Annotated in this window: 50 protein-coding genes and 2 tRNA genes (1 of these 52 cut by a window edge); 17 read left to right on the forward strand and 35 right to left on the reverse strand. The window is 47.4% G+C overall.

Annotated features, from left to right (window positions below; genetic code table 11):
* The 11 genes from NDI44_RS04535 to NDI44_RS04585 all read right to left on the reverse strand — a co-directional run.
* A protein-coding gene (locus NDI44_RS04535) for a hypothetical protein (RefSeq protein WP_190412538.1) crosses the window boundary here: on the reverse strand, nt 1-333 show its beginning. The gene continues 402 nt to the left of window position 1, outside the view; only the first 333 of its 735 coding nucleotides appear in the window; it begins with the start codon at nt 331-333; the stop codon falls past the left edge of the window.
* Nucleotides 334-512: 179 nt separating this feature from the next.
* A tRNA-Met gene (locus tag NDI44_RS04540) sits at nt 513-579 on the reverse strand.
* A gap of 1,004 nt (nt 580-1,583) precedes the next feature.
* Complete coding sequence (locus NDI44_RS04545) at nt 1,584-1,784, reverse strand: hypothetical protein (protein ID WP_190412539.1); 201 nt, start codon at nt 1,782-1,784, stop codon at nt 1,584-1,586.
* 134 nt (nt 1,785-1,918) lie between these two features.
* Nucleotides 1,919-2,878: a GNAT family N-acetyltransferase gene (locus NDI44_RS04550; RefSeq protein WP_190412870.1), complete on the reverse strand. Its 960-nt coding sequence runs from the start codon at nt 2,876-2,878 to the stop codon at nt 1,919-1,921.
* A 161-nt stretch (nt 2,879-3,039) separates the two neighbouring features.
* Complete coding sequence (locus NDI44_RS04555; protein ID WP_190412540.1) at nt 3,040-3,546, reverse strand: GNAT family N-acetyltransferase; 507 nt, start codon at nt 3,544-3,546, stop codon at nt 3,040-3,042.
* Nucleotides 3,547-3,563: 17 nt separating this feature from the next.
* Entirely contained in the window at nt 3,564-4,034 is a 471-nt protein-coding gene (locus NDI44_RS04560; RefSeq protein ID WP_190412541.1) for a cupin domain-containing protein, read from the reverse strand.
* A 117-nt stretch (nt 4,035-4,151) separates the two neighbouring features.
* Nucleotides 4,152-4,685 carry a GrpB family protein gene (locus tag NDI44_RS04565; protein WP_190412542.1) on the reverse strand — a complete coding sequence of 178 codons (534 nt, stop codon included), beginning with the start codon at nt 4,683-4,685 and terminating at the stop codon, nt 4,152-4,154.
* A 251-nt stretch (nt 4,686-4,936) separates the two neighbouring features.
* The gene (locus NDI44_RS04570) at nt 4,937-9,526 is read right to left on the reverse strand and encodes a CHAT domain-containing protein (protein WP_190412543.1); all 4,590 of its coding nucleotides are present in this window, start codon (nt 9,524-9,526) and stop codon (nt 4,937-4,939) included.
* A 9-nt stretch (nt 9,527-9,535) separates the two neighbouring features.
* Nucleotides 9,536-10,483: a DUF1822 family protein gene (locus tag NDI44_RS04575; protein WP_190412544.1), complete on the reverse strand. Its 948-nt coding sequence runs from the start codon at nt 10,481-10,483 to the stop codon at nt 9,536-9,538.
* Nucleotides 10,480-11,250: a hypothetical protein gene (locus tag NDI44_RS04580; RefSeq protein ID WP_190412545.1), complete on the reverse strand. Its 771-nt coding sequence runs from the start codon at nt 11,248-11,250 to the stop codon at nt 10,480-10,482. The genes NDI44_RS04575 and NDI44_RS04580 overlap by 4 nt, the downstream gene beginning before the upstream one ends.
* The gene (locus NDI44_RS04585; RefSeq protein ID WP_190412908.1) at nt 11,247-11,429 is read right to left on the reverse strand and encodes a hypothetical protein; all 183 of its coding nucleotides are present in this window, start codon (nt 11,427-11,429) and stop codon (nt 11,247-11,249) included. The genes NDI44_RS04580 and NDI44_RS04585 overlap by 4 nt, the downstream gene beginning before the upstream one ends.
* Between NDI44_RS04585 and NDI44_RS04590 the strand changes: the two genes are divergently transcribed.
* From NDI44_RS04590 to NDI44_RS04610, 5 genes are all read left to right on the forward strand, one after another.
* Nucleotides 11,428-12,108: an actin-binding WH2 domain-containing protein gene (locus NDI44_RS04590; RefSeq protein ID WP_190412871.1), complete on the forward strand. Its 681-nt coding sequence runs from the start codon at nt 11,428-11,430 to the stop codon at nt 12,106-12,108. The two genes, NDI44_RS04585 and NDI44_RS04590, sit on opposite strands and share 2 nt — an antisense overlap.
* Before the next feature lie 23 nt (nt 12,109-12,131).
* The gene (locus tag NDI44_RS04595; protein ID WP_190412546.1) at nt 12,132-12,848 is read left to right on the forward strand and encodes a hypothetical protein; all 717 of its coding nucleotides are present in this window, start codon (nt 12,132-12,134) and stop codon (nt 12,846-12,848) included.
* Between the two features lie 118 nt (nt 12,849-12,966).
* On the forward strand, nt 12,967-13,407 hold the full coding sequence (locus NDI44_RS04600; RefSeq protein WP_190412547.1) for a hypothetical protein: 441 nt from the start codon (nt 12,967-12,969) through the stop codon (nt 13,405-13,407).
* Nucleotides 13,408-13,536: 129 nt separating this feature from the next.
* Nucleotides 13,537-16,365 (forward strand): TIGR02921 family PEP-CTERM protein, encoded by a 2,829-nt coding sequence (locus tag NDI44_RS04605; RefSeq protein ID WP_190412548.1) that lies wholly within the window; start codon nt 13,537-13,539, stop codon nt 16,363-16,365.
* Nucleotides 16,366-16,543: 178 nt separating this feature from the next.
* On the forward strand, nt 16,544-17,407 hold the full coding sequence (locus tag NDI44_RS04610; protein ID WP_190412549.1) for an alpha/beta hydrolase: 864 nt from the start codon (nt 16,544-16,546) through the stop codon (nt 17,405-17,407).
* A gap of 267 nt (nt 17,408-17,674) precedes the next feature.
* Here NDI44_RS04610 and NDI44_RS04615 read toward each other — a convergent pair whose 3' ends face one another.
* The 10 genes from NDI44_RS04615 to NDI44_RS04660 form a co-directional block, all read right to left on the reverse strand.
* Entirely contained in the window at nt 17,675-18,589 is a 915-nt protein-coding gene (locus tag NDI44_RS04615; RefSeq protein ID WP_190412550.1) for a branched-chain amino acid transaminase, read from the reverse strand.
* A 253-nt stretch (nt 18,590-18,842) separates the two neighbouring features.
* A complete protein-coding gene (locus NDI44_RS04620; RefSeq protein ID WP_190412551.1) occupies nt 18,843-20,318 on the reverse strand; it encodes a DUF697 domain-containing protein in 1,476 nt (491 codons plus the stop codon).
* Between the two features lie 91 nt (nt 20,319-20,409).
* Nucleotides 20,410-20,486, reverse strand: a tRNA-Met gene (locus NDI44_RS04625).
* Between the two features lie 46 nt (nt 20,487-20,532).
* The gene (locus NDI44_RS04630) at nt 20,533-21,486 is read right to left on the reverse strand and encodes an asparaginase (protein WP_190412552.1); all 954 of its coding nucleotides are present in this window, start codon (nt 21,484-21,486) and stop codon (nt 20,533-20,535) included.
* Nucleotides 21,487-21,619: 133 nt separating this feature from the next.
* Complete coding sequence (locus tag NDI44_RS04635; protein ID WP_190412553.1) at nt 21,620-22,120, reverse strand: CGLD27 family protein; 501 nt, start codon at nt 22,118-22,120, stop codon at nt 21,620-21,622.
* Between the two features lie 20 nt (nt 22,121-22,140).
* A complete protein-coding gene (gene rsfS, locus NDI44_RS04640) occupies nt 22,141-22,602 on the reverse strand; it encodes a ribosome silencing factor (RefSeq protein WP_190412872.1) in 462 nt (153 codons plus the stop codon).
* Nucleotides 22,603-22,752: 150 nt separating this feature from the next.
* Nucleotides 22,753-23,358: a bis(5'-nucleosyl)-tetraphosphatase (symmetrical) YqeK gene (yqeK, locus tag NDI44_RS04645; RefSeq protein ID WP_190412554.1), complete on the reverse strand. Its 606-nt coding sequence runs from the start codon at nt 23,356-23,358 to the stop codon at nt 22,753-22,755.
* A 146-nt stretch (nt 23,359-23,504) separates the two neighbouring features.
* Nucleotides 23,505-24,734, reverse strand: coding sequence for a glycosyltransferase family 4 protein (locus NDI44_RS04650; RefSeq protein ID WP_190412555.1), 1,230 nt, complete (start codon nt 24,732-24,734; stop codon nt 23,505-23,507).
* A gap of 216 nt (nt 24,735-24,950) precedes the next feature.
* Nucleotides 24,951-25,400, reverse strand: a complete 450-nt coding sequence (locus NDI44_RS04655) for an anti-sigma regulatory factor (protein ID WP_190412556.1) — start codon at nt 25,398-25,400, stop codon at nt 24,951-24,953.
* Nucleotides 25,401-25,422: 22 nt separating this feature from the next.
* Nucleotides 25,423-26,421 (reverse strand): anti-sigma factor antagonist, encoded by a 999-nt coding sequence (locus NDI44_RS04660; protein WP_190412557.1) that lies wholly within the window; start codon nt 26,419-26,421, stop codon nt 25,423-25,425.
* A 486-nt stretch (nt 26,422-26,907) separates the two neighbouring features.
* Here NDI44_RS04660 and NDI44_RS04665 point away from each other — a divergent pair, with 486 nt between their 5' ends.
* Together NDI44_RS04665 and NDI44_RS04670 are read left to right on the forward strand one after the other, a co-directional pair.
* The gene (locus NDI44_RS04665) at nt 26,908-27,696 is read left to right on the forward strand and encodes a 7-carboxy-7-deazaguanine synthase QueE (protein ID WP_190412558.1); all 789 of its coding nucleotides are present in this window, start codon (nt 26,908-26,910) and stop codon (nt 27,694-27,696) included.
* Between the two features lie 198 nt (nt 27,697-27,894).
* Nucleotides 27,895-29,373, forward strand: a complete 1,479-nt coding sequence (locus NDI44_RS04670) for an esterase-like activity of phytase family protein (protein ID WP_190412873.1) — start codon at nt 27,895-27,897, stop codon at nt 29,371-29,373.
* A gap of 158 nt (nt 29,374-29,531) precedes the next feature.
* Here NDI44_RS04670 and NDI44_RS04675 read toward each other — a convergent pair whose 3' ends face one another.
* From NDI44_RS04675 to NDI44_RS04690, 4 genes are all read right to left on the reverse strand, one after another.
* Nucleotides 29,532-30,176, reverse strand: coding sequence for a DUF3318 domain-containing protein (locus NDI44_RS04675; RefSeq protein WP_190412559.1), 645 nt, complete (start codon nt 30,174-30,176; stop codon nt 29,532-29,534).
* 83 nt (nt 30,177-30,259) lie between these two features.
* Entirely contained in the window at nt 30,260-30,817 is a 558-nt protein-coding gene (locus NDI44_RS04680; RefSeq protein ID WP_190412560.1) for a hypothetical protein, read from the reverse strand.
* Nucleotides 30,818-30,870: 53 nt separating this feature from the next.
* Nucleotides 30,871-30,996 carry a hypothetical protein gene (locus tag NDI44_RS04685; protein WP_277877557.1) on the reverse strand — a complete coding sequence of 42 codons (126 nt, stop codon included), beginning with the start codon at nt 30,994-30,996 and terminating at the stop codon, nt 30,871-30,873.
* Between the two features lie 56 nt (nt 30,997-31,052).
* On the reverse strand, nt 31,053-31,283 hold the full coding sequence (locus NDI44_RS04690) for a hypothetical protein (protein ID WP_190412561.1): 231 nt from the start codon (nt 31,281-31,283) through the stop codon (nt 31,053-31,055).
* A gap of 403 nt (nt 31,284-31,686) precedes the next feature.
* On the opposite strand from NDI44_RS04690, the gene NDI44_RS04695 reads away from it, so the two are divergent.
* Entirely contained in the window at nt 31,687-32,556 is an 870-nt protein-coding gene (locus NDI44_RS04695; RefSeq protein ID WP_339380654.1) for a hypothetical protein, read from the forward strand.
* Nucleotides 32,557-32,773: 217 nt separating this feature from the next.
* Here NDI44_RS04695 and NDI44_RS04700 read toward each other — a convergent pair whose 3' ends face one another.
* From NDI44_RS04700 to bchL, 3 genes are all read right to left on the reverse strand, one after another.
* Nucleotides 32,774-34,180: a ferredoxin:protochlorophyllide reductase (ATP-dependent) subunit N gene (locus NDI44_RS04700; RefSeq protein WP_190412562.1), complete on the reverse strand. Its 1,407-nt coding sequence runs from the start codon at nt 34,178-34,180 to the stop codon at nt 32,774-32,776.
* Nucleotides 34,181-34,470: 290 nt separating this feature from the next.
* The gene (locus tag NDI44_RS04705; protein ID WP_190412564.1) at nt 34,471-35,055 is read right to left on the reverse strand and encodes a DUF5331 domain-containing protein; all 585 of its coding nucleotides are present in this window, start codon (nt 35,053-35,055) and stop codon (nt 34,471-34,473) included.
* 25 nt (nt 35,056-35,080) lie between these two features.
* Nucleotides 35,081-35,947: a ferredoxin:protochlorophyllide reductase (ATP-dependent) iron-sulfur ATP-binding protein gene (bchL, locus tag NDI44_RS04710; protein ID WP_190412565.1), complete on the reverse strand. Its 867-nt coding sequence runs from the start codon at nt 35,945-35,947 to the stop codon at nt 35,081-35,083.
* An 827-nt stretch (nt 35,948-36,774) separates the two neighbouring features.
* Between bchL and thiO the strand changes: the two genes are divergently transcribed.
* Together thiO and NDI44_RS04720 are read left to right on the forward strand one after the other, a co-directional pair.
* The gene (gene thiO / locus NDI44_RS04715) at nt 36,775-38,763 is read left to right on the forward strand and encodes a glycine oxidase ThiO (RefSeq protein WP_190412566.1); all 1,989 of its coding nucleotides are present in this window, start codon (nt 36,775-36,777) and stop codon (nt 38,761-38,763) included.
* Nucleotides 38,764-38,946: 183 nt separating this feature from the next.
* Nucleotides 38,947-39,126 (forward strand): ssl1498 family light-harvesting-like protein, encoded by a 180-nt coding sequence (locus tag NDI44_RS04720; RefSeq protein ID WP_190412567.1) that lies wholly within the window; start codon nt 38,947-38,949, stop codon nt 39,124-39,126.
* 120 nt (nt 39,127-39,246) lie between these two features.
* On the opposite strand, the gene NDI44_RS04725 is transcribed toward NDI44_RS04720, so the two are convergent.
* From NDI44_RS04725 to NDI44_RS04745, 5 genes are all read right to left on the reverse strand, one after another.
* A complete protein-coding gene (locus NDI44_RS04725; protein ID WP_190412568.1) occupies nt 39,247-40,050 on the reverse strand; it encodes a tetratricopeptide repeat protein in 804 nt (267 codons plus the stop codon).
* 181 nt (nt 40,051-40,231) lie between these two features.
* Nucleotides 40,232-42,292, reverse strand: coding sequence for an RNB domain-containing ribonuclease (locus NDI44_RS04730; protein WP_190412569.1), 2,061 nt, complete (start codon nt 42,290-42,292; stop codon nt 40,232-40,234).
* Between the two features lie 129 nt (nt 42,293-42,421).
* Nucleotides 42,422-42,637, reverse strand: coding sequence for a 30S ribosomal protein S18 (gene rpsR / locus NDI44_RS04735; RefSeq protein ID WP_190412875.1), 216 nt, complete (start codon nt 42,635-42,637; stop codon nt 42,422-42,424).
* A gap of 86 nt (nt 42,638-42,723) precedes the next feature.
* A complete protein-coding gene (rpmG, locus tag NDI44_RS04740) occupies nt 42,724-42,918 on the reverse strand; it encodes a 50S ribosomal protein L33 (protein ID WP_190412570.1) in 195 nt (64 codons plus the stop codon).
* A gap of 50 nt (nt 42,919-42,968) precedes the next feature.
* Complete coding sequence (locus NDI44_RS04745) at nt 42,969-43,511, reverse strand: RDD family protein (RefSeq protein WP_190412571.1); 543 nt, start codon at nt 43,509-43,511, stop codon at nt 42,969-42,971.
* A gap of 294 nt (nt 43,512-43,805) precedes the next feature.
* Here NDI44_RS04745 and glp point away from each other — a divergent pair, with 294 nt between their 5' ends.
* The gene (glp, locus tag NDI44_RS04750) at nt 43,806-45,047 is read left to right on the forward strand and encodes a gephyrin-like molybdotransferase Glp (protein WP_190412876.1); all 1,242 of its coding nucleotides are present in this window, start codon (nt 43,806-43,808) and stop codon (nt 45,045-45,047) included.
* Nucleotides 45,048-45,144: 97 nt separating this feature from the next.
* On the opposite strand, the gene NDI44_RS04755 is transcribed toward glp, so the two are convergent.
* The gene (locus NDI44_RS04755; protein ID WP_190412572.1) at nt 45,145-46,785 is read right to left on the reverse strand and encodes a serine/threonine-protein kinase; all 1,641 of its coding nucleotides are present in this window, start codon (nt 46,783-46,785) and stop codon (nt 45,145-45,147) included.
* A gap of 275 nt (nt 46,786-47,060) precedes the next feature.
* Here NDI44_RS04755 and NDI44_RS04760 point away from each other — a divergent pair, with 275 nt between their 5' ends.
* From NDI44_RS04760 to NDI44_RS04785, 6 genes are all read left to right on the forward strand, one after another.
* Nucleotides 47,061-47,327: a hypothetical protein gene (locus tag NDI44_RS04760; protein WP_190412573.1), complete on the forward strand. Its 267-nt coding sequence runs from the start codon at nt 47,061-47,063 to the stop codon at nt 47,325-47,327.
* Nucleotides 47,328-47,364: 37 nt separating this feature from the next.
* Nucleotides 47,365-49,911 (forward strand): phenylalanine--tRNA ligase subunit beta, encoded by a 2,547-nt coding sequence (gene pheT, locus NDI44_RS04765; RefSeq protein ID WP_190412574.1) that lies wholly within the window; start codon nt 47,365-47,367, stop codon nt 49,909-49,911.
* Nucleotides 49,912-49,982: 71 nt separating this feature from the next.
* Nucleotides 49,983-50,252, forward strand: a complete 270-nt coding sequence (locus tag NDI44_RS04770; RefSeq protein WP_190412575.1) for a YciI family protein — start codon at nt 49,983-49,985, stop codon at nt 50,250-50,252.
* Between the two features lie 341 nt (nt 50,253-50,593).
* A complete protein-coding gene (locus NDI44_RS04775; RefSeq protein WP_190412576.1) occupies nt 50,594-51,013 on the forward strand; it encodes a hypothetical protein in 420 nt (139 codons plus the stop codon).
* 3 nt (nt 51,014-51,016) lie between these two features.
* The gene (locus tag NDI44_RS04780) at nt 51,017-53,161 is read left to right on the forward strand and encodes an ATPase domain-containing protein (protein ID WP_190412577.1); all 2,145 of its coding nucleotides are present in this window, start codon (nt 51,017-51,019) and stop codon (nt 53,159-53,161) included.
* 510 nt (nt 53,162-53,671) lie between these two features.
* The gene (locus NDI44_RS04785; RefSeq protein ID WP_190412579.1) at nt 53,672-56,425 is read left to right on the forward strand and encodes an EAL domain-containing protein; all 2,754 of its coding nucleotides are present in this window, start codon (nt 53,672-53,674) and stop codon (nt 56,423-56,425) included.
* A gap of 152 nt (nt 56,426-56,577) precedes the next feature.
* Here the strand turns inward: NDI44_RS04785 and NDI44_RS04790 are convergent, their stop codons facing one another.
* Entirely contained in the window at nt 56,578-57,621 is a 1,044-nt protein-coding gene (locus NDI44_RS04790) for an adenosine deaminase (RefSeq protein ID WP_190412580.1), read from the reverse strand.
* Nucleotides 57,622-57,671: the final 50 nt, after the last annotated feature.

Below are 57,671 nucleotides of genomic sequence, written 5' to 3' on the forward strand. Positions count from 1 at the left end.
AACATCCTTTTCCACAAAACCCCATACATGGGAGAGAATATGTTGTCCTGATAACGTTCTCGTTTCAAGCTGCTGGCATAATTCGCTGTAAACATTATCCCAAGATTCGCCCACTTTAGAACGCAACCAGCGACGTAATGGACCTAGATGGTCTGAAAAGTACTTTGTGCGTTTTCTTGTCTTGATTAAATAAGGACTCAGTAACCCATCTTTACTTGCCTCATTAGTAATCTTTTGCAGAGCTTTTTTATAGCCTTTAAGCTTTTTTACACTTATCCTCATGCCTCCACGAGGACGTTCAATGACAATTTCTCCCAAGCGGTGTTCGCTCATTACTTAGTATCGTCCCTAAATATCTATTAATTTTGATGAATTGCCATTCAGTTATGGCTAGGTTTGTTGTAATTAGGGAAGAACTGCATAACATTGGAAAACCCTCCAGTAAATATCAAAAATAACGATAAATTTATTCGTATTTAGATTGCTCCGCGCAAGTCGAAAAAGCTGTTTGAATATACACGGGAATTGAACCCGTCACGGCTTGATTATGAGTCAAGTGCTCTAACCAACTGAGCTAGTATGTAAGCTTTATCTATTAGGGCGCGAAGCGATTATTGCAGTCTCGAAAGTATTGGGTGTTCCGCGCAAGTTAAAAAAGCTATTCACTGGAGAGTTACCGTTACTCTACACTGCCAACTAATGGCAGCGGTAGGAATTGAACCTACATCTCCCGCTTATCAGGCGCATGTGTGTATGCTTTTCAGGTTAGGGCGCGGAACACAAAATTTAAAGCTGAGTATCCATAAAACGCACTATTTAGTTTGCAATCTGTTCTGGAAAAAATTGTCACTTCGTACAAGTTAAGAAAGCTATAGTTAACGGGAGTTGAACCCGACCTATCGATTAATCAGTCGATTGCTCTACCACAGAGCTAGTATGTAAGCTTTTTAAGTTTGGGTACGAAGTGGAAGCTTTATTTTTTATTTCCAGTTGGGATAAAGAGTAGTAGCTACGCGCAAGTTTAAAAAGCTTTTTTGACACCTCTCCATGCAGCGGAGAGGGTAGGAATCGAACCTACAATTCGGTTTCCCGAACGTTACCAGTTTGTATGCTTCTTACATCGGGGCGCGTGCCATTGTTTTCAGATTAAATCAACAAGAAAATTGATTTTTATCCCGCGCAAGTCAGCAAAGCTGTTATCACTTGGCGCTCTATCCGTTGAGCTACGACTGCATTAAGAAGCAGTCGGTGGGAGTCGAACCCACTACCTCCCCGTCCGAAGCGGGAATGTGTGTATGCTTCACAAATTAGGGCGCGGGAAAAAGCTTTGAAAGTGACCCCGTGCAAGTTGAAAAAGCTTTATTACAATTTACGACCGTTCTTACTAAGCAATGCTTAGCAGTGGACGCGCAAACCGTATCTGACGAGAGATTTGGAATGCTTCGCTAGTTCGGTCGCCCGAACTTCACTACCTTAGGATCGTTATCAATAGTGTGTATGCTTTTTCTGTCGGGGCGCGGGGCTTGAATAATTTTGAATTTTAGGTGTTGAATTTAATTTTATAATTCAACATTCAAAATTATTTAGCCGTAAACTGCTTCTGGACGTACAATTAAATGCCCACTGGGACGGCGATCGACAACGTAGGATTGGAAGCGATCGCTTCTAACATCAAAATGCTGTGCAAGGCGTTCCTTAACGGATTTGTCGTTCATGCCATCCGTTACACCTAGTTGCTTTTCTTCAATGTCGTAAGAACGACCTTCAAAACGAATGTGAACCATTTTGAACACCTCCTTAAAGTTGGAAGCAAGATGATGTATGAACTTGTCGTTCTCTTGCTTCACTACTTTATACTACATAAACACTACAAAAGTTGTCAAGAGTTCGGCAGCAAGATTTTTTAGCAAGAGTCTAACTACACATCCTTGACGTAGAAAATGCGGGTGTGAAGTGTGGCATAACCGACAGATTCGTAGAGTTGCAGCGCACCTGAAGGATTTTGAGCATCGACGCCAAGCTTGGCTGTCTCTACGCCAGCAGCCTTCAAACGCTGCATCCCGCTTAGTAACATAGCTCGTCCCAGCCCAATCTTACGGAAGCCGCGCCGCGTGCCTAGTACAGCAATCCAGCCTTCCTTGCGATCGCTGCGTGCATTTTCCTCTGTATAGATCCTGCTGTGGCAAAAAGCAGCAAAAGTCCCATCAGGAGCGATCGCAATCAAGTTTAATTCCGGCTTGTAATCCCGGTCGCTTAGATAATACTTAAGCATCTCCACAGTTAAAGGGTGATGATTCCAATGGTCGATAAACGACTGGTTAAACATCTCCACCCACGCTTCTGCGTCTTGTTCAACTTCTACTTGGCGAATGGTGAAACCTGCTGGAAACTGCGGTTCTGGTATTGGTTCATCCAGCGATCGCCTCATGGTGAAAAAGCACCGATCGGCAGTGAAACCGCAACTTTCTAAGAAAGCAATGCGTTCGGCTTGGTCTTCGCGAGCGCCAGAGCGCAGCTTAACACTCATGCAGCGTTCTTTGCTAACTTCGCGCATCCGTTCCTCACCCCAGGCGACGATCTGTTTTTCCAGATAAACGCCGCGATCGCTTGGGTGGACGTGGAAACCAATGTAGCCTTCGATGATTTCGCCATCAGGGGGAATCCACATTCGTCCGAAGCCAATCAGCTTACCGTCAGAGTTTTCCCAGAGGCAAAGATCGCGTGCTTTGTCTAATGAAGGTGCTTTAAATTCCTGTCGCAGTTCAGATACAGATATGCCTTCATCGAGTTTATCGACCGCTTCGCAGGAATTGATCAAGTGAGCGATCGCTTCTAAATCCGCTTCCCCTGCATAAGGACGCATTGTTAAAGTAATCATAAAATTAGCTGAGATGCCTACGTTGCCGTAATTCCGGAAATTTAAGTTGCGCTTTACTACAGGCATACTACAAAAACTTGCGGAAAGAACACCTCACCCGATTGGGTGACAAGCAGACATTGCAAATCGTAGTTTGCGATCGCGATGAATTTCTGCACTGCTTAAAGCGATCGCGATTTTTCAAAGTAAAGAAGAGGATGCTCGTTGACGACTTCCCGTCCCGTTTGCCTCATCCCTAGCTTCTCAAGCACCCGCACAGACGCAATGTTTGGTTCGTCCACATCCGCCCTCACCTTGGGAAGGGAAAGCGTGTCCAGAGCATAACCCAATACAGCGCTAGCTGCTTCTGTTGCGTAACCATATCCCCAGCGATCGGGATGAACTCCGTAGATTAAACTGGGAGTCCCTTCCTCTGAAGGCAAGAAGCCAGCAAAGCCAACAAGATATTCAAGGTCGCGCATAAAGATTAGCCAGAGTCCGTACCCATGCTGTTCAAAGTTCGCGATGCTGTCCTCAACGAAAGATTCTGCCTCGTCAGACGAGATTACCCGGTTGTCGAATAAGAAAGACCGGACGCGATCGCTCGTCCAAAGCGTGTGAATGAGTTGAATATCCTCGATCTGGCAGGGTCGAAGCTGTAATCTACTTGTTTCGAGTACGCAACTCATCGTTATTCGGTGTCTAATTATCCAAACGGTTTAGCATCTTCTAAGTCAAAGATTTCAATAGCATCCTCACGGCGAAACATGCGTTTTCCAAGGCGCGGGAAATCGGCAATTTCTATATCGAGGTTTTCTCCTCCCGCTAGATAAACTAAGTCTTCCTCACCTGCATTCCTCAGATGATGAGCTACCGAAGGAGTCGGGAATGCCATGAAGTCTCCTGCACCAACTTCAAATTCTTCGCCGTCAATTTCCGCAATTCCGCAGCCCGATAGGATGTAAATCCATTCTTCCTCGCGGTAGTGGGAATGATATACAAAGGATTCCTTTCCTGGAGGGACTTTTACAAAGTTGACTCCGGTGCGCTTTAGTCCGAGCGATCGCCCCATTTGTGTCCCTGAGATTTCGGATTTCGGATTCCAGGGGTGTGAGAATGTTTGCATATTGTCTTCAATTTGTTGACGCCGCAAAATCAAAGATTTCTTCTCTGCCATGTTCGTAACCCTCAGATGGTTTACTGGATACCTAATAGCTAAGTTCAGCGATCGCAATATGGGATTTCATAGAGGTTTCTCCTCGCGAACAAAATATAAGTCTGGATAGGGACACTGTTACTCATTTACTGAAGACACACGCCACCCTGCTGCTTTTCGGTCAATGGTTTTGATAAAGTCGTCTTTCCCGTCCATATATCCCTCTATATCATCGGGATACATTTCGGCTAATTTCCGCTTAAGGTTACTGTATTGCTGTGCATCGTCAGGATGAGCAATCATGTAATCTCGAAATGCTAAGTGACGCTTTACCTGTGCTGAACCAATCTCGAATGTATGAACGTGATGTGTTCTGATACCTGCTTGGTTATTCTTGCGGAAGAATCGACGACCGGGAATTCCATATTCACCCATCACTTCATAACCCAGTGACTCCATTGCTGCGCTCTGCTCATCTACACGAGAAATGTCTTTCACTTCAACCAACAGATCAATAATGGGCTTTGCGTAAATATTGGGAATTGCCGTGCTACCAATATGATGTATTGCAACCATATTTTCACCCATTGCCTCGGCAACTTGCTGCGACTCAGCCTCGAACGCATCTCGCCACTGTAGATTGTGTGGAACTACTTCAACTTTGAACGGCATGACTGGCACCTGTAGTAATGCAAGATTCTGGGAATGAGGAGCAATTCTTGGCTATAGTCGTAGATTCTCCAATTGCGAAATTCTTGATTAGTAGATAAGTGCTGTCTGAGGTCATTAATCTTGTGTCAGTTTGAGAGGGTCTGGCATTTCGGTGTATTCAGTTGGGGAACCGCTAGTTTTAAGCCAGAGGAATTTGGAAGCAACAAAGAGGCAGATATCGCGATCGCAATTAACCTGGATTTTGTGCAACTTTACTGGCAAATCGACAGGCTTTGTGTTTGCAGATAGTCCCGCATCCAGGCACAGTTTAGAACCAGTAGGGCATCCAGATCCAAATTCCATAAAATAATTGTGCGATCGCTACTAGCTGAAGCGATTGTTTGACCATCTGGGCTAAAACTTATCCCCAAAACGCTATCAGTATGCCCACGGAGGGTTTTGAGCAATTTCCCACTCAGGCTCCAGAGTTTCACCGTTCCGTCAGAACTGGCAGAAGCGAGAGTTTGACCATTCGGGCTGAAGCTGATGCTATTGACTCGATTGGTATGTCCGGTTAAGGTTTGGAGCAACTGACCGTTGCTCCAAAGTTTTACGATTCCATCAGCACTGGCAGAAGCGAAGGTACTACCATTGGGACTGAAGCTGACATCTAAGATACCAGCACTATGTCCCGGTAGAGTGCTGAGCAAACTTCCGTTAAGTTGCCAAAGCTTCACCGTTTCGTCAGCACTCACAGAAGCTAAAGTCTGACCGTCAGGGCTAAAACTCACGCTTGTTACTGATTCCTGATGTCCGATTAAGGTATCCAGCAGAGTTCCATCCCGATTCCAGAGTTTCACAGTTCTGTCAGCACTCGCTGAGGCTAAAGTCTGACCATCTGGACTGAAACGAACACTCAAGACACTAGCAGTATGTCCCTGGAAGGTCTTCAGAAGCGTGCCGTCTTTGTGCCACAATTTTATCGTTTTGTCAGCACTCGCTGAAGCAAACGTCTGTCCATCTGGGCTAAAACTGATGCTGGAAATCTCCCCATTGTGTCCTTTGAGAGTTTTTAGCAGCTTCCCGTCTTGATGCCAAAGCTTCACTGTTTTGTCGGCGCTGGCGGAAACCAAAGTCTGACCATCTGGACTAAAACTTACACCCCGCACCTCAGAATCATGCTTCTGCAAAGTGGGAAGTTTCTCAGCGTTAGGGTGCCAGAGTTTAACTGTAGTATCGGCGCTGGCAGAAGCCAAACTCTGACCATCGGGGCTGAAACTCACACTGTAAATCGAAGCGCTGTGTCCTTTGAGAGTAGAAACAAGCGTGCCATCCAGACGCCAGAGTTGCACCGTTTTGTCTGCACCGGCAGAAGCCACGGTTTGACCGTCTGGGCTAAAACTAACCGCCCAAACGAGATCCTTGTGTTCGGTGAAAGTTCTGTAGGGACGAGTTTCAAAACCTCCCAGACTCCGATTCTGACGCCAGAGTTTCACTGTAGTATCTGCACTAGCAGAAGCCAAAGTCTGACCGTCGGGGCTGAAACTGACGCTATTAACTGAAGCGGTGTGCCCTTTTAGAATCCCTAGCAATTTACCATTGCGGTGCCACAGTCTAATTGTTTTGTCGGTGCTAGCTGTCGCTAAGGTTTGGCTGTCTGGGCTGAAGTGAATACTTGTTACCCAAGAGCGATGACCCTTTAAGGTGACAATTAGGCTGCCGTTCCGCCGCCAAAGTTTCACCGTTTTATCCGCACTGGCAGAGGCGAGAAACTGACCATCCGGGCTAAACGCAACGCTATTGACTTTGCCCGTGTGCCCTTTGAGAGTGGTTAGGAGTGTACCGTCCCGGTGCCAGAGTTTCACCGTTTTGTCATAACTCGCAGAAGCCACCATTTGGCTGTCTGGGCTGAAGCTGACGCTTTTTACTTTGTCTCGATGTCCTTCCAGCGTCGTCAACAGCCTGCCATCCCGTTGCCAAAGTTTAACTGTCCCGTCATCACTCGCAGACGCGATGGTTTGACCATCCGGGCTAAAACTGAGGCTAATGACCGTTCTTTGATGTCCCTCCAGACGGTTATACTCTCTGACGCCGTAGACGGCTTGCTGTAGAACCGTTACCACTCGAATGCGAGTGTCGGGTTTGGCTTCGATAGATTGTTGTAGCTGTCTACCTGCCTTTAAACTTTCCAGTAATGCTTCTAGTTCTTTATTTGAGGCTAAAAGTTCATCGGAGGAGGCACTTAAAGCATTGAGTTGGGCATCGATTTCACCCGTTTCAGCTCGCTGCCATTGCTTTGTGGCAATTCCCACTAGCAATCCTAGTCCTATCAAACCGCTCGTGAGTCCCAGGATAACTTGTCTTCGTTGGCGATCGCGTACTCTCTGCTCTCGTGCTTGCAGTGCCAAACTTGCCTGTATAAAAGTTTGCTCCGTTGAACTCAGATCCGCCGAACGTTCGGCATACCAATGTTGGGCTTCTAATAACGGCGCACCTCGCCACAGTACCCCCTCATCTCGCTGGCTATCCCATTGTCGCAAAGCTATCCGCAATCGCTCCTGCCAAGTCCGGAAGCTGCGGTCATCTTCTAGCCACTGGCGCAAGCGTTGCCACTCTCGAATCAGCGCTTCATGGACAATTTCGACGGTTTCAACCCTAGTTGCCTCATCTTGTCTGCTGACAACCAAACGTGCATCTGCTAGGCGCGTAACTAAGTTCCAATTGTCTTGTCCTACGTCAGTGCGGGTGGCGATGCGGCGAGTATCCGCCGTACCTTCACCGGGATGCACTAATTGGAGAAAGATACGCTTTGCCTGTTGCTTTTCTTCCAGTTTGAGTGCTGTATACACCTGTTCGGCATAACTAGCGAGTGCTTGTTCGACACCCCCAATGGCATCATAAGCAGCATGGGTCAGGATACCATTGCATTGTTGTTCCCACAGCAAGGTTAGGGCAAACTCCAGTAAAGGCAGAGAACCGGGTTCGCAGCTAACGGCATCTAGTATGCGCGATCGCAATCCTTCCTCGATCTGTACGCCTAAATTCTGGGCTGGTTTTGCGATCGCTGCTTGCAGTTCTAAGCGGCTCATTTGCCCTAAAAATTCCGGGGGGAAGCGCTGCAACGCAGAGGCAAAGGGATGATAAGAAAGTGCGTATTCGCAGAAATCTGCTCGTAAAGTGAGAATTAGGGTAAAACTGGGTATCTGGTTGACAGCAGTTAATAATTCATCTTGAAAGCGTTGACGGATTTCCGCTTCCTGGCAAAGCGCGTACAATTCCTCAAACTGATCGGCAAATAAAAGTAGGTGGTCAGTTATGGGATTTTTATCGAGAATTCGCTCTAACACAGCGATTAATGGCAAGTCACCCTGCTGAATTGCTGTTGCTAGTTTGTTGATTTCAACCAAACGATCCGTTTCACGCAACTGCGGTTCTAATAGGGGAATCAGTTGTTCTGCCAGTTTTAAAAAAGGACGATTCCCCGGACGAAAGCTAACAATTAGCCAGTTTTCTATCTGACGCAGACGCGGAATTAAGCCGGCAAAGACTGCGGAAGATTTACCGCTACCGGAAGGGCCAATCGCAGCAACGAGTGGCTGATTATATACCGCTTTCAACAGTTTCTCAGTGAAAGCCTCCCTGCCAAAGAAAAACGGTGCATCGGCTTCTTGAAATGCAGACAAACCCCGATAGGGACAGGGGAAATCTTGCCCAGTTTGTACGGGCACGGCACTGCCGTGTCCGTACCCCTCAAGAGACCCTTTTCCTCTATCATGTAATCCTTGCCAAATTATGGGCACCGCTGTGGGATTTTGGCATATTACTGGCAACCAACTGGCGCAAGGACATCGATCCTCTAAAGCTTGCAACTGTTCTCGTGCTTCTCGCACAGAGGTATAAAAAGACTCACCCCTAGAAAAAGAAGTGAGAAAATACTTGAGAAATTCCTGAGCAACCAAGTCAGGGACTGGCTCCCGCATGACAATGATTTGAGGAATGTGGAGGCTTTCGAGGGAACGTGCTAAGCCTAGCCCATCGCAGGAGTTGAAAACTGCCAGTTGTAAGCCGCGTTCTATTGCTCTTTTCAGAGCATAGGTTAACTCGGTGATGGATAAGCGATCGCTACCATTAATTTCGATCTCGCCCGTTTCGCCACAAGCAAGGCTGGAACTATGTCCGGCAAAAAATAAGATATCCCACCCAGATGAGTCCCAAAGTTGTTGGTATAACTGGCGGCGTTGCGGTTCGACTAAAAAGACAATTTCTGCATCACAAAGCAAACTTGAAAGTAGCTTTCGATCTGCTTCAATATCAATCCCAGTCCCATTCCCCAAAACCGCTAAAATTCTGGGTTTTTTCCGTAATGGTGCATCAGTTTCTACCCGTTCGTAAGCAGTTGCTCCCAGCGCTACTTCTGCCTTGGGGTAACGCTCGAAAAAATCCCAAAAATGCCAAGGGAGTCGTCGCAGTTGGTTGTTTTCTATTTGCAGAATCAACCGCACTGTATCAGTTGGTAATAATTTTTCGAGTAATTTTTCTCGAATGGGGCGAAATGACTCAGCTTTGAGCCAGATTGTCAAACTATCTGCTAAGGTTTGAGCAGACTGGCGGCAAGCGTCAAGTAAATCTTTTGGAGAACCCTGAATAATTTGTCCTCCTCTTTCTTCCAAGCGAAACAGGAACGACAGACTGCGATAAATAGACTGCCAGTGTTCGTATTGTTCCAGTAACTGAGTTGCTGGGGGCAATTTACCTTTGGCACGGGTGGTAACAGCATGGTTGCCTTCTCCCCGAATTTCCAGCGTTGCTATTGCTCCCTGATGCAAGCCACCATCGATATCCAAGATGACTAACTTTTCCATTGCTGCCTGCTAGATGACAAAGGCTTCTGTGATGCTAGTATCTCCTAACGCTACTTTGACACTAAATTGTTCCCCCACTTGTCCTCTGAATTCATACTGCATGAAGGTGTCAGTCCCGCTAGCGATAATTTCTCTGAATACCTCCCCAGATTCTGTTAATACCATCAACTTCAGTTGAGGTGGCAGTGTTATTTGTGGATTTACAGAACAAACTTGCAGATGGATGCTCAATCTTTCTGGGGTTTCTGGCTGGAGGGTGACTATTAAAACAACTGCATTTGTTTCCAACTCGATCCGCTTTGCCCGTCTCACAGTCGATCTGCGTAATGCTAAAAGGGGCGTTTGTGGCGTCAATACCTCCTCCACTGTTTGCCAACCAGACTCGAAGAAATTTTGTAACCAGTTGTTTAGCTGCGATCGCGTCTTGTCGGGTGCATCTGACAGCGCCGATTCGAGTTGATCTAGATACTCCATCAGTGCATCCAAAGATTGCAAGTCAGGGATTTGCAGTTCCTCTGGCGGATTTTCAGTAGCGATCGCGGGGGCAAATCCTATTAGATGTGCTTCCTGCAAGTAGACTGGTTCTGTGGGAGTAGAATGCGATCCAAACTGAACTGCCACATAGCCAACTCGATCTTGCATCACTTCTGGCGGTAGCGTAACTGATGTCTCCCCAGGCAGGACGGGACGGCACTCTAATCTACCTAAGTTAGGCAACACCAGATCCGCTACATCAAACATGGCTCGCATACCAGGATGCCAGCTGTCGCTTGAGGTGAGATTTGGTTCGTATCTCAGCCATTTTAGATAGCGGTGAACTGCCCAGACAGCCAGGGTATTGAGATATACCCGTACCCCTTTTTCAGGAGTCGCTTGCTCTTGTGCAAATTGTCGCGCCAGCTGATGGGCGGTGTCACTCAGGGGAACGTTAAGAGAAACAGGTGCGGTGCTATTCATAAGTCTTCTTCTACATTTGGTTGATAGCCCAAACTTCTAGCGATCGCTTGGAGAAGCGGGACTCCCTTGTTTTTCCAATGCCAGTTCAGGGTGTTGTAATTAATGTTGAGATCCCGTGCTACAAGAGCGAGTTTGTCGGGTGGATACTTTAAGAGCAAGCGCTGGCTGAGGATTTGGCAGTTACACTCTGGATAAGCTTGGGGATGGCAACGCCGAAGTTTGCCTTCCGGATCTCGGTCAATATATTGCTTTAGCTGAACCCCAATTCTTTGATTTTTCCGCTGTTCCTGTTCTCGCCGGGTTTGTGCTTCTATTTCTAAAAGCGTACAGGGAACTGAAGCCGCCAAGCGATCGCCAAAAGTTTCGCTCCCCTCATCCCCCAAGGGCACATCAAGCGAGAGGGGTGGTTTCCTCAGTTGTTCTTGAAATTCCGCTTGAGGATTCTTGGGATTTTTGGCGCGAGTCTGCTGGGAGGAATGCAAGTCGCGCACTTCATATTTCAGGCGTAATTTCAGGTTAATCCAAGCCACCAAACTCTTCTCTAAAGAAGGCTGTCTGGGTTCAAATTCGTGTATTTCATCAGCCAATTTCAGCAATGTATCATCCAAAGCTTCCAAGTAATCCGGGTGAGCGGATCTCGCCAATCCTGGCAATTGCTGAATTTCTATCAACAGCTGATTCATCGCTTTTCGCCAGCTAAGGCTCCCAGATGGATGCTGACGGACTGCTTCAATTAGTTTGCCTAGCCGCTCATCCCGTTCGTTCATAGCAGGGAATTAAGTAAGATTCTCTCCTCTTGCTGTCGGGTCAGCCTATCCAAACCATCTTCGCTCTTCACGGTTTTTGTAAAGTTTTGTAACAAATTTTGGGTATATCCCCACAACTTTGAGGCAGGTGCCTGAGAGATTTGTAGAGCGATACCTGAATTGATAGGAGAAGATGTCATGAATCACTTCGCAATCCTAATGTACTTTTTGCGCGATCGCCAGAAATTTCTGGAAGAGATTAGTAAAGGGATAAGACTTGAAAACAAGATTGTTTCCTTATTAATTAGTAGTTCCGCATTTTTTGCACTTTATGGAGCAATTATCGGTTCGTTTAGTGGCGGATTGCAAATGGTTGCTTCAGCAATTAAACTACCTGCCTTGTATTTAATCACGTTGGCTATTTGTTTGCCTACTTTATATTTTTTCGATGTGATTACTGGCTCTAAGCGCAGCTTTGGACAATACCTAGCTTTGCTGTTAGCGTCTATGTCAATCATTGGCGTGATGCTGTTCAGTTTTGCACCCATTATCCTGTTTTTTCGTCTTTCCATTAACGACTATCAATTTTTTCAACTTTTGAATGTACTGGTTTTTACGATTACTGGTTTGATAGGCATTAATGGTTTTTACCGAGGCATGATCTTTATCAACGACCAAGATTCTGATAACCCGAAAAAACGCACAGGAATGATTCGAGGTTGGTTAGTGCTATATGGCTTTGTCGGGAGCCAACTGGGATGGACACTCAGACCTTTTTTTGGAACTCCTGATAAACCTTTCGAGCTATTTCGTAATATTGAAAGTAACTTTTATTTTCACATTTGGCACGTAATTAGTAGCGCACTAGGTTTTCGTTAAGCACATAACAGGAAGCAACTGATATGCAAGCTGACTTAGAAAATTTGCAAATAACAGCAGAGGATCTTGAGAACCTAGTTGATTTAGATACTAGCACTGCCTTAGCAGTTGATATCTATAGAGGGTTGACCCTCAAAAATCCCAAGCAGATTCTATCAGTTCTCCTGACAGAAATATTGATCTTTATCTTGGTCTTAATTTTTGTTATGCCGGTGAGCCTGATTCTAATCCGCAATGCTGGAACTTTACCTGGAAATACAGATGGTGTCATCAGATTATTAACCCTAATTTCTACTATTTCTCTATTGGGGGTTTCGATTTGGAATTTTTGTTTGTGGCAACAAGTTAAACAAGTCAAATCTTTAGCTAGGTTGATAGACAAAGTCGATAAATACAATCGGGTAATTCAAGCGATCGCTCTCATGGACGAACTAGAATCAACAAGTTCCTCCTCTTCTCGTACAAAGATCAGCACTAGAAAAGAAGTCATCCAAGCTTTGAGGATTACTAAAGAAACTTTGAGCAGCGCTTTGCAAGCGGAAAAGCTCATGAGAAAACATCGTAAGTTTTTGAGCAGTCATCATGAATTATTTGCAAATCTTGAAAATAATTTCACTACTTTGATGTCATTTGATATGAGCCATCAGGTTAATGAATATAATCACTTAGTCAATGAGTCTTTACAAATTGGACTCAGCGTACATAAGGAATTGAGAAAGCTAAACAATCAAATTAATTAGTTCCACCGTCGTAGTCCGATACTTACCCTTTTTTGGGCTAGTTTTACAGATTAACTATCGATAATGCCAACATCAGGTTTTCTGTATACTGCAAATCAAATTTTAAGAGCATAAAAACATGAATCTCAAACAACCACAGCAACAAATATTACCTGGTATTTTAGTTTTAATTGTATTGTTGGTTTATTTTTATCCAAAAATAGCAGCAACCGAAAATTATTTTCCACTTTATCCTGGTATAGATACTATCTATCCACCAAAATTTTCTGTACATAAATTCAATTCTATATCCGTAGGTATGTCTAGAAAAGAGGTCTTGGAATTGTTAGGCGAACCTTCATATAAGGGCGAAAATTATTTTTATACTAAAGACACAAACTATGGCATTGATTTAGAACATGATGGGTACAGGGTAGATGATACAAGATGGGGATATGGAATTGATGACGGATGTAGAGGGTGGTGCGATTTTGCCTGGGTTACATACTCTATACTTTTTGACAGTGAAAGCTCAAATGCTAAAGTTGTCCGAACAGGCCGGGAAATAGTTTATAATTAAACAATTTTTTGCCTATTTTTTTGCATTTTAGGGAGCGATCGCGTAGATGAATACAAAAGATAATTCGTTGATTTTTGATTTGATTCTTTTCTAAAAACTTTACCTTTTGTTACTAGAGATAGCTAAATCATGAAAAATTCGCTTCATGCCACATTTCATACTATTTCTTTGGTGCTTCACACCACATTTTATGGCATCTTCTTGATCTGTAATCTTATATTTATCCTGGTTGTCTGTGTTGGGCTATTGCCTGAGATTGCAAGTCACCTGCTTAGTGGTGAATCTCTTAGCCAGGGTGAAAGAGAATTCCTCATCCCCCTTGTAGTTTTAACTGTAATATCGATTATTACGGTGTCGGGATTGTGGCGGTTTCGTAACCAACCTTCACAGATCCTCCGTCTGTTTTATGGCGTGGAAGCACCCCCGATTCTCCTATGCATACTCTTCTTATTTCTCAGGCAGGGATTCCGCATCAGGCTAGCGGAATTAACGCCCGCTAGCGCTTTGATTTTGGGCACGGGGGGCGTTTGTATCGTTGCTTTTTACCTCGAAGTGCTATACGGCTATGCAAAGCGCCATCAAGGACTCGCATGGTTGCAAATGATGGTTCACAGTCTGATGCCGGGTGTCGGTGTATACGTGGGGTTGCTGCTACTATTTTATGCCGCACCCGCAGCTGCCTTTCTCGTGTACCAATTCTTCCAATTTCAGTGGGGATGGATGTTTCGGGATATATGGAATTCTGGAAACTGGTTGTTGCCTGTATACTATATGCTTTTTGGGTTGAGCGTTGTCTTATCCCTGTTCATGCCTTGGATATTGGCAAGCTACTATATTCAATCTGGGCAGCGAATCTTACGCGCTTTTGCGGCTCAGTATGGGCGAAATAGCACTGTTATTGGTTCGGGGGCAGTGGTGACTGTTTGGATGATTCTGTGCCTTTCATTCAATACCCAGCCCCAGATTCAAGCATTTAAACTGTTAGAAAACCCAGCACCATCAGACAGGGAAAAGGTAGCACTCGTAGCCAAGTCGGATTTGATTCGGGATGGACTCCTTAACGCTTATTTTTCTTCTTATCGGTATTTAGGTACTTCAGAAGAAAATGACCATATCCGCCTCATGTATAAGAGCGTCTTTGGCTTTCCAGAATCGGTTTCCCAGTTCTTTCAAGACAGCTACAATCACTTGATGTCGCCGTTTTTATATAACGGTTCCCTAAGAGATATGGAAAAAGCTGGAAAGCTGTACGCCCAGTTTTTTGACAAGCCGATTCAAAAAGCAGAACGACAAGCAATTCAACACGCTTTGCAATCTAGTGGAAATTTGGACGATGCCAAGGCAGGGTTGCTGAATATTAACCAGGAAAAGGTGTGGTTGCGATCGCAACAAGTCACCGTTAAACCACAGGGCGATTGGGCAGATGTGGAACTCTACGAAGTATATGCTAACAAAACCACTGATGTTGAGGAAATTTTCTATTCCTTTTCTTTGCCAGAAAGCGCTGCAATTACAGGAGTTTGGTTGGGCGACAGCGAGAACTTAGCCAAGCGCTTCCCCTTTAAGGTTTCGCCACGCGGTGCCGCTCAGAAAGTTTATACTTCACAGGTAAGGCGCTGGCGTCCCGTCGATCCAGCTTTACTTGAGCAAGTTGGGCCACTTCAATATCGCTTGCGAGCCTTTCCCATTCCTCCCCGTTTATCACCGCAGGAACAAGCAGAGTCAGAAGATCGACCAACCGAAATGCATCTGTGGCTGACCTATAAAGTCATGCGACAAGAGAAGGGGTGGGCGTTACCTCAGCTAGGAGAGAAGCGCAACATTTTTTGGAATCAGGACACCCAGCGTATCCGCAATGGAGAAGTTGTAGCACGGGTTGGTGATGAATGGTTGGAACCATTTTTGCCAGCAGCTGGGCAATACCAGCCAAGTCTACATCAGGTTAAGTTGCCAAATGGCTACCAAATCTCAGCCAAGCCGTTGGCTGCAAAAGATTACTTGATGCCCCAAGGGAAGCGGTTTGCGGTCATTGTCGATGCTTCGCGGAGTATGGCAGCACACACCAAAGAACTGACGGAAACATTGAGCTGGTTGGAACAACACGGCTTTGCTGACAACATCTTCGCGAATAATGATGCTGATTTGTACATCAGTGCGTCCCCTGGTGCAAAAGCACAGCGCATCGATGATATCAGTCGCTTCAATGCCATGAAGATGACATTCTACGGCAGCATACAACCCAAGGAAATGCTGCGGCAGTTTACGCAACTGCGAGGGAATACGCCTTACGACGGCATCTTATTGGTGACGGATGAAAGCGGTTACGAGTTATCAGACAATCGTAAAGATGTGCCAGTAATGCCTGCACCGTTGTGGATGGTGCATCTAGGATCGCTGCCACCTGCTTACGACGATGCAACTCTTAAAGCCATTCAAGACAGTGGTGGCGGTGTGTGTACTAAAATTTCCGAAGTTTTGCAGCGACAGGCAACGAAGGCAGCGTTAGGGTCATCTGTCGTCAGCGTAGTGGATGGCTATGCTTGGGTTCTGGAAAAAGCCCCCAAAAATACTCAAAGTGCTGATGCAACTCAAAACTCTAATACTCAAGGTTTTGAACCTCTAGCGGCGCGGCAAATGGTTTTGGGGTTAAGCAAACATCTGAAGGGAAAGCAAATTGCTCAACTGGATGCCATTCATGCGATCGCTAAAACTTACAAAATTGTCACGCCTTACTCGTCCATGATTGTACTGGTCAATGACGAGCAACGAGAGGCTCTTAAAATTGCGGAAGCTCAGAAAGACCGTTTTAATCGTTCGGTTGAAGATGGAAAAGAGCAGCTGAGGCAACAGAACAATCGTTTTAACGCTAGTGTACCCGAACCGTCTGCGATTATCGGGTTGGTAGCGATCGCCTTGTTCCTGATTCGCACTCGTCAACGCAGCGTCAAACTACCATAGATGCACGTTTCGACTGCGAGAAACAGAAGGCTCAAAGGCTCACTACTATAGCCATTCAAGGGTTGGGTGCGATACATCAGTAAGGGCTTTTTGAATGCCATGCTTCTACAATGACATTCAAAAAGCCGCTACTGAACGTTAGAACCGCAATCTATTCCACCCAACCGAGAAACGCTCTATGCTCTATCGTAATTTCTCAACGCAAGCCGAGCTGGATGCTGAATATAACGTAGAAAAGTCAGTACCAGATTTCACTGTGTACGCAGATTTCTACGTGAAAACAAGCGCTAGCGTACGCTCTGCGTTGTACTGCAAACTCCAGGTTCCCTTTGGTCCCACCCTAGCCGAACATCTGGATATCTTTCCAGCCGCTCAACCGGATGCCCCCATCTTGGTGTTTATTCACGGTGGCTACTGGCGACTGCTCAGCAGCCAGGAATTTAGTTTAGTTGCCAAAGCACCTGTCGAAGCGGGAGTGACAGTAGTTGTTACCAACTATGCTTTGTGTCCTGCCGTAACAATGGATGAAATCGTGCGCCAGAGTCGAGCAGCGGTTGCCTGGATTTACAAAAATGCTTCTAGTTTTGGAGGCGATCGCGATCGAATTTATGTCTCTGGTCACTCGGCTGGCGGTCAACTAACAGCAATGCTGATGGCAACTGACTGGGAAGGAACCTACGGTTTACCCGCCGATATCATTAAAGGAGGCTGCGCGATTAGTGGTTTATTTGACCTGATGCCCTTTCCCTACACCTGGCTGCAACCCGCTTTACAATTAACTTGGGGAGAAGTTCTCCGCAACAGCCCCATCCTGCATATTCCCGACAAAGTTGGATCGCTGATTGTCACCTACGGCGGGGATGAATCCAAAGAATTTCAACGCCAGTCCGATGAGTTTCTAGCAGCCTGGAAAGCAAAAGGTTTACACGGCGAATATCTACCCCAACCTGGTAAAAACCACTTTACTGCCATTGATGGTTTTCTGGATGTTAATAGCGATCTGTGTACTGCTATCCTGCGACAGATGGGCGTTAAGGCGTAGCGCTTATTGAGGGTTGGTTTATGAGCGGATCTCCTCTGCTAACAAAAATGCCCTCTCTGGTGAGAGGGCAGCATTGCTTTTATGATTTGAGGAGTTTCATTGATACAAATAAAAGCGTAAGCCTTGGATGTGACGCGGGAGTGGCAATCAGATATCAATGTTGCGATCGCCTTCGAGTCTCGCCGCTGATGCTGTTCTTGTAACCTGCGAAGGCAGTTTGGTTTGTAGAGACAAGGGTTATCGCGTTTCGCCTTCTGACGGACTTTCTTATTCAAGCGCGATCGCATCTACCCAATCTTGATAATCGGGATCTCGATTTTCTGTAATCGCTATAAGTTTTTCTCGCAGTTTTGTAGTAATCGGTTTGCTCTCTGGTAATTGATAATTTTCAATTTTTTTGACTGGCGCAACCTTGGCAGCCGTCCCGCTCAAGAAAACTTCGTCAGCGATAAAAAGCTCTGATTTATCAACGGGTCTTTCTATCGTTTTAATTCCTAGATTTCTGGCAATTGTTAGGACGCTATCTCTGGTAATTCCTTCTAAAATATCCTGTTCAAATCCAGGGGTAATCAGTTGCCCATTTCTCACTAAAAATATATTCATCCCAGAGGCTTCGCAAATTTTTCCCTGCGAATTCATCATAATTGCCTCATCAAAGCCTGACTCTACCGCCTCAGTTTTCGCTAAGGCAGAAGTAATATATGCGGCGCTGATTTTACCTCTCAGAGGCAAGCTGCGATCTTCTTGTCGATACCAGGAACTAATTCGACAGCTGACTCCTTCCGGAGATAAATAATCTGCTAGTTCAATTCCATAAACTAAAAAATCTTTCTCAACATTATGAAGCCTAGGAGCAATTCCTAACCCCGAAGTATATACGAGAGGGCGGATATAAAAAGACTTATTTGGTTGATTTTTTTTTATAAAATCAACGATAGTTTCTCGAATTTTAGAGGCTGGTATATCGTAGTGTAAATACTTAGCACTATCACTTAACCTTTGGCAATGACGGTCTAATCTAAATAGTAAAATTTGCTTATCATTTTGAGGATCGGGAATCCCTCTTAATCCCCCAATTGCGCCAGTTCCATAGTGCAAAGCTTGGGTAGCAATAGAAACTTTGGCTTCGTTAAAAGGGACAAATTTATTCTGAAAGTAAGCAATGGGTAAAAAATTATTCATAAGCTTAAAGAAGTTTTTCCAGATGTTTTTCGATTTGCCGATTGCGATTCTACACATTCGGCTTCCTGAACTTTCTTTCAAAATTCAAAAGGAATGTGTGTTCCGACTAAATTAGGAAATTCAAGAACGTTAGTGACTATTACTATATAATGATGTCTTGATTTCGAGCTAGTAGAGATTTCGATATGAATAAAACATTTTAATAGTAGGGTGGGCATTGCTCACCCTACTGTTGGGCTAACCTACTACTTGGCTAACAACTAGCAATCTCGTTACCCGCGATCGCAGGCTGGGGTGATTCTGGCACCAGACGCGCCACAGCTTGCTTGACAAATCCTTGCAAGAAAGCAACTCGTTGATTTTGCTGAAACACTTTTTGCAGGGTTTCGCGCAACTGATCCAGATTCAAGGGACGCCCTTCGGATGTCGTAGCGGCTTCCTGCGCTTGGAAATATTCAATCAAGCTCAAACCCGCTAACCGGGTTAGATAGGCAGCGCTGACCCCCTGAACCGCTCCTCCGGCGACAAATGTGATCGCATTGCTCTTGAGAACCCCACCTACGGTTTGAGTCGTTAGCTCGACTAAACCAAGCTTGAGCATCAAGCTACCCATTGTCCCAGCGATCGCTTGCGCTTGTTGAATAGAGAATTTTTGCTGATATAGATTACCGAGATCCATGACTAGCTGACCGTTAATGGCAGCAGTTGCCAGCAAATCCAAGGCAGGTACAGGGTTCGCAAAGGCGGTGGCGGCAGCAATCCACTGATATTGCTCGATAACGGGAAGGGCGCGATCGCGTCTCACTTCATTTAAGGCGGATTTCGCTTCGGCTTTCAGCGCATAAGCTGCCCTCCAAGCCGTTGCCCAAACCAGCTGTTGACTTTCTTGGGCTAAAATTTGGCTTAACCGACTTGCGATCGCACTCATCTCAGGGGCGGGGGTTTCCATCCACTCCCGCACCGAACCATCCGGTTGATGCTGACGTACTTTGATGGCGCTGGGGGAAGCCGCGATCGCTACAACGTCTTCTCCGTTCAGCGTTCCTTGCATTCGTTGCCGCAATTGCTGTAATACCGTGGCGCGTTCTTCAGGTAAATACCAATCTTGCTTGTTAAGCACTAGCACTGCACGCTGTTTAGATGCCGCTAGTTGCTGTAAGGTTTGATATTCCGGATCGGTCAAATCTCCATTGGTAAGAAATAGTACCAAATCTGACCTCTCCCCGATTCGGGAAGGGGGCGGGGAGGTGGGGTCAATTGCAGTAAATAAAGCGGGTGTCTCCTGCAAGCCGAGTTTTTGCGGCTGTTGAGAAACCCAGTTAGACTCTAAAACTTGAATTAAGGTAGATTTACCGACTGACTTTCCGCCAGTGACAGCCAGATGCATCTCCCGGCGATCGATTTCACTCGTAATTTTGGCGAGTTGTTCTCTTAGCGGGGCATTTGCCGGATGGTTTTCTGCCTCTGCCTCTAGCTGGCTAATCGTACCTTCGGTTTGAGCGATCGCTTTTTCTACCGTTTCCCTGTCCATCTGGCTGACATCTGGCAGATGAAGCTCTTTGGCTGTCTGTTTCTGAAATAACCAGAAACCAGCGCCGAGTGCGATCGCGCCAATTACACTAAACTCACCGACTGTCCCCGCTGAGTCATGAAAACTCTGCAACAACCAAAGCGAGAATGATAGACCAATTCCCCCGACTAAAATCGGACGCCGCAAATTCACAGCCATAAATATTTAAATGTAACCGAATCGCTGCTAACCAGCCTACAACAAATCCCTGCAACCTTTTGGGATTGCAGGGATTGTTTACTTTTGTATTTGGTGGCGGGAAGTGGATTTGAACCACTGACCTTCGGGTTATGAGCCCGACGAGCTACCAGGCTGCTCTATCCCGCGTCGTTGCCAACTTATTTACTATAACGCAAATTCAAGAATGTGGCAACTACAACATCGAAAGTTCTCCAACGACATCTAAGCGCTTGAATTTGCTCAAGCTCATAAAGGTTTCCGATAGGGTTTCCGCCACCGTAGGACTAATCCAACCCATTTGCTTGAGTAGATGAATAGCAACGGCACACTTTGCCCGTCCTGCTCCATCTGCCACCTTAATTGCTAGTCCCATCCCTTCGCCAACGCGACCGATACACTGAATCCCTTCAGCACCCCCTTTGCTGATGATTTCACCTTCGGTCAGACGCATGAGTTCTGTATCAAATAAACCTTCTCCTGCCACCATATTTGGGTGATGGGTCATGGCACGGACGATGCGCTCCATATCCAAATTATTCCCAGAGGCAAGCTGACCGTACAAGGTACCCATTTGCCCCAGCTGCATGAAGTAAGTCGGAGCGCCACAATCATCGTGGGCACTGATGAACTCTACAGCGGGCATTCGCAGCAATTCGGCAACTTTGCCTAAAATTAGCTGCTGAACGGGGTGGTTGCGCTGCAAATAGGTATTCAGAGGCCAATGCCTTGCTTGGCAAACGGCAAGCATTCCAGCGTGTTTCCCGGAACAGTTATACTCCAACGGACTCCGTTTGCCTTCTGGAATTGGACACTGAAGTGCTGATGGGTCAACATCCGAGCGCCAAAGAACGTTAAAAGCCTGTCGGACTTGGGCAGTCGTACCTTGGTGGGAGCTACAGATAATGGCTAAGTCTCGATCCGTTAGCTTGTAGCGTTCTAGGGTGCCGGTAGTCGTAATTGCCAACGCCTGGAATGGCTTGAGGGCGGAACGAACAAAAGCAGCGGTTTCCGAACTGCCTGCCACGGATAGGACGCGCCCTCGGTTGTCACAGACGACTGCTTGGGCGCGATGCGTTGATTCAATAATGCCTTCTCGCAGCAACCGAACTTCCAGTTCTGCGGATTGATTTCTTTTTCCCCTTGTCATGGGTAAGACTTTATCACTTTTTGTTAGTTGTTCAGTAGCCTGCGATCGCTTGTTCTGAGGTCTTCGGTAGACTGTGCAGCCTTTCCTTACTATCCACTACCTCTCGCTCAATGACCTAATGCCTAATGGCTCATTACAGAAAATACCAAGTTAGACTACCTGCAAAGAAAAATAAGGCAAGCAAGACAAAGGTTCGCTGTAACCGCTGAAGGATTGGTTGAACTTGGTAAGTGACGATCAAGCGATCGCGTGTCAAAATTTCTTCTGGCTTTGTCCAGCACTGACCGTCATACCAACCGGATTCTTCATAAAACACTTGTTGATTCTCTAGGCGCGATCGCACGTAAGACCAACCCAAGTACAGTCGCACCAGTGCCAACACCACTCCCAAGCTCGCTCCTGCTGCACCCATGAGGATAAACTTGCTCGGATACTTTCCTGGCGCAAAGCTTGCTGCTGCCATTGGACCTGCGACGAACCAGCCGAGACCCCAAATCCAAGCCAGCTTTTTGATGTATCCTCCCAGTTCCAGCGTCACCCAGCGAAAAGACCAAGAATCCTTCAACTCCTGGTACTCATTGAGCGGTTGTTGTTCGGCGGGAACTGGGCAAACTGAAACTGGAGTTTCCATCATGTTTTTACTCTCCCATCGGCTCACGATGCTGAGAAATCGATTTTTTCAGCATGACCCCAGAATGCTTCCAGATTATAGAATTCCCGCTCTGGAGGCAACAAGATGTGAATGATGACATCCCCGTAATCCAACAGTATCCAGCTACCTTCTGCCTTTCCTTCCACGCGCAGAGGCAGGCGTTGCCACTCCGTTTCTACTTTCTGTTCAATGGATTGGGCGATCGCTCTCACCTGGACTCTGGAGAAGCCGGTTGCGATCGCAAAGTAATCCGCCAGATAGGATACCTCTCCTACCTGTAGCAATACGATGTCAGCCGCTTTGCGGTCATCAGCAGCTCTGGCAGCCGTCAAAGCCAGCTCTTTGCTTGCTTTTTGTTTATCTGCATTGACAGCCAGTCGAGCAGAAGCATTCGCGTCGTCTCCGTTGGAGATGAATGCTTCGTTCCCAGTAGAGGAGGACTGTATCTTGAACTGTTCTGACATTAAATCCTGATTTCCTTGTTCAAAAACACCTATAAATTCCTTCAAAGTTGGTTCAACTCACAGCACTGTACTAGAGAGATGCTGAAGTTTCTATTTTAATTTTTGAAGTTTCGAGCCTCAGCTTTTTATGGCTTTTTTTAACTTTTCATTTCATTTATCCTTCATCCTTTCAGCTTCAGGTTGCTGCTTTTTGCTAGCGATTTGAAGTGCCCAATTACGGCTACGGATCGTTCGAGGGTGAATTAAGCAACGAGTTTCGAGGAGATATTTCAGGGAATAATCGCAAGTTAGCCAAACAGCTTTGTAGAGATTTTGCCAAGCAACTTGTCTTAAAGCTTCTAACTCAGGAGTGTTACCTCTGCCTGGTTCCAGAGTATCAGCCAAAAACACGATACAACTCAATTCACTCATTCCTGGTCTGCCTAAGGTGTGATCCTGGATTGCCTGCAAAATTTCTTCATCAAATATTCCAAATTTGTCTCTAGCAACAATTGCACTAACATCTGCGTGCAATAAATGCGGATTTTCTTCATCCACCGGGTCTAATTCCAATCCTTCTTCTCGTGCCATTTGTAACAGCAGCGAAGGCTTAAAGTATTTTGCGAGATCGTGCATCAACCCCGCTGTCCCTGCTTTTTTCTCGTCGAGTTGATAATGCAGCGCTAGCTCAATAGACATCTGCTCGACGCCTAATATATGTTTGATTCGAGCGGCAGGGACACGATCTGCTAACCAGGCTAAGACCTGTTCGCGCATTGGGCGAGGAACTCCATAGGGCTATCGGGACAGAAGCAAAGGGCAAAGCCTAAGGCTTTGGGCGATCGCTAGTTCCCAGGATAATAAACGCTAGGCATCGCGCGATCGCTACTTCAACCCGACAACCATTTTGCTTTCATTCTAGATCAATGAAGCCTAACCTCATCAAACAGCTTCTCATACTGCTCCAAGGCGTGCTTAAAGGAGTAATTTTCGATAGCATATTGTCTGCCTTGCTGACCCAGTCTTTCCCCTTTGTCAGGGTTTTTATATAAGTCTAAAATTGCTGCTGCCAGAGCCTCAGGATTTTCTGGGGGAACGACGACACCGCCGCCGCTATGCTGCACCGCTTTAGCTGCCGTACCACTAGCAGGAACAGAAGCCAAAATTGCCCGACCGCTGGCTAGCAGCACCTGAATTTTAGAAGGCATATTGAAGGAAATCACGTTTTCCTTTTGCATCACCAACCCTACATCCGCCGCTGCCAGTAGTTCCGGTAATTTTTCGCGGGGTTGAAATGGCAGTAGCAAAACGTTTGGCGCATCCACTTTTTGACAATAAAGCTCCAGGTCTTGTAAGGCTTTATCTTCTCCCACAATCACCACAGCAATGTCGGGAATATGTCGCAGGCAAGTCGCCGCATCGATCAGGGTCTTTAAGGGTTGGGTGCGACCAATGTTACCGGAATACAGAACCACAAATTTGCCGTCGAGTTGGTGAACGGCTCGAAAATAATTATTTTCTTTAGGCAAAGGTTGTATAAAGTTAACATCAACCCAGTTAGGAATCAACCTAATTTTACTTTTTGGGACTCCTTTACCAACTAAATTATCAACAAATCCATCAGCAATGACGCTAATCTTCGTAGCTGTTCGGTAAGCAAAATTTTCCAGCTTTTCAAAGATGGCAATCATCCGTTTGTTGGTAAGCAACCCCGTATGAACTGCGGCTTCCGGCAAAATATCCTGGAGGTTCAAGACTACCGGACAGCGGTGCAACCATCCCAGGAGCGCGGCTGGAACGGAAACTGGCAGGGGCGGTACGGTTAACAAAATTACATCTGGTCGCCTGCCTTTGAGGGCATGGACTAAGCTGATCAGGACAAAGCTAGCATCCAATAGAATTCGATCTATCAAACCCGGTTTGGGGCGAATCCAGACATAATTGCGCTGAATGGCTACGCCATTTTCGAGTTCTGTTAGGTACAATTTCCCCTTATATTTCTCGTAGATGCGCCGTTGCGGATAGTTTGGCATGGCAGTGACAACTCGCACTTGATGACCTTGTGCTACCAAACCTTCCGCTAGTTCGGTCATCAAGGGGGCAATGCCGATTGGTTCGGGATGGTAGTTGTAGGAGTAAATCAATATCCGCATGATCTAGGTCTTACCAAATATTTAGCACCAAGCTTTTACCTAGTCTAATCGGGGGTTGCGGTATGTTGGTACAATCGCGCATCTTCTTTGAGGAATAATGTGGCTTTTTCTCGGTCTATTTCTCGGTCTATAAGTGCGATCGCGCTTGTAGATGAGATTTCTTCCCAGTTGTCAGAAGCAGCAGCACATCTAGGAGAAAGCGAATACTCTCCAGTTTTAGCGAATTTTTCTTCGCATCAGCAAGCAATTTCGTTCGTCAGGCATCCGCGTGTAATCGAGTTCATCTGTGAATTGTTGCATAAATATCAACCCGCGACCTCCTTCATTCTCCAGGGGGTCAAAATCCTTTTGACCCACCACTTGCAACTTTGATTGCAGCTTGGCTTGCAAGTTAAACGGTTTTCCGTAGTCCCAAATCCGCATTTCCAGATAGCTAATATAGACTTTCACCTCAATCTGTATTGGGGTGGTTGGGGGCAATGAAGAATGAGCGTGGCGAATGACGTTCGTAAACCCTTCAGTCAAGGCTACCTGGGACTGCCACCATAATTCATAGGGCAGTAGCGGTAGAGTAAGTTGCTCAAACCATTGCAAAACTTCTGTTAAAGCATTTAGATCCGTCTCCACCTGAAGGCGGGATTGTGCTATTGGTTGTTCCTTTGTCATTAACAGAAGTAATTGAGGTTTCCTAATAAGCACCACTGTTTTTGCGAAATAAAATTAGGATTGTTTTAACAATTAACTTGAGGTCGTAAATCAGGCTCCAGTTCTCCTGATAGCGCAAATCTAAGCGAATCACATCTTCAAAATTGCGTACTTGCGATCGCCCATTCACCTGCCACTCACCCGTCATTCCTGGTTTCACATCTAAACGCTGCCATTCCGGAACTTCGTATCGTTCTACTTCATCAGGTGTCGGGGGTCTCGTACCGACTAAACTCATCTCCCCTTTCAGGACATTCCAAAACTGCGGCAGTTCATCCAGGCTTGTCTTCCGTAAAATTCGACCCACCCGTGTTACTCGCGGATCGTTTTCATTCTTGAAAAAGGCACCGCTGGCTTGATTCTCGATTTTGTCTTTCAGTGCTTCCGCGTTTACGCACATCGAACGGAATTTCCACACCTGAAACCGTCTTCCCATCCAACCGCAACGGATTTGACTGAAAAAAATCGGGCCTGGATCGTCGAGCTTAATCACAATGACGATGGGAATAAACAAAATTGCCGTAATCCCTAAACCCACCAGCGATCCCACCACATCAATACCACGTTTAATCCACGAGCGGACGGAAGGATGAGTCGTTGGTAGCTGAATTTCTGATTTTTTCCCAGGAGTTGTGGTTGCGCTTTGGCTTGGCGGCTCGATCGTTAAAACTTGATCCAGCCCCGTCATCGCTAACACTGCCATCACTTGAGGATGGACACCCCGAAGTACTAATTCGACTTGTTTCTCCCGCGCTAGCTTTACATTACTGACCAGCGCACCAATACCACTGCTATCAATAAATGTGGTCTGACTCAAATCAAAAACTAATTGCTGGGTATCGGCACTCTCTTGTAAGAATTGCTGACAGCTTTTCTTAAAAGCCACGGCCTCAAGAACAGTAAGGCGAGGGGGTAGCTGGACTACAGGAGTGTCGTTGAAGAACGTAATCCGAAAATCTGCATCGGGGATCGGTCCAACCATGTAAACCTAGTGCTAAGGTGCCATCTTATATTTTGAAAAATATTTGAGATTAGTCAATTCAACTTCATTAAAAGTTTTTGTAAAGAATTATTTTATTGTTTTGATATAATTCTACTTAAATCAAATTCATCGAGTGTCCATAGTAGCACTGAAATAGCGAATTGTACCAAGAATTTTTTAAACTGCTTCTAAGGGTACCAAAGAGCAAACAGCTTGGCGGTGGTTAAAAATTGTAGTTATCGTGAGTTATCCTCAGGGATCGACCGGAATCATCAATATTGACAGAATTATCAAGCGGTGAGAAGGCTGACTGGGAAACCCCCTGCTAAGAGCGATCGCCGTTGGCAGTTGTTGGCAGCACGCGCAGAGCCAAGCATCCTTCCCGCGTGGTTAATCTAGGAATTCAAGGCAGATAATGGGATTAGTAGAACCCTTAGAGTAAACCCAGTCCGGAGCGAACCAGTCGCATCTCAAGTCAGAGCAACAATGACCCCTAAAACTGCCGACTATCCCACTGCGCGGCTAATTGAAGTCTTCTCCGCCATTCAAGGGGAAGGACTGAATGTAGGCACCCGCCAAATATTTATCCGCTTTGCCATCTGCGACCTGCGCTGCCATTTTTGCGACAGTGCCCACACCTGGTTAGCGCCAGATAAGTGTAATGTGGAGCGAACACCTGGGCAAAGAGATTTTGAAACCCACTCCAATCCAGTGTCTAGCTCGGTGTTACTAGAATGGATTGAACGGCAAAATCAACCCGGTTTGCACGACAGCATCAGCCTCACGGGTGGCGAACCGCTGCTTCATGCTCCCTTCCTAGCTAAATTTCTGCCTGTTTTGCGCCACTCCACAGGGTTGCCACTCTACCTAGAAACTGGCGGTCATCGTCCAGAACAACTAGCCCCGATTTTGCCCTTCCTGGACTCTGTAGGCATGGATATGAAGCTGCCTAGCGTCAGTGGAGAACAAAGGTGGGAAGCGCACAGGGAATTTCTCCAGCTTTGCCATGACTCACGGGTTGATAGTTTTGTCAAATTAATTATTTCTAGCCAAACTGAGCCATCTGAGCTGGAACAGGCATCTGAATTGGTGGCAGCAGTTAGCCCTGCTATCCCGGTGTTTTTACAGCCAGTAACACCCCTACAAATGCCCCATCATCTGCCAGTGTTTGCCCCAACCCCCGCGCAGGTTTTGGAGTGGCAGGCATTAATGAAGCGAAGTCTCAAACAAGTGCGAGTTGTGCCACAGACTCACAAAATGCTGGGTCAACTTTAGAATTGTTCATGGTTCATCAGGAATTCTCAGGAACCACGAATCCTGATTAGTAAATTTGTGTAGTTGAATAAAGAATTGATGAAGAACCGGAATACTTATGTGAAATTACTGTGTGGAAGACCGCTTTAAAGTTATCTTTAACCAGCTTTTAAAGTAACCGTCTGATGCTCGTGATAGTAAACGTTCTGAGGCTAAGACATTATGAAAGCAAAGCATTGGCTTTGGACGGTTAGTTGCTCGCTGGCGCTCTCTACGCTCTCTATCACGGCAAATACCACCTCTACTTATGCAGCTTCCCTGGTTAATACTCTGGCGATTCCGGGGGAAAGTACGGATCTATTCCCGACTAATGGCGGCAATGGTGGTGCTAACATCAATCGCTTAGGTTTTTTCTCGGATCTATATTACGATCGCTACGAGAATGTGTACTACGGTTTGGGCGATCGCGGTCCAGGAGGCGGTGTACTTTCCTACGAAACCCGAGTTCAGAAATTTTCGCTGGATGTTGACCCAAACACGGGGACGATTAGCAACTTTAAGCTGCTGAAGACCATTTTATTTACTAAGGACGGTGAGAACTTCAACGGGTTGAACCCCCAGTTACTCAACGGCGATACCGGAATTCTGGGTCTTAGCTTCGATCCAGAAGGCTTTGCAGTTGCACCCAACGGCAACTTCTACGTTTCAGACGAGTATGGACCCTCTGTTTACGAGTTCACTTCGACTGGTTCGTTCATCCGGGCCTTTGCCACTCCAAGCAACATACTTCCTCTAGCTGGAAGTGTTCCCAACTATGTCGATGGTCGCCCAATCCTTACTAGCGGTCGCCAGGATAACCGAGGCTTTGAGGGAGTGACTCTTAGCCCAGACGGTAAAAAACTGTATGCGATGCTGCAAGACCCGCTCGTAACTGAGGGAAGTCCCGATGGACGACGCAGCCAGAACTTGAGAATTGTGGAGTTTAATACGGCAACAGGTGATAGCGTTGCCCAATATATTTACCAGCTAGAAAGTCTTGCCGCTATTAACGATCGCATTCCCGGAACTGATGACGATTTTGGGCAGAATTCTCAAGGTCGTAATATTGGCATTAGCGCCATTACCGCCCTTAATAACAATGAGTTCCTAGTACTGGAACGCGATAATCGCGGCGTGGGCGAAGCCGATCCTCTAAGTAAAGCCCCAGTCGCCAGTAAGCGGGTTTACAAAATTGATCTCACAGGTGCCACAGATGTCAGCAACATCAGCTTGATAGGTACAAATACTTTACCATCTGGCGTAATACCTGTTAGCAAGTCTCTGTTTTTAGATGTTGCAGCGCAGCTGAAGGCGAGTGGTCAAGTAATCCCTGAGAAGTTGGAAGGTTTGACAATCGGGCCTAAGCTAACGGATGGTTCCTACGCAATTATCCTTGGCACGGATAACGACTTTAGTGTGACTCAGGGGAATGCTGGTCAGCAGGATGTTTGCACAGATGGTACAGCCTTTACTCTCGTATCTATTGATAGCGGCTGTCCCGCCGGACAAAAATTACTTCCAGGCTACCTCTACTCGTTCAAAGCTAGTGCTACAGAGTTAGAGGGGTTTGTACCTCCGGAAAAAGTGCCAGAACCAGCGGCAACGGCTGGATTAATGCTACTGGGTTTTGGCGGTTTGTTGCTTAAGCGGCGGCAATAAAAAGGCAATGTAAACATTGCCCAAATTCGGGTGTAGCTTTGGTACACCCGAATTTGGGGAAAGACAGGCACTCATGTAAAACAGAAGAATTCCTCAATCTCGTTACTCAGCTTACGCCTGGTAACGAAGATTTGGATGCGATCGCATCGGAAGAGTCTTTATACTGAGTCCTCGCGTGCGCCTTTGACTTTAGCTTTGGCTTTGGCAGCACTACGCTTGAGGGCAGAAAGCCGCGTTTCGTATTTGCTCCGTTGCCTTTTGTTTGGGGTTAGCTCTAGCAAAGCTTTCAAAGCGCTACCCAAACTTTTGTAGGCGTTGGGGAGGGAGTAACCAAAGCGGGTGGCAAGCGCGATCGCTTTTTCATCCGCTTCAATCATCTCCTTTACCTGCTTCTCTCCACTATTTTTTTGATACAATCTCCAGCCTGAGACACCACACAATGCCAAGGCTAATATCAACAGCAAGCCATCCTGCACCCACAGTTCGCCGACAGCACCGCCTAAACCAATTGCAAGCGCTGCCATTTCCCAGCCATCTCTGGGGATGGTGTCGTTTTGAATTCGGGCGACTTCGTGCCAAAACAGTAAATTCCGCTGATCGAGTGCTAGCTGATCCCATTTCACTAGATCAATTTGAACCTCAATTTGATCCTTGCCAATTTCTTCACAGCGGATCAGGGGTGGATTCACTTCAGTCGTTCCTTCGACTGTTACCCAGCTTTGCAATTCTGGCGGCAGTAAGGTTTTTAACCGCCGGAGTTCGCTCATCTCAGCTCTAGCAGAAGAGGTTGCATAGGATGTCATAGTCGTCCAGCCCCAGGAAATTCGCTTTTCAATCGTAAGGTTATTACTTTGGAGTATAGCGATCTTCGTGCCCGGATTCAGATTCACTCAGATGGGAATAGTCCCCGCTTCTTACGCGCTTCCATCGCTCTCTCCAGCATTTGCAGTAATCCAGGAGCTTCTTCTTGAAGGGTAAGCAGTAGCCTTTCTCCCAATTCTCGATCGCCTGGATCTTTGCCGGTTTCCATCACCTCTTTCAGTCGAGGCATCGCTACATTATCAATAATTTGAATTAAACCTGACAAACAACGGTTGAATTGTTTTTCGGTAAGACTTGAATCTTCTAAGGGAAACTCAATGATGGCACGAATTTCGCCATCGTTTGGGTCATATTCCCATTGCAGCATTTTGGTTTCCCAGGAAATGCACAGCATTGTCTGGAGGATCGCTTCTTTGTAAGGATGATCTTTAACTCCAGATATAACTTGGGGCGCAAATACCTTGAAAAATTCCCCATCCTCATCCAGCTGGACAACAATCAAGAATTCGTCTACGTTTTCAGCTTGTACACCCGTCAGAATCCGGTACGCTTCTTCGTCAATATGATATTTCCAACCTTGATTGTCTAGATACGTGGCAATCTGTCGTAAAGTAGCGCCCATGACAGCCTCGCTGCGTCAGGTGGAGCAGGAATAACACGACACAGTATAACGTGCTATCTGACAACGGCATAGAGAAAGCCGTCTTTAGTTAGGGCTTGGGGCGATCGCTTGCTTCTAACGCTGTTCCGATCGGGGTTTGGGTTGGAGCTAGGATAGCGATCGCGTCTTTTGTTTCTCAAGCAATTTTGCTCCGAAAAACCCAATGCCAGATGCCTGCGGTACAGTTCAAATTTGCCTAGCGCTGGTAGGAACGACCGCCAAGATAGAGTGCTGCTGCGAGGGCGATTCCAGGTAATGTAATGACTGCTGCCAATGGAGAACGTAACCAACTCGCTTGCTCGTACCGTTCTCGATAATAAGTAGACCTAAGCGAACAGGGTTGAGCGGAACTGACTGAACCCAACAAAATGCTACTAGCGATCGCAGTGCTAGAAGCGATCGTAACCAAAGATAATTTTGTTTTCATACAGTTTTTTCTCCTACCGCGTTTTAGTGCAGGGAACGATCCTGAGCGATCGCCCAAAGTTTCATTTAATTCTAGCTGCCTCTGACTAAACTGGGGTTGAATGCTACGCAAGTGCAAAAAAGGGGAGTGCGATCGCTCTAACTCAGACAAGCTAAAACTAAAGTGGGTTTTGTAACTGTACAACCCTTCCGGAAGGCTTTGTAGCACTTCAAGCCAGTACGTCTTCTGACACAAATGCCTTTTCCCATCTAATTCGCACAGTCAAACTACCAACTGAAAACTGAAGAACTAACAAAAGCTTGGAAAGCATTTATTGATGGTGCCATGCAATTAGGTTGAAATTCAGTATTACTCCTGAATCGGAGCGTCTTTGAGGGCTGTTAAAATACCCAGCAGTTTAGCTGTGTATATTGATATGAACTTAGAGCGATCGCTCATGAAGCTAGCCAATGCCGTATCTAAGCTTAATGAACTTTCATCAATGGAAATTTGTACTGAACCAGGATGTACTAAACAAGTTTCTAAACCAGGTCATAAATTGTGTTATGAGCATTGGAAGGCTAACAACACTCAAGCGTCACCCACACCAAGACCTAAACCGAAGCCTCAGCCATCGTCTTCCCCATCGCTGTTGTCCGCTACCAGCATCAGCGAGAAACTGGCAATACCCAAGCACAAAGTTAATCCCATTTTGGCTGAATTAGGATTGTTGAGCAAAGACCAGAACGGCTGGGTTGCTACCAAGTTAGGAATTAACTTCGGTGCGGTGCAAAAAACTTATTCGCAAGACGGCACGCTATACGTTCTCTGGTCTGAGTCGATTCTGACGAATCAAGCGTTCCTCACGACTATCCAAAGTATCAATGGTGATAGTTTAGAAACAAGTACCAAGGAAGCAACCAGCGAACAAGGGTTTCGCGAGAAGTTTCGGGCTAGCGCCCAGCATCGCACCACTGATGGGCATTGGGTTCGATCAAAGGCTGAAGCTCTGATTGATAATTGGTTGTATGTTTCGGGAATCGTTCATGCTTACGAACGACGACTACCCATTGAGGAAGAAGCGTACTGTGACTTTTATCTTCCATCAGGGAGAGTGTATATCGAGTATTGGGGATACGACAACGATCAAGAGTATGCGGCACGTAAGCGAGTTAAGCAGGAGCTATATCAGAAGTACCAGCTCAACTTAATCGAATTATCGGATGAACATATTAAGAATTTGGATGATTGCCTACCCAGAATATTACTGAAGTTTGGTGTAGTTATTAGTTAAAGAACTCATATAGTTATCCTGTGTTTGCGATCGCTTCCTCTCTTCCTTCGCGTCCTCTGTAGTTGGGTAAAAAAGCGATCGCAATTCGACCCTTCTATCAAGATGACCTAACTTTACTGAGAAAAGTAATAGGAGCGATCGCATCTAGATCGCTCCTACTATTGATTATCTCTTACACCCCTCAGCTAAAAGCGGAGAGAGGCAAGGGATGAGGTTCTTAAATCTTCGCTTCTTCCCTCACTAACTTATCCCAACCCAAATCTTTAAGGTTGTTATTCCGGCGCAGCGGACGAGTCACCAATTCCAGGATGTCACGAGCATTTGTAAAGCCGTGAATCTGAGCAAAAGTGAACTCAACCGACCATTTAGTGTTAATCCCCCGTGCTTCTAACGGGTTGGCGTGAGCCATACCAGTAATCACCAAATCTGGCTTGAGTTCGTAAATACGCTGAATTTGGTTATAGTTGTCTGGCTTCTCCACAATCCTAGGCGTTGGTACACCCATTTCGTGGCAAGTTTTTTCTAGCAGCGCCAACTCAGCGGCTTGATAACGCTTATCCATGTAGGGGATGCCGATTTCTGGGCAAGTCATGCCGCAGCGCACCAGGAAACGAGCTAGGGAGATTTCCAGCAAGTTATCGCCCATGAAAAAGACAGATTTGCCGCGAATCAACTGGACGTAGTCTTCCAGATTTTCCCAGATTTGAGCTTCCCGCTCATCTAGCCCTTTGGGTTCAATCCCGAACACCGAGCAGATTTTCTCAATCCAGGCGCGGGTGCCATCGGGACCAATGGGGAAGGGTGCGCCGATGAGTTTGCACTTGCGGCGACGCATCAGCGTAGTGGCGGTGCGGCTGAGAAAGGGGTTCATGCCAGAGACGTAGTAGCCTTCTTCTAAAACTGGCAATTCGGTGTAACGCTTGGATGGTAACCAACCAGAAACTTTAATGCCTTGCTTTTTCAGTTCCAGTGTCAGATTGGTAACAACTGGATCGGGGAGAGAACCGAAGAGAACCAGTGGCGGATGCTTGACATATTCCGATTCATCGGCGGCAACATCTTCTTTTTTCTTGCCGAAGTTGAGCAGAGAAGCGATCGCATTCCTTTCTTTCTTCTCAGTTTCTACCACGGGCGCTTTATCGGGACAACGGGCAGCCATCGCCGCCAGTACGGTGTCTTCCCCTTGGGTGAAGGCGTAGTCTAAACCATTGGCACGAGCCGTCACAATGGGGATGCCAATTTCGGATTCTAGCTTGGGTGCCAAGCCTTCCAAATCCATTTTGATGATTTCGGTGGTGCAGGTGCCAATCCAAACAATGACGCTGGGGTTGCGATCGCGCTTAATTTGCAAACACAGCCGCTTCAACTCTTCATAGTCATTCAACTGAGCGGAGATATCTCCTTCTTCCAACTCAGCCATCGCGTAGCGGGGTTCTGCAAAAATCATCACCCCCATCGCGTTTTGTAAGAAGTAGCCACAGGTTTTTGTGCCAATAACTAAGAAGAAACTATCTTCTATCTTTTGGTACAACCAAGCTACGCAGCTGATGGGACAAAATGTATGATAATTTCCAGTTTCACACTCAAAATTAAGCGCTTCCGGTTCTGTATTAGCAAGGGTCATAGTAAAGGGTTCCTCTCAAATTTTTAATTGATTGTTAGTCAAAAGGTAATTAGTTATTAGTCATTCCAGAGACAAAGAAATTTTGACTTAATGACTCATAACTATTGACAAATTACTCAGGATCTGGGATTAGAGCGACAATCTCTGCATCCTTAACCTTCATTTGCAGTAGCGATCCAGGAACGATTCGTTTGAAAATATTCCAACCACTTCTGCTTCAAAGCAGATGTAAAGTTTTCAAAAAAAGTCATACTTTCTGTTAGCTCATCCTGCCAATACTGGGTTAACTTTTAGCGCTGCCAAGGAAAGCGATGCTTTTTATAAACTCCCTCGCAAGATTCATCCACCTTAGCAGCGATACGACTGGCTGATTGAGCAACATTGACAGCAGCCGGAGGTAGCATTCTGACTTCCTCTGTATCTGTTTTTTCAGCCGATAGTGCCTCTAGCTCATCGTCGGGAGCCGCCGGTATTGCCTCTAGCTCATCGTCGGGATCGAAGTCTAGCCCAAAGCTCGCCACAATTCGGTCGGGGTCTGCATTGAGGTCCACAATCAGGGGAAGCATCTCATTAAATTGCGGGTCTAGAGTCGATAGCGTCGCCAAAATGAAGCTGGAGGTAGGGCGTCTTTGTCCTTCAGATGTCACCCAGACTTGCAGACGATTGAGCCAGTGGTGATTTTTTCGATAGTAGTCTAGCCATTTGGCTCTGACCGATTCCCGTAGCTGCTCAGGACGTAGTTGCTCAGGACGTAGCTGCTCAGGACATAGCTGCTCGGTGTTCACAGTTGGGCTTGATGCTGATGCTGGTGAAAATAATTTGGTTTGGAGAATGGTGCATAACAATACGCACGTCAAGATTGACACTAAAAGCATTGATCCATTCTCCATCCTTAGCTCCCTAAACCATCATCATATCTAGCTCTTGTTCTTCAGTCTTCACCTCTGGCTTGGTGGGATTGAGGTAGAAATCAGACAGCAAGGAGAACAACTCGCGGTCTGGAGCATCGTTCGGCACAACACCCTCTGGACGCGCCAGAATTTGGTCGGCAATGTTGAGGTAGTAATCGCAGACGTAGTTGAGCGAGGGGTCAGTCTCTGCCATTTCAAACAGAGTTTTGCCCTTAACACGGGAAACGCGAATGTCTTCAATCAGCGGCAACACTTCCAGCACTGGCATCGGTACCGCAGAAATGTATTTCTCGATCAGGTCGCGCTTAGCAGTGCGGTTGCCAATCAATCCGGCGAGACGCAGGGGGTGAGTCCGAGCTTTTTCACGGACAGAAGCGGCAATCCGGTTGGCTGCAAACAAGGCGTCAAAGCCATTGTCAGTGACAATCAAGCAGTAGTCCGAATAGTTGAGGGGAGCTGCAAAGCCACCGCATACCACGTCACCGAGTACGTCAAACAGAATGATATCGTACTCATCGAAGGCGTTCAGTTCCTTGAGTAACTTCACGGTTTCGCCTACCACGTAACCGCCGCAACCGGCACCAGCTGGGGGACCCCCTGCTTCTACGCAATCAACGCCGCCATAGCCTTTGTAGATGACATCTTCAGCCCAGACATCTTCGTAGTGGTAGTCCTTTTCTTGAAGCGTGTCGATAATTGTGGGAATCAGGAAGCCGGTCAGGGTGAAGGTGCTGTCGTGCTTGGGGTCACAGCCAATTTGCAGGACTTTCTTGCCGCGCTTGGCTAGAGCCACAGAGATATTGCAGCTGGTTGTGGATTTGCCGATTCCGCCTTTTCCGTATACTGACAGTTTCACGCGCTTCGTCTCCTATAGTTTCATTTCAAACCAGGATGGTTGTCTTTGGTGTTAGGCAGGGCATGAATAAAGTCGCTGCCGAAGAAAGCCAGCCGTAGATTGCTTTTTATCTGGGTATGAACTGCATTATTGTCCAACTGCCGCAGAAAATAAAGGGGATGGAGGAATGGATTAGGTACTAATCGCGATTATTGAGAAGATAGATAAGTTTTTAATGTTTTCCGTTTCCTAAAAATGCTTATAAAGCTGCAATTTAAATTTTTAAGAGGTTTTGTACTCTCCTAATTAATAATGTGGAACAAAAGACAAAAAGCTCGGGGCGAAGAGAAGACGCTCACGCTACAACGTGAAACCGATAATTTGAGGCTATTTAGGACTCTGCGAACAACGGCGCTCGTCGAGAAAGTCTTAAACTGTACCTATAACTCGGATTGACTTCGCCTAATCGGCTACACGGCCTGAAGCAGATGGCTAGTTAAAAGGGTCACAGAGGCATCTGCAAGTAAAGTGGGGATTTTGATGAATAATTATTAATTTTTGAGAGACTGTTTTCTAGGAATCCGAGTTGAGTTCACAGTCAGGGAGAAGATCGCAGAGGGGCGGGAAGAGGCTAACATCAATCACCGAAAGGGGAGGAGGGATGGTTTTGCGGAGCGCCTGGTGTTCCGAAGCAATCCGTCGCCATGACCAAGACTAAAGCGATCGCTACCGCTCATTGGCAACGCTTCTTGACTAGGCTTAAATTAGGACGCCATTTTTTCTAAGGCGTATGCGTTGATTTATGGAAAGCCTTAGAGTCGGATTTAAGTGAAAGCGGCTATATCTATATGAATACAGAAACTGACATTCTCATCATCGGCGGCGGTGCGATTGGCTTAGCGATCGCCCTCGAACTTCGCTTACGGGGGGCAACCGTCACCGTCTTGTGCCGCGACTTCAACTCCGCAGCGGCTCATGCTGCTGCTGGAATGCTAGCACCCCAAGCAGAAGGGATTCCGACGGGCGCAATGCTGGATTTATGTCGGCGGAGTCGGGATTTGTATCCGGACTGGGCAAGCAAACTGGAAGCGATCGCAGGGGTATCTATCGGCTACTGGCCTAGTGGCATCTTGGCACCCGTTTATCTCAGTCCTCAGTCCTCAGCCCTCAGTCCTCACTCCTCAGCACATTGGTTAGATAAAGATGCAATCCATCAAATTCAACCCGGACTGGGTTCAGATGTTGTTGGTGGTTGGTGGTATCCCGAAGATGGTCAAGTAGACAATCGGGCTTTAGTTCAAGCCTTGCGGGTGGCAGTGAGGGAATTAGGTGTAGATATCCGTGAAGGCGTGGCAGCTGAAGCCCTCCAGCAACAGAACCGGAGAATCAACTGCGTCAGAACAGCATCTGGGGATTTTCGCGCTCAACACTATGTCTTAGCCACCGGGGCTTGGTCAAATGAATTATTGCCAATTCCGGTCAGCCCGAAAAAGGGTCAAATGTTGTCCGTGCAAGTGCCTGGTGGCAGCCAGGAGGGATTGCCTCTCAAGCGGGTGCTGTTTGGTGAGGAAATCTACATCGTGCCGCGTCGGAATGGACAACTGATCGTGGGAGCCACTAGCGAGGATGTGGGATTCACACCCCATAACACTCCAGCCGGAATCAGAACCTTACTGGAAAGCGCGATTCGGCTTTATCCCGCCTTGCAGAACTTTCCCGTCCAAGAATTTTGGTGGGGATTTCGACCGGCGACACCCGATGAGTTGCCGATTCTCGGTTCTAGCGCCTGCGAGAATTTAACGCTGGCAACGGGTCATTACCGCAACGGAATTTTGCTGGCACCCGTGACGGCTTCCTTAGTGGCAGACCTGATTTGGGAGCAAAAGTCCGATCCCCTGTTAGACCATTTTCACTACTCCAGGTTCTACGCTGGATCTAAACCCATCAATGCAACCCCCAAAATGCTTCAAATAAGCCATCCTTCTGAATCCGGGAGAATTCAAGGCTCGTCCCTACAGATGAATCATTCCTTGGAAACCCTGCCATCCGATCCTTTAATTATTGCGGGTCGGACTTTTCGCTCTCGCCTGATGACTGGTACCGGCAAGTATCGCAGCATCGAAGAAATGCAGCAAAGTATTGCTGCTAGCGGTTGCGAAATTGTGACAGTGGCGGTGCGCCGGGTACAAACAAAAGCGCCCGGACATGAAGGGCTGGCTGAAGCGCTGGATTGGACAAAAATCTGGATGCTACCCAACACTGCTGGCTGCAAAACCGCTGAAGAGGCGATTCGAGTGGCGCGTCTGGGGCGGGAGATGGCAAAACTTTTGGGTCAAGAAGACAATAACTTTGTCAAGTTAGAGGTGATTCCTGACTTAAAGTATCTCCTGCCCGACCCAATTGGCACTTTGGGAGCGGCAGAGCAACTGGTGAAGGAAGGCTTTGCGGTTCTGCCTTATATCAATGCTGACCCGTTACTGGCTAAACGATTGGAAGAGGTTGGCTGTGCGACGGTGATGCCTTTGGGTTCTCCGATTGGTTCCGGACAGGGCATCAAGAATGCAGCGAATATTGAAATCATTATTGAGAATGCTGGGGTGCCGGTGGTGGTGGATGCCGGACTGGCTACGCCCAGTGAGGCAGCGCAGGCAATGGAGATGGGGGCTGATGCCGTGTTGATCAATAGTGCGATCGCTGGGGCAAAAAATCCAGCCGCGATGGGTCGCGCAATGGCTCTGGGTGTTGAGGCTGGGCGTCTCGCCTATCAAGCCGGACGAATCCCTGTAAAAGTCTACGCCAACCCCAGTTCTCCCCTGACTGGCACGATTACCAGTTAAAGGCTAAAGGGGCTGAGGAGAATGTAAGTTCAACCTCTCCTTGGCACCCCTGCACTTAGTCGGTACCAAGATTCTCTCCTCTGGTGGAAGTAGTGTAAATAATTCATGCAAAAGATAGAGTACATTGACCCGATTCTTTGTTACAATTATTTACAAAATAAATCCTAGATAAGGATATCATTCATGCGATATACAACCGAAGACGGCGGACGTTTGAACAATTTTGCAGTAGAACCAAAAGTTTACAAAGCAGAACCGCCAACCCAGGATCAAAAGCGCAACTATCTCTTCATGGGAATTGGCGCGATCGCTTTGCTTAGCAGCTTAATATTTGTTGCTATTTCGGCATCCAATGTAGGCTAAGCACCCACCTGATACTTTTCAGGAACGGGTGAAATAAGGCAAAAGTAAAAAGTTAAACGTAAAAAGAAACAGAATTTCGTTTTTTTGTCTTTTGCCTTCTACTTTGAATTGAACATAGGTTTACCGTTGAAGGTTTTTTGTCGCTTCTAGGGCGTCTTGGTAACTTTCTGTTCTTCCTTGGGACTTGAAAAGGTCTGCGGATTTCTTAAAATCTGCAACTGCGGCTTGACGATTATTCAATCGTAAGTAGGTGATTGCGCGGTTGTAATAGGCTTCAGCAAATTTAGAATCTAAATTTACCGTCTGAGTATAATCGTCAAGCGCTTTGGCATGTTGTCCTAGCCGGTTGTAAGCTAAACCCCGATTGTAATAAGCTCTGGCATTCTTGGGGTCGATTTGTAAAGCTTGGTTAAAATCGGCAATTGCGGCTTGAGTTTCTCCTAGATCGTCGCGAGCATTGCCTCGGTTAATATAGACACTTGCATCTTTGGGATTGAGTCGGATCGCCTCTGTAGAATCAGCGATCGCTTGTTGATAATTTTCGAGAAGATAGTAGGAATATCCCCGGTTGCCGTAAGCATTTCCGTACTCAGGATTAATCCGAATCGCCTCAGTGTAATCTGCGATCGCTTGCTGATAAGCTCCGAGGATGTGACGGGCATACCCCCGGTTGTAATAAGACTCTGCATCCTGGGGAGCAAGACGGATCGCTTCGTCAAAGTCTGCGATCGCCCCCTCATAATCACCGGCGTCTAGTTTATCAACGCCCCGGTTGTATAAATCAACCGCGCTCATCGTTGCCTTATTATTATCAGCAGCACTCAGTAACTGGCTGGGCGGCAACTGAGCGTAGACAGCAGTAGGAATTCCACCAATTACTGTGGTGATTCCGACAATGGCGATAGTTTTGCGAATGTTATTCATAGCTTGTCTTTTCTCGCCCCGCTGGAAAGGACTGAGGACTGAAAGCTGAAGACCGATCGTTGAGGTAAAAAATAAACATCAGGGGAAACGTGAAATCTATTTTCTGTTTCTTCCTCTTGAGGTAGTCCTCAGCACTATTTTCTCACTCAGTCCTGTCGAATCAATCCTTTGCACTATTTTTTTACGTGCCCGCTGGCTGAGCTTCCTGATCGATAAGCTGGCGGAACTGAATGACATCTTGCCGGGGATCGGCATGGCTGACTCGGACTTCTAAGCGATCGCCAAGTGCCACTGAGTGGGTGAACCGCATCGCCAACTCTAATCCCAAATCTTCTAACAAAATTAATCCTAATCGGTCATCTTCTCGCAACCATCGCAGCATCAGCGCTTGCCAAACCTGATCGCCATGACGCCGCAGGTACTCTAACCCCCAATAACGATTTGTCTGGCGTTCTACTAACCTTGCTTCTTGGGAGGCGGTGCCGATACCCAGCATAACTTCTTGTAACTCTTGCGCTGAGAATGGCGTGGGTTCGCCGCGTAAATGCGCCTTTATTTGGAAATGCGCCAGCAAGTCGCTGTAGCGGCGGATTGGAGATGTTACCTGAGCGTAGGTTTCTAGCCCCAAACCGGCGTGTCGTCCCGGCGTGAGGCTCATTTCGCTACGAGGCATACATCCCCGCATTGCACAAAATCTCACAGGTCCTGCGGGCAGCTGCAATAGTTCCTCTTCTGAGGGAAGTTCGGGTTGGGGTTGACTGCGAAAGGGCAGAGGAATATTGTGAGTTTTGCCGTAATGGGCAGCCACTTCACCCGTGAGAATCATCATCTCTGCCACCAATTGCCGTGCGGGTGAGTCTTCCAAAATTTCAATGATGATTTCATCACCATTGACTTTAATCATCGCCTCTGGCATATGGATGTTAATCGATCCTTGGGACTGCCGCCATGATTGGCGACGTTTCGCCCAAGAAGCGATCGCTGTTATCTCTGGTTCTGCCTGGATACCCAGTTGCAGCATCTCATCCACATCGTCGTAAGTCAGGCGATAGGTCGGCTTAATTAAGCTGGCACTTATGCAATAGTCCTCTACGGCACCTTTTTCATCCAAAAGCACGCCAAAGCTCAGCGCCCAACAAATTTTTCCTTGCACTAAGCTCATCGGCCCGGTTGCCAAACTCGGCGGGAACATCGGAATCATCCCCGTCGGTAAATACAACGTTGTGGTACGCCGTCTAGCTTCTAAGTCTAATTCATCTCCTGGGGAAACCAAGCGCGAGGGGTCGGCAATGTGTATCCAAAGCCGCTGACGCCCATCGGCGAGGGTTTCCATACTCAATCCATCGTCTATTTCCTTTGTACTTTCATCATCAATCGTGTACACCTTCAAATGAGTCAGATCTAATCGGTGCTCATCCGAATCGTTCGGCGCGAACTCAGCATACTGCTTAGCCACTTCTATCACCTTGTCTGGAAAGTGAACGGGGATCTGACTGCGCCGCAGATATAGATTTTCGTGAGGACTCCACAATCCCAAATCCACCAGCAGTTGAAACGCAGCTTGGGGAGTTCCAGGGCGTCCAAGCTCGCTCATTGTTTCCAAAACAGGTGCTGGAGGGGGATAGGCGCGATTCAGAGATTCTTGATTGAGTCCAGCACGAACGACATCTGTCAACAGAGCCGCATATTTTTCAATGGCTTCCAGGCGTTGACGTTCGCGGCGTTCCCACTCTACCTGTTCGCCAGCCAGCGCCTTTTGCACGCGCTCTACAAATTCTTGCCGCCGCAAGAGCCGTTCTTTTTCGACTTCTATCTGATGTTTTAGTTCTGCTACCTGAGTAGCAGGACGCGGCTCGTAGCGATCGCCTTTTTGCTTGAAATAAAGTCTATCTTCAGATAGCAAATAGTACGCTGCGTAACATAGGGGGGCACTTTTGTCAGAAAACAGCACTGACGCCATTTCCACATCTGTAACGCTCGTTCCATCCTCTACCAATAATTCCCATGCTACCTCCAAGCCAGTTGGGTCCAGATAGGGCTGTACCTCTTGGAGGAAGCTGGAAATTTGTGCAGGTTTATAGCTTTCACCTGCAATCTTATAGGTCATTTGTCGGGGATGGATGGTGTGGGATTGACCTTTCTCGTCTACCACAATCCAGTGCGTTTTGCCTTCTTGACGTTCTGCAACAGCAAGACGCCGCTCTCCATGCAGCCGAAACTCAATTAACGTTCCTTTCTCCACAAGTTTTTGGCTTACGCAGTAGCATTCATTGGACAGCCCATCTATCTACCAGTTTAGCGGCGTGGCGATTGTAAATTGTAGATTTTCGATCTAAGTCCAAAATCCACCCATCCCCAATCCAAAATTGAGTTAACCTTCAGGGTTAATAAAGGGCAACAGAGCCAAAAGGCGTGCCCGCTTAATTGCTACGGTTAAATCTCGTTGTTGCTTTGCTGTTAAACCTGTAATTCGGCGAGGCAGTATTTTACCCCGCTCTGTAATAAATTTCCGCAACAAATCGACATCTTTGTAGTCGATGGGTTCGTCTGGTTTAATTGGGGAAAGGCGGCGACGGAAGTAAGTCATCGTTGGTGATTCGTTGTTAATTGTCAGCACTCAGCACTCAGCAGTCATTGGTCATTAATCAAAAACTAATGACTCAGGACTGATGATTACTTAATTTCTTTGTGGACGGTATGTTGGTTGCAGTGGGTGCAAAACTTTTTCAGTTCAATCCGCGCCGTCGTGTTCCGGCGGTTCTTGGTGGTTGTGTATCGGGAAACACCCGGCGATCGCTTGGCGATGTTGGTGCGACAGTCGGTGCATTCCAACGTCACAATCAGGCGCGCCCCCTTCTTACTTGCCATAATGCTATTTCTACAAAATTCAAGAGGACAAAATTAAACACAAACCAATATTATTTCATACGACGAGTCACTTGAGCAAGTAATTTTTTGACGCGGATATCTAAAGAATAACCTCGGCGCGTCTGCACGATACAAGTTCGCCCAACGCGATCGTGAAAAGCTTGTTGCCACTCAGCATCTGCAAAAGCCACCCCGCAATCCACCGCTAGAGGGCTGATCAGCAGCAGCAAAGAGACCCCGTTCGATACTCCAATGGTCAGTCCCACCATCGCCAAAACAGCAGCGAATCCCAGAATCCCTTCGCGCTTGCATAACTCAAAAAGCCCAGGAGTTTTGCGGTATTTAGGATCGACGACTTTCATATCCAAAGCCCAGCGTCCCACACTCTGTCCCTGATTTCGCGCAACCAGAAGCACTCGCCCAGCTAGCCATGCGATAATGAAAACCAAGATTTGTGCAATCGGGATACCCGGAGTATTTGCTCCAAAGGGCAAGCTAAACAGCCAAATAATTAGAAAATCAATCGCAAAAGCAATACACCGTCGCTCAATTGGAACCTTAGGTAATCGGCGGTTGGTCAGTTCGTTACGCATGAAAAATAGCTTTTCCGACGGTCTATTTCCATATTAAGCTTTCACCTAACCGCTTTTTGTCTGTTGTCGATGAATGTGTTGATAGCGATGACTGTAGGGGTACGGCTCTCCAAAAAAGCGTCCACCAACTAACTGGCATCGGCGGGTTTCATTGGATAGACAAAAGCGACTCACCGATATCTTGGTTAAAAGAGCCGCTAGGCAATGCAACTAACCTGTAGATGCGATGAATCAGCGTCTCTACTAACTGACAATTTTTTAGACAATTCTTGAGAAGAGGCTGGATTGATGGCGATGCTGTTGGTTAAAGAAGCAGAGGCAATCATTTTCGATTTAGTGCAACCTCTAGATAACCAGATGGATGCTGAGGTTGTAGACCTCTCTAGCGCCAATGGTCGGATTCTAGCGGCTGCGGTGACGAGCGAGTTGGATTTTCCCCACTGGACGAATTCAGCAATGGATGGGTATGCGGTGCAATTTTCCGATGTGAACAGAGCTAGCACCGAACAGCCAGCAGTGCTGGAAATTGTAGAGGAGATTCCAGCCGGATATCAACCGCAGCGATCGCTCCAAACTGGGCAAACCGCCCGCATTTTGACGGGTGCGGTGATGCCAGAGGGCGCTGATACTGTAGTGATGCAGGAAGTAACGCGGCGGGAGGAGAAGCAAGTGTTTATCTTCACTGCTCCAGCAGAATTAGGAGCCTTTGTGCGTCACCGGGCAGCTTTTTACCAGGCGGGAACTGCCCTTTTGCCAGGGGGAATTGTTCTCAATGCTCCAGAAATCGCTATCTTAGCAGCGGCTCAGTGTACTCAATTGCCCGTTTACCGACGCCCTCGCGTGGCAATTCTGTCCACTGGCGACGAATTGGTGACACCGGATCGACCCCTGAAGCCCGGTCAGATCGTGGACTCCAATCAATACGCCCTCGCTGCATTAGTGGCACAGACGGGCGCAGAACCTCAGATGCTGGGGATTGTCAGGGATGAACCAGAGGCGCTCAAGAAAGCGATCGCGCAAGCCATCGCTACCGCTGACGTGGTCATTTCTTCTGGCGGCGTTTCCGTAGGCGACTACGATTATGTGGATGAAATTCTTGCCCAACTCGGTGCTGAGATTCATATCCGTGCTGTTGCGGTTAAACCCGGTAAACCTTTAACCGTCGCCAGATTTCCCAACGCCCAGCGTCCGATTCTATACTTTGGTCTACCGGGAAATCCAGTTTCTTCCTTGGTGAGTTTTTGGCGATTTGTGCAGCCAGCCGTGAGAAAACTTGCTGGTCTAGCTGATGGCTGGGAGCCAAAGTTTGTACAAGCGCGATCGCATCACGATTTGCGTTCAGACGGTAAACGAGAAAGTTACCTTTGGGGCAAAATGAATTTAGTAAACGGTGCTTATGAATTTCATTTGGCTGGCGGTAGTCACAGTTCCGGTAATTTAATTAATCTTGCTCAAACTAATGGTCTGGCTGTTTTACCAGCAGGTCAAACCTTCATTGCATCTGGAGAGCCGGTGCAAGTTCTACCAATTGGTTAACCCAAAGAGTCATTGGTAAAAACTTTAAAGTTTTGAGTTTTGAATTACAGAACTCTCTTCTAACTCAAAACTTATTGCGCTTACTTCCCTTTTCCAATTACCAAAAACCTCTTTTGCCAGTGGGTAAAACGGTTGCCCAATTCGTTTTGGCCTGCGATAGCTGTTCCTCGCTAACTTTTGCCCCCGTGAGATTAGCACCACACAAATTTGCGCCTCGGAGATTCGCATGATTGAGATAGGCAAAGCTCAAATCTGCACCGCGTAGGTCAGCTCCTTCCAAATTTGCCGTGCTGAAGTAAGCCCTGCCCAAATTTGCCTCCTTCAGAATTGCCCCAACTAAATTCGCCCTGCCAAAATCAGCACTTGACAAGTCAGCGCCCTGAAGGTTGGTTTTAGCTAACTTAGCCTGATGAAAAATGCCTCCTGATAGGTTAACTCGTTGCAGGTTCAGCGCGCTTAAATCTTGAGAGGCAAAGTCTCGTCTACCTTTGGTGTAGGCAGTTAACACGCCAACGGCATCCAACTTGGCAGGAAGTTTTGACTTAGCATTGCCGTTAGAACCGCTATTTTTGAGCATCGTCGGCGGATAACCAGAGCCGGTAGCAGGACTTGGTTTATACATACTTCCCCCGGTTTGCGGTCCGGTCATGCCTAACTTTTCTCGACGTGCTCGAATTGCCATCGCCAGACGTTCTGAGGCGGAAGTGCCAGTCGAAGGGGCTGAGGAAAGCGTTGGACTGCTTAAGTCTCCAGAGTTGGTGTAGCGATTGCCTGTTTGTGGTTGTCGCTGGGAGCTATTGGGTTTAGTCGTTAAGCCTTGCTCCAAGCTGTCGAGATACGGTTCAAGGTCAAGCGCTCTCAACACTTCCTCAGCAGACTGATAGCGATGACGAACCGAAACCTCTAGCAATTTCTTGAGAACATCGGCAAAATGATCGCTGATCTGAAGTTGCTTTCGCCAGAGCATTTCGCCCGTTGACGGATTGTAATCTAAGTCTTTTGGCGATTTTCCAGTCAGCAGATAAACGCAAGTGACCCCCAATGCATACAGGTCGCTAGCATAAACCGGGCGCATTGCCATCTGTTCGGGCGGGGCAAATCCGGGTGTCCCAATTGCGTAAGCCGTCAAAGCGGTTTGCTCGGAGCTACTGTTTGCCGTTGTCGGACTGACTTGGTTTTTCACTGCTCCAAAGTCAATCAGAACCAGTTTGCGGTCTTGTTCGCGGCGAATCAAGTTGGCAGGTTTAATGTCCCGGTGAATCACCTGCTGGCTGTGGATGTAGTGCAGGACGGGCAAAATTTCGCTTAAGAATTGCTTGACACCAGCTTCGCTTAGAGGTCCCGATCCTTTAACCTCCTGCTGTAGCGTCAAGCCGCTGATATACTCCTGCACTAAGTAAAACTGCTGGTTGTCTTCAAAGTAATCCAGCAGCCGTGGTACTTGGGGATGATTGCCGATTTTCCCCAAGGTTCTGGCTTCTCGTTCAAATAGCTCGCGTGCCATTTGTAAAACGTGGGCTACAGTCGTTGCTGGTCTTAGTTGCTTGATTACGCAACTTGGCTCCCCAGGCAAAGACTCATCCTCAGCTAAAAAGGTCGCTCCAAAACCTCCTTGCCCCAGCGCTTGACTGACTCGATAGCGCTTTCGTAATAGGAGTTCTGAGCCACAGGACCGACAAACTTCGGCGTGGTCGTGGTTTTGCGGATTTGGACAGGCGGGATTGAGGCAGTAGCTCATTCAGACTCACCGGGATGCTGAAACCGGATATTGCTACCCTAACTTAAATTATCGAGGCATTAATAAACAATAAGCATGGTACATTTACGGACAATTCTTTAAAGAGTTGCTAAAGACGATTAATCTTTGCTTAAAGAATTGAAAAACGATGTACTCCTGCAACTGCCAAGATTTTTCTCAAACATTGCAGTTAGAGACGGTATTAAATTGTAATCAAACAACTAGCGAACAGAAGAAGCGGGTCGGGATTAAGCACAAAAATTGTTTCCATATCTTTGATAGCACATCCAGAAGCGCTAGATGTGATTGGTGTTACCCCTAAAACACTCATGCCATCTGGAAGTGAGGGCAAAATTCTGGCAGAACAGCAGAACAAAGGAACAAAGAAGCTGAGGGGGATGGTGCTAAGCAACACGCTCACCTGGAGAAGCGATCGCACTCACCCTCCCGGAAGACTCTCCCAGAAGGCTGCGTCTGCGGGCATTTCTATCTTTGGCTTTCCCCACTCGTCGCCGGAATGCTTCAGCTGTACAAAACGGTAAAATGATCGGGCTGAGGTAAGTAAAAGCTTAAGCGTAAATGCGTATTTCTCTGAACTGGCTACAAGAATTGGTTGACTTGACGATGACTCCGGCGGAGTTGGCGCACACGCTAACAATGGCTGGGTTTGAAGTAGAAGATATTGAAGACCGCCGCACTTGGGCGGATGGGGTGGTGGTCGGGAAAGTTCTAGAGATTCAACCCCATCCGAATGCAGATAAGCTCAGGGTGTGTACAGTCGATGTGGGAGGAACGTCCCCCTTAAATATTGTCTGCGGGGCATCCAATGCCAGAGCAGATATTTATGTGCCTATCGCCACCATCGGGACTTATCTACCTGCTGTTGATCTGAAAATTAAACCGGCTAAACTCCGGGGCGTTCCTTCCGAGGGGATGATTTGCTCTTTAGCGGAATTAGGTTTGGCAAAAGAGTCCGCAGGAATTCATATTTTTGGGCAGGAAAATCTTCAACTGGGTAGCGATGTGCGATCGCTCCTGGGCTTAGATGATGTGATTTTAGACTTGACATCAACGGCAAATCGTGCTGATGCTTTGAGTATGGTCGGCGTCGCACGGGAAGTCTCGGCGCTGACGGGTGCCGCCCTGCGACTTCCAAAAGCCCCAGAAGTGTCAATCCCGCAGGGGGATGGCGGTCTGAAGTTGCGAATTGCTTCGGGTCAAGCGTGTCCGGCTTACATCGGGACGGTAATCGAAAAAGTCAAAATTGCGCCTTCTCCGACATGGTTGCAGGGGCGATTACAAGCCGCTGGAGTCCGACCCATTAATAACGTGGTAGATATTACCAACTATATTTTGCTGGAATGGGGTCAGCCGCTCCACGCCTTTGACCGCGATCGCTTGCAATCCGTGGCAAGTGGTGGAGCCGGGGGAACCTCACCGCTACAGATCGGGGTTCGCTTTGCCAATCCTGGGGAATCCCTCAAAACCCTGGACGGTCAAACCCGCACCTTGCAACCCCAAAATCTGCTGATTACTGCCAACGACCACCCGGTGGCACTGGCTGGGGTCATGGGCGGTGAAGAAACCGAAGTGTATGAAGGGACTGAAAATTTAATTTTAGAAGCCGCTTTGTTTGACCCGGTGGCAATCCGCCGGTCGGCACGCAGTCAAAACTTAAGGACAGAAGCCTCTGGGCGCTACGAGCGGGGCGTCAATCAGGCAGAATTGGGAATTGCTTGTCAACGAGCGATCGCGCTGCTCTCGGAGTTTGTAGGGGGCACTCCCGTAGCACAAGAAATTGCCGACACCAGACCCGACCCCTCAACTTGGAGTCGTTCGATTGAACTGCGTCTAGACCGGGTAAATCACGTTTTAGGCCCAGTAGAGATGGGAGACACTGAAACTACAGGGGAAGTTCACGCTGAAGATGTTGAGCGCATCCTAACGGCGCTGGGGTGTCAGCTACAGCCAGTGACGAAGCAGGATGAAGGTGGAATGCGGACGGATCGAGAAGATTCTAAGCTTCAGCCTTCGGAATCCCTGAAGTGGACGGTGAAAGTACCGCCTTATCGCTACCGAGACTTGGAGCGAGAAATCGATTTAATTGAAGAAGTTGCTCGCCTCTACGGCTACAACAAATTCTGCGACACCCTACCAGATAAGACTGAACCGGGGTACCTTTCTGTCGATCAGATGCTGATGCGCCAGATGAGGGAAGCTTTTCGGGCAGCAGGATTGACAGAAGTCATGCATTACTCTTACTCCGTAGCGAAAACCAAGAACGATACAGAAGTCGCGATCGCAAATCCCATGTTTGCAGAATATTCGTCTCTGCGAACTGAGCTAATCTCCGCTTTGATTGACGCCTTCCAGTACAACTTAGAACAAGGCAATGGCCCGTTGAATGGGTTTGAGATGGGTCGGATCTTCTGGCGGGAAGAGGACGGACTTATCGAAGCTGATTCCGTTGCTGGAATTTTAGGCGGTGACTCCTTGACTCAAGGCAATTGGACGCGAGGAGGCAAGCCACAACCCATGACTTGGTTTGAAGCGAAAGGAGCGTTGCAAAGCGTATTTGAGCAACTCAGCCTGCCAGTCGAATATCAGCCAGACCGCCGCGACCCACGCCTGCATCCGGGACGCACGGCTTCTTTGTGGGTGCAGGGAAACCGATTAGGAACGTTTGGGCAACTCCATCCCCAACTCCGGCAAGAACGGGACTTGCCGGATGAAGTCTACGTCTTCGAGCTGGATTTGGATGTAGTTTTGGATTACCTGGATGCAGAGGAAAACCGGACGCCTCTTTTCAAGCCTTACTCCACCTTCCCAGCATCCAGCCGGGATTTGGCTTTGTTCGCCTCGATTCAGGTTTCTGTCTCAGACTTGAAACGAGCGATCGCTAAAGCTGCTGTTGCGGACAAACACCAGGGTACATCCCTACTAGAATCCGTCGAGTTGTTTGATGAATATCAAGGGAAAAATGTCCCAGAAGGACAGCGCAGCTTAGCGTTTCGCTTAGTTTACAGAGCAAGCGATCGCACGCTTACCGATGAAGATGTCGAGCCAGTGCATCAAAAAGTCCGCGAAGCTCTCGTCGAAAAATTCGGCGTTAATCTGAGAAGTTAAATAAAGTTTTGAGGGTTGAATGTTGATTTAACCCTCAAAACTCAAAACTCAAAACTTTACTGCTATTAACCATGCCTAAATACGTAATGTGGGGAAGCTATTGCGAGGATGTTTTGGAAAAGCGATCGCCTTATCGGCAAGCGCATCTAGACGGTCTTGCTGCCCAAAAAGAAGCGGGTATTCTGATGACGATTGGCCCGACGAAGGACATCACTAAAGTGTTCGGCATCTATGAGGCGGAAGATGAAGCCGCCGTGCGCCAGTTAATTGAAGCTGACCCCTACTGGCAAAACGGCATCTGGACTGAATACGATGTCAAAGAGTGGATTCAAGCCATCTAATTCCACCAATCAAGCGCATCTCAATTGAGCAGATTTACTGAGAAGCTCCTCAATTCTCCTGAAACGTAGGAAATTGAGGGGTTTCTACTCCTTACTCAGGCAAAGCCAGCCCCACAACCACCGCCAGTTGCCATTTCCGATAGAATTTTGAGCATAAAATAAAGAAATCACCGTTAAATTGACCCTAGCGGTGAGGACTATGGTAGAAACCAGTAATAACAAGCACGGTAAGTTTTACAAAAACGCCACCAGGCTAGGGTTCTGTAGACAGTCAAGCAGACTGAACAGGAGTCTACTTGAGAGTCTGGCGTCGGCGAACAGAAGCCGTGAGAAGGTTGGAGATGACAGAATCCACGGATGAAGATAGCCAAAAGACAACACTGCGTCAAGCCCAAGCAGAGATGCTAGAAGCAGGCAAACAGGAGACTTTAGACATCTTTAGCGAACTTTTAGAGCGGCTGTGGGAACGCATTGTCGGTTTAATTGGCGAGACGGCGACGGTTGCTGTTTTTCGGAGTGCCCTCTTAGAAGCAAGTCGCGACCATCCGCTATGCCAAGAAATTAATATCGATAGCGATGGAATTTGCCTTAAGCAACTGAAGAACAATTTGGATGCCTTCGAGCGTACAGCCGTCCGAGCCGGACTGATGGCTTTTACTGATAACGTAATGGCTCTACTAATCGATTTAACGGGTGGAATCCTGTTGCGGAAGGTGGAACCCCTCGTGCAGCAGTTAAAACAACAACTGGAAAAGGGCTGAGGGATGAGCAATATTAAACTAATGCCGACAGGTGTTCCCAACTTAGACGCCGTAATGGGCGGAGGCATCCCTGTTTATTCACTGAATATTGTTGCTGGACAACCGGGGACAGGTAAGACAATCCTGGTGCAGCAAATGCTCTTTAACCACATCCGGAATCACAGCACTGCCAAAGTTCTTTACCTGACAACCCTTTCGGAGCCGACGTTGAAGGTGGTGCGCTATATGCAGTGCTTCAGCTTCTTTGATGTAGAAGTTTTTGGGGAACAGGTACTTTTTCAGGATATCGGGCCTTTTATCCGCGAGCATTCCCTGACCGAATTAGCTGACGAGATTCTCGCCAGGGTAGAAAAACACCAACCGGAAATTCTGGCGATTGATTCCTTTAAAGCCATCCGCGATTTGTCTGACGACGTGAGCGATTTTCGTCGCTTCTGTTATGACCTCTCCGTTCGTCTAGCGAGTGCGCGGTGTACCGCCTTTTTATTAGGGGAGTATGACCGCTCGGATATTGGTGAAGGGGCAGAATTTGCAGTAGCTGATGGCATTGTTTATCTGAACATTGCACTCCAGGAGGGGGAACAGCAGCGTTTTCTCCAGGTATATAAAATGCGCGGTCGAGCGACCGAGATGGTGCCTTACCCGTTTGCGCTCACAGATGGGGGGGTTCAGGTTTTGGGTTCAATGCTGACGCTCAAACGTCGGGAGACAAGTTTGGAGGAGGAGAGCGAGACGGCATCGACAGGAATTACTGGACTCGATAGCATTCTTCGGGGCGGTATCCCTCAGGGGCGGTCTATCCTCCTTTCCGGTGTTTCTGGAACGGGTAAGACGACGCTTGCCATGCAGTTTCTAGTTAATGGCGCTCTTCAGGGAGAGAAGGGACTGCTGTTTTCTTTTGAGGAAACGCGCGATCGCTTGTTCCGAATGGCAGAGGGTTTCGGCTGGAACCCTCAAGATTTGGAAGCCAAAGGCTTGTTACGGATCATTTTTATTCCCCAGACGGAGATTCGGGTCGAGGAACACTTAGAGCGCATGGCGCAGGAAATCGCCAGTTTCCAGCCTTCGCGCTTTGTCGTCGATTCCTTTTCTGTCTTCCTGCACAAAGTGAAAGATTTGGCAGTGCAGCGGGAAAAAACATTCCAATTGTCTACGCTGGTGCAGCGGGTTGGTGCAGTGGGTTTTCTCATCTCCAATATTCCCGCAGGCGAAGTAAACCGCCTTTCTCGCTTTGGGGTGGAAGAAACTGTGGTGGATGGGACGATTGTCCTTTCCACAGACGTAAATGGTCTTCAGCGCCGACGCTACATTGAAGTTTACAAAATGCGTGCCGCTGACCATGTACCGGGTCGCCACCGCATGGAAATCGGTCATCAGGGCATCGAGGTGTTATATCTGGCACCGACTGAACAAAAAACTAGCGGAATAAAGACACCGCCACTGCTGGCTTTCTCGCCGTTAAACGCGATCGCACGGGAGGGAGTTTTCTATGGTTCTGCTTGGTTGGTGCGCGGAGAACAGGGAGTCGGCAAGACGACGCTCGCTCAGCAGTTTGCGATTGAGGGATTGCAACGAGGGGAAAGCGCTCTTTTTATTGCGACGGAGGCTCCTAGCTACTTGCTACGCCAACAAATGGAAGTGTTCGGAGTCGAGATCGAGTCCTATTTGCGATCGCAACACCTGCGTATTTTAGATACTCATCCTTTCTCTAGCGAAGAATATATTGACCTGACTGATATGGAACGCTTTCTCTACGATATCGAGCGTCACCTGCGGGCAATGCCCAAACCCTGTCGGTTGATTACAGATTCTCTGACCCCGCTTGCTGTCCAATATGCTCCGGATGAGTTCATCACCTTCATCGAACGCAAGAATCGTCTGCTGCGGCAACTGGATGTGGCATTATTTGACACAATTCTCCCCAAAACACTCAATGAGAGCATTCTTTACAGCTTGCTTAATAGTTACGATGTCGTTCTGGATGTGTACGTTCCGAACTGGGGCGAGATGGGTCAGACGGGGCAAGGTTTTCGGGTACTTCAAGTCCGTAAATCTAGAGGGACTCACTCTGACACCCGCCCCTATCCTTACACGATTCGCCAAGGGAAGGGAGTTAGCGTCCAAGAAGGCTTTTACGGAGAAATTTAAATTTATATCTGGTTGCTTTTACTAAAAAGAGCCTTCCTACGGATAACGAGAAAGAAGGCTGGAAAGCTGTATCCTACTCCAACAAATCGATCAACCTCTGGTATGGGTAGAACCCCCCATCTTTGACATAGTGTATCGACGAATACTACAAAACAGGGAACAATATCATTAGACAAATTGACCGTGGTCAGATTGTTGAAGCGCCAAAATCAATAAAAAGCCTTTGGTAGGCTCTCCCGGAAAGCGCTAAGGGAGTACCTGCCAGGATAAATACCGCGATCGGGGAGTTATTTCGTAAAGACAACGCCAAGGGTGTCTGCTAAATTCTGGGATTTTTGGCTGCATCTATTGCTAGCCATGATTTGCCGCACGTTTGCGGACTGGCGATCGCTTTCTTCGCATCTAGCGAAGAGCGCCCTTGATGCTGTTTCTTATTTGCTTGAGGACTAACTGCTTGTAGCTTTGCTGCTTTCCTTAAAATTTTTGCTGAATTATAAAAAGCCTCGTATTATGTTGAAAAAAATCGATGAGGAAGACCTCCTCCTAAAGATAGATCCAATAGAAATTCAGGATTATCGGGTCTTGCAACCCGTGGATGGCTCCGAGTTGAAGTATATAGAGTCCGTGATGGAGCGACAGCGTTTGGTCAGTGCTTTGGAACAGCAGGCACGAGAGTTGGAGGCGAGTCAGATGCGCTTCCGCACTTTGGAGATGCTGTACGAGCTTTTTTGGCAACTGGGTTACACCTTAAACTACGAAGAATTGGTGCGACTGATGTTGGCACACCTGCATCGTGCCGTGCCCCATGATGTCTCAGCGAGCATCTTGATGACTGAAGACTTGTGCCATGTTTTCATCCAACCGAATTGCACCCTCGCGCCGGAAGTTCAGGAGGAAATCCAACAGCGGCTGCTCAAAACTTTTGTCCGCATGAGGGGGAAAAATACCCAACTAGAGGCGGAGCAATGCCCAATTACAACGATAGAGCCACAGGGATTTGATGGAACGCGATCGCCCATTCACAGTTTGGGTTCGTCTTTCCAAGTGCCGATTATTAATGCTGAAGGCAACCAAGTGGTGGGACTGCTATTCGTGGCAGCTCAAGCGGAGGGAGCATTTACTGAAGAGCAGGTACGATTGCTGTACACGGTGGCGAACCAGGCTTCTGCCTCTATTCAGCGGTTGCGGACGCTGCTGGCTGCTGAACAACAACATTTAGAGAGCTTGGTAGAAAATTTGCCGGAGGGAGTGCTGCTACTGGATGCCAACCAGCGGATTGTTCTGGCAAACCAGGCGGCTTGGAAGTATCTGGCGCTCTTACAAAACCAGAGTTCTACTCCGAGCAATATTGTGACTTTTTTAGGAGAGCAGTCTTTGGAGATGCTGCTACAGCCACCGAGCGAGGGAAAGTTTTGCCATGAGGTGGTGCTGGAGGGAGTACAGCGCCAGGTTTTTGAAGTCGTCGCTCAACCGTTGATCGCCAAGGCGGGTTTAGGAACGAGCAATTGGGTGTTGGTGATTCGGGATGTGACAGAACGCCAGCGGGTCGAGGAAACTTCCCGATTGCGCGATCGCGCGATCGCTGCTAGTAGTAATGGGATTGTTATCGTTGACGCCAGACTGCCCGATTTACCTGTTATCTATGTGAATCCAGCTTTTGAGCGGATTACAGGTTATACGGCGGCGGAAGTCACTGGACGAAATTGCCGTTTTCTGCAAGGAGAAGAAACCAATCAATCGGGGTTACAGGAACTGCGAACAGCGCTGCGGTTAGGAAAAGCTGCGACTGTTGTTTTACGCAACTTCCGTAAAGATGGCACCCATTTTTGGAATGAGTTAAATGTCTCGCCGATTTACAACAGCGAGGGTGTTGTTACTCATTTTGTTGGCATTCAAATGGATATTACGGAGCGCAAACAAGCGGAAGAGCAACTGCTGCACAATGCGTTTTATGATGTTCTCACCGATTTGCCCAACCGAGCTTTGTTCATGGAGCGCTTGCATCGGGCGCTTGAGCGAGCAAAGCATTCCGAGAATTATTTATTTGCCGTCCTGTTTTTGGATCTTGACCGATTTAAAAATGTCAACGACAGCCTTGGGCATATTGTCGGCGATCAAATGCTGATTGCGATCGCTAAACGCCTAGAAAAAAGCCTTCGCCACGGCGATACGGTAGCGCGTCTGGGTGGAGATGAGTTTGCGATTCTGCTGGAAAATATCAATGGGATCGGCGATGCTACCCATGTTGCCGATCGCATCCATCAGGAACTGACTTTGCCGTTAAATTTAAACGGGCATGAAGTATTTACCACCGCCAGTATTGGCATTGCTGTAGGGGCAGGGTCTTCTTACCCCGACTATGGGGGTTATGAGCATCCAGAGGATCTCCTGCGCGATGCCGATATCGCCATGTATCGAGCGAAGGCACTGGGGAAGGCTCGTTATGAGGTCTTTGATAAAAATATGCACGCCCGTGCAGTGGCGCTGCTTCAGTTAGAAACTGATTTGCAAAGAGCGACTGAACGGGGAGAATTTCTTCTTCACTATCAACCGATTGTATCTCTGCAAACTAACCAGGTTGTTAGTTTTGAAGCCCTGTTACGTTGGCAACATCCCGAACGCGGTCTTGTTTCTCCGGGAGAGTTTATTCCGGTTGCAGAAGAAACCGGATTGATTACTCGGATTGGCTGGTGGGTACTGCGCGAAGCTTGCACCAAATTGCGCGAATGGCAGACTCAATTTCCGAGTTCTATCCCTTTGAGTATCAGCGTAAATCTTTCAGGTAAACAGTTTTCTCAACCTGATTTAGTGGAACGCATCGCTGAAATTTTCGCGGAAACTGGCGTGGATGCTAGCAGCTTAAAACTAGAAATTACTGAAAGCGCCATTATGGAAAATGTTGAATCTGCATCAGCAATGCTTTGGCGACTGAGAAAGCTGGGCGTTCAGTTGTATATGGATGACTTCGGGACGGGTTATTCATCCTTAAGTTACTTGCGTCGTTTTCCGATCGATAAGCTGAAAATTGACCGATCTTTCGTCACCCAGATGGCAGGAGATAATGAGAGTCTGGAGATTGTCCGGACAATCGTGATGCTGGCCCACAATCTGGGAATGAATGCGATCGCAGAGGGTGTGGAAACCGTAGAGCAACTGGCTCAACTGCGATCGCTTCAATGCGAATACGCTCAAGGATATTTCTTCTCGAAGCCGGTCGATGCTGACACGGCGCGATCGCTTATCGCCAGCTCAAACACTCATTGATTCCTCCAACTCGCAAGTATTGAATTCACTCATTTCTGACAACTCGACTTTAGCGATTTGGAGATAAGTCAGCATCGAGAAGAAGAATAAATTAGGTTCTTGTGCCGTATTTAATTCAAATGAGAATTGCTATCGATTTCTCGATTAATGTCCTAACTACTGGCTGCTAAAACATTCGTGGATGCAGGATGCAGCAATCCTGTCAAAAGTGATGCCGGACGTTGGCTGTAAGGCCAAGCAAAGGCATGACGGAATGCCGCCTCTTGACAAGCTTGCAACTGTTCAAAATCAATAATATCCAGTGTCAGCAGATTCTCATACTCAAAAGGCAGACGCACATTGTGTAATCCAGCATTATCAGTACAGATGGCAATATCTACACCCGCTTCAAAACAGCGGTCAAACACCAGTTTGAGTTGACGCATATCCTCCAACGTGCCTGTTTTTAAGTACGTGGTAGGACATACTTCCAAACACTGATTTTGTTGAGCCAATTGTGGTAATAATTCTGGGTATTGCAGGGGGATTTGGATGCCGTGACCGATTCGCATCAAATGCGGCAGCAGTTCCGGATAACAGCCAGAAGGGGTTTCGTAGAGATGACCCGTGGTTTTAACACCGAGCGATCGCGCATCCTTATACAATTGGACAAACTCATCCAAACGCTCGGAAATTTGGGCATCTCCTCCCGCCATGTCCACCGCGCAGACATACTCCTTCTTCTGTGCTGCCAAATCAACAATCGCCCGGTTCACCTCATAAGGGAGCCGCGAGTGCATACACAGAATTTGGCTGGTCACAATCGGATACTCAGGCACCCGACTGGCTTTGCCGACAATATCCACAATTGTCGCCATTTGGTCAATTCGTTCTGATTGGCTTAAATGCTCGGACGTTCGCAGATACGGTGTATATCGCAATTCCAAATAAGCCAAATTCTCAAAGATATAAGCACCCCGAATCAGCCGATAGATGAAATAGGGCAAAGTTTCGGCCGTTTGCGTACTTTCCACCAGTGTATGTAGTTCTAGATACTCATCCAGCGTGTTGCGGGGTCGCGTGTAAAATTCTTCAAACTCTGGATAATTCGGAAATCGTTGAGCCAGCTCAGAATCGCTGCGATGGAAATACCGCCAAAGAATACGAGGCACAACAGAACCGCCAAGATGGCGATGTAATTCAGCATATAAAGACACAGGAACCTCTTGCCGTAGTTGTGGAGTTGTTATCTTGTTAGTTGCTAAGG

This window comes from Trichocoleus sp. DQ-A3 (assembly GCF_039961975.1).
GTDB lineage: Bacteria > Cyanobacteriota > Cyanobacteriia > Cyanobacteriales > FACHB-T130 > FACHB-T130.

What these genes read in the sequence shown, in the direction of transcription:
- thiO (WP_190412566.1), top strand. Translation starts at nt 36,775, where the DNA reads ATGAATACAGAAACTGACATTCTCATCATCGGCGGCGGTGCGATTGGC.
- NDI44_RS04555 (WP_190412540.1), bottom strand. Translation starts at nt 3,546, where the DNA reads ATGAGTTGCGTACTCGAAACAAGTAGATTACAGCTTCGACCCTGCCAG.
- NDI44_RS04785 (WP_190412579.1), top strand. Translation starts at nt 53,672, where the DNA reads ATGTTGAAAAAAATCGATGAGGAAGACCTCCTCCTAAAGATAGATCCA.
- NDI44_RS04770 (WP_190412575.1), top strand. Translation starts at nt 49,983, where the DNA reads ATGCCTAAATACGTAATGTGGGGAAGCTATTGCGAGGATGTTTTGGAA.
- NDI44_RS04745 (WP_190412571.1), bottom strand. Translation starts at nt 43,511, where the DNA reads ATGCGTAACGAACTGACCAACCGCCGATTACCTAAGGTTCCAATTGAG.
- rsfS (WP_190412872.1), bottom strand. Translation starts at nt 22,602, where the DNA reads ATGTCAGAACAGTTCAAGATACAGTCCTCCTCTACTGGGAACGAAGCA.
- NDI44_RS04580 (WP_190412545.1), bottom strand. Translation starts at nt 11,250, where the DNA reads ATGAACGAACGGGATGAGCGGCTAGGCAAACTAATTGAAGCAGTCCGT.
- NDI44_RS04570 (WP_190412543.1), bottom strand. Translation starts at nt 9,526, where the DNA reads ATGGAAAAGTTAGTCATCTTGGATATCGATGGTGGCTTGCATCAGGGA.
- NDI44_RS04550 (WP_190412870.1), bottom strand. Translation starts at nt 2,878, where the DNA reads ATGATTACTTTAACAATGCGTCCTTATGCAGGGGAAGCGGATTTAGAA.
- NDI44_RS04780 (WP_190412577.1), top strand. Translation starts at nt 51,017, where the DNA reads ATGAGCAATATTAAACTAATGCCGACAGGTGTTCCCAACTTAGACGCC.
- NDI44_RS04725 (WP_190412568.1), bottom strand. Translation starts at nt 40,050, where the DNA reads ATGAATAACATTCGCAAAACTATCGCCATTGTCGGAATCACCACAGTA.
- NDI44_RS04650 (WP_190412555.1), bottom strand. Translation starts at nt 24,734, where the DNA reads ATGCGGATATTGATTTACTCCTACAACTACCATCCCGAACCAATCGGC.
- NDI44_RS04590 (WP_190412871.1), top strand. Translation starts at nt 11,428, where the DNA reads ATGAATCACTTCGCAATCCTAATGTACTTTTTGCGCGATCGCCAGAAA.
- NDI44_RS04705 (WP_190412564.1), bottom strand. Translation starts at nt 35,055, where the DNA reads ATGCTTTTAGTGTCAATCTTGACGTGCGTATTGTTATGCACCATTCTC.
- NDI44_RS04560 (WP_190412541.1), bottom strand. Translation starts at nt 4,034, where the DNA reads ATGGCAGAGAAGAAATCTTTGATTTTGCGGCGTCAACAAATTGAAGAC.
- NDI44_RS04575 (WP_190412544.1), bottom strand. Translation starts at nt 10,483, where the DNA reads ATGAATAGCACCGCACCTGTTTCTCTTAACGTTCCCCTGAGTGACACC.
- NDI44_RS04565 (WP_190412542.1), bottom strand. Translation starts at nt 4,685, where the DNA reads ATGCCGTTCAAAGTTGAAGTAGTTCCACACAATCTACAGTGGCGAGAT.
- NDI44_RS04680 (WP_190412560.1), bottom strand. Translation starts at nt 30,817, where the DNA reads ATGGGCGCTACTTTACGACAGATTGCCACGTATCTAGACAATCAAGGT.
- yqeK (WP_190412554.1), bottom strand. Translation starts at nt 23,358, where the DNA reads ATGCGCGAACAGGTCTTAGCCTGGTTAGCAGATCGTGTCCCTGCCGCT.
- NDI44_RS04700 (WP_190412562.1), bottom strand. Translation starts at nt 34,180, where the DNA reads ATGACCCTTGCTAATACAGAACCGGAAGCGCTTAATTTTGAGTGTGAA.
- NDI44_RS04660 (WP_190412557.1), bottom strand. Translation starts at nt 26,421, where the DNA reads ATGGTTGGACCGATCCCCGATGCAGATTTTCGGATTACGTTCTTCAAC.
- NDI44_RS04775 (WP_190412576.1), top strand. Translation starts at nt 50,594, where the DNA reads ATGACAGAATCCACGGATGAAGATAGCCAAAAGACAACACTGCGTCAA.
- NDI44_RS04755 (WP_190412572.1), bottom strand. Translation starts at nt 46,785, where the DNA reads ATGAGCTACTGCCTCAATCCCGCCTGTCCAAATCCGCAAAACCACGAC.
- NDI44_RS04630 (WP_190412552.1), bottom strand. Translation starts at nt 21,486, where the DNA reads ATGACAAGGGGAAAAAGAAATCAATCCGCAGAACTGGAAGTTCGGTTG.
- NDI44_RS04620 (WP_190412551.1), bottom strand. Translation starts at nt 20,318, where the DNA reads ATGGCTGTGAATTTGCGGCGTCCGATTTTAGTCGGGGGAATTGGTCTA.
- pheT (WP_190412574.1), top strand. Translation starts at nt 47,365, where the DNA reads ATGCGTATTTCTCTGAACTGGCTACAAGAATTGGTTGACTTGACGATG.
- NDI44_RS04545 (WP_190412539.1), bottom strand. Translation starts at nt 1,784, where the DNA reads ATGGTTCACATTCGTTTTGAAGGTCGTTCTTACGACATTGAAGAAAAG.
- rpmG (WP_190412570.1), bottom strand. Translation starts at nt 42,918, where the DNA reads ATGGCAAGTAAGAAGGGGGCGCGCCTGATTGTGACGTTGGAATGCACC.
- NDI44_RS04635 (WP_190412553.1), bottom strand. Translation starts at nt 22,120, where the DNA reads ATGATGGAAACTCCAGTTTCAGTTTGCCCAGTTCCCGCCGAACAACAA.
- NDI44_RS04585 (WP_190412908.1), bottom strand. Translation starts at nt 11,429, where the DNA reads ATGACATCTTCTCCTATCAATTCAGGTATCGCTCTACAAATCTCTCAG.
- NDI44_RS04665 (WP_190412558.1), top strand. Translation starts at nt 26,908, where the DNA reads ATGACCCCTAAAACTGCCGACTATCCCACTGCGCGGCTAATTGAAGTC.
- NDI44_RS04600 (WP_190412547.1), top strand. Translation starts at nt 12,967, where the DNA reads ATGAATCTCAAACAACCACAGCAACAAATATTACCTGGTATTTTAGTT.
- NDI44_RS04605 (WP_190412548.1), top strand. Translation starts at nt 13,537, where the DNA reads ATGAAAAATTCGCTTCATGCCACATTTCATACTATTTCTTTGGTGCTT.
- NDI44_RS04655 (WP_190412556.1), bottom strand. Translation starts at nt 25,400, where the DNA reads ATGACAAAGGAACAACCAATAGCACAATCCCGCCTTCAGGTGGAGACG.
- NDI44_RS04720 (WP_190412567.1), top strand. Translation starts at nt 38,947, where the DNA reads ATGCGATATACAACCGAAGACGGCGGACGTTTGAACAATTTTGCAGTA.
- NDI44_RS04675 (WP_190412559.1), bottom strand. Translation starts at nt 30,176, where the DNA reads ATGACATCCTATGCAACCTCTTCTGCTAGAGCTGAGATGAGCGAACTC.
- NDI44_RS04615 (WP_190412550.1), bottom strand. Translation starts at nt 18,589, where the DNA reads ATGAATAATTTTTTACCCATTGCTTACTTTCAGAATAAATTTGTCCCT.
- NDI44_RS04610 (WP_190412549.1), top strand. Translation starts at nt 16,544, where the DNA reads ATGCTCTATCGTAATTTCTCAACGCAAGCCGAGCTGGATGCTGAATAT.
- glp (WP_190412876.1), top strand. Translation starts at nt 43,806, where the DNA reads ATGCTGTTGGTTAAAGAAGCAGAGGCAATCATTTTCGATTTAGTGCAA.
- NDI44_RS04690 (WP_190412561.1), bottom strand. Translation starts at nt 31,283, where the DNA reads ATGAAAACAAAATTATCTTTGGTTACGATCGCTTCTAGCACTGCGATC.
- NDI44_RS04595 (WP_190412546.1), top strand. Translation starts at nt 12,132, where the DNA reads ATGCAAGCTGACTTAGAAAATTTGCAAATAACAGCAGAGGATCTTGAG.
- rpsR (WP_190412875.1), bottom strand. Translation starts at nt 42,637, where the DNA reads ATGACTTACTTCCGTCGCCGCCTTTCCCCAATTAAACCAGACGAACCC.